At 65.7% G+C, this 57671-nt stretch carries 50 protein-coding genes, 2 tRNA genes and 1 riboswitch (1 of these 53 running past the window's edge); of the genes, 22 read left to right on the top strand and 30 right to left on the bottom strand.

Translation table 11 applies throughout. The features are described 5' to 3' along the window. Window position 1, top strand: partial view of a YdcH family protein gene (locus ACR652_RS19400; protein ID WP_434508117.1) — a 1-nt sliver only. Its footprint begins 218 nt before the window's first position; a 1-nt sliver of its 219-nt coding sequence is all that appears in the window; its start codon lies off the left edge, out of view; its stop codon straddles the left edge of the window (only 1 of its three bases is visible, at window position 1). A gap of 137 nt (window positions 2-138) precedes the next feature. Beyond that, entirely contained in the window at window positions 139-360 is a 222-nt protein-coding gene (locus tag ACR652_RS19395) for a hypothetical protein (protein WP_434508116.1), read from the top strand. Here the strand turns inward: ACR652_RS19395 and ACR652_RS19390 are convergent. After that, window positions 354-1568, bottom strand: coding sequence for a cation:proton antiporter (locus ACR652_RS19390; protein WP_434508115.1), 1215 nt, complete (start codon window positions 1566-1568; stop codon window positions 354-356). The genes ACR652_RS19395 and ACR652_RS19390 overlap by 7 nt on opposite strands. Window positions 1569-1702: 134 nt before the next feature. Between ACR652_RS19390 and crcB the strand changes: the two genes are divergently transcribed. After that, window positions 1703-2134 carry a fluoride efflux transporter CrcB gene (crcB, locus tag ACR652_RS19385; protein ID WP_434508114.1) on the top strand — a complete coding sequence of 144 codons (432 nt, stop codon included), beginning with the start codon at window positions 1703-1705 and terminating at the stop codon, window positions 2132-2134. A gap of 70 nt (window positions 2135-2204) precedes the next feature. Beyond that, window positions 2205-2397, top strand: a riboswitch (cobalamin riboswitch). 105 nt (window positions 2398-2502) lie between these two features. Next, on the top strand, window positions 2503-4860 hold the full coding sequence (locus ACR652_RS19380; RefSeq protein ID WP_434508113.1) for a TonB-dependent receptor: 2358 nt from the start codon (window positions 2503-2505) through the stop codon (window positions 4858-4860). A gap of 50 nt (window positions 4861-4910) precedes the next feature. Here ACR652_RS19380 and ACR652_RS19375 read toward each other — a convergent pair whose 3' ends face one another. Then, on the bottom strand, window positions 4911-6527 hold the full coding sequence (locus tag ACR652_RS19375; protein ID WP_434508112.1) for a hypothetical protein: 1617 nt from the start codon (window positions 6525-6527) through the stop codon (window positions 4911-4913). Between the two features lie 238 nt (window positions 6528-6765). Here ACR652_RS19375 and purE point away from each other — a divergent pair, with 238 nt between their 5' ends. Together purE and ACR652_RS19365 are read left to right on the top strand one after the other, a co-directional pair. Further along, complete coding sequence (gene purE, locus ACR652_RS19370; RefSeq protein WP_434508124.1) at window positions 6766-7230, top strand: 5-(carboxyamino)imidazole ribonucleotide mutase; 465 nt, start codon at window positions 6766-6768, stop codon at window positions 7228-7230. A 2-nt stretch (window positions 7231-7232) separates the two neighbouring features. Next, window positions 7233-8306 (top strand): 5-(carboxyamino)imidazole ribonucleotide synthase, encoded by a 1074-nt coding sequence (locus tag ACR652_RS19365; protein ID WP_434508111.1) that lies wholly within the window; start codon window positions 7233-7235, stop codon window positions 8304-8306. A gap of 89 nt (window positions 8307-8395) precedes the next feature. Here ACR652_RS19365 and ACR652_RS19360 read toward each other — a convergent pair. The 3 genes from ACR652_RS19360 to nhaR form a co-directional block, all read right to left on the bottom strand. After that, a tRNA-Gly gene (locus ACR652_RS19360) sits at window positions 8396-8470 on the bottom strand. 128 nt (window positions 8471-8598) lie between these two features. Further along, entirely contained in the window at window positions 8599-9480 is an 882-nt protein-coding gene (locus ACR652_RS19355) for a MerR family transcriptional regulator (protein WP_434508110.1), read from the bottom strand. A gap of 203 nt (window positions 9481-9683) precedes the next feature. After that, window positions 9684-10586, bottom strand: coding sequence for a transcriptional activator NhaR (gene nhaR / locus ACR652_RS19350; RefSeq protein ID WP_434508109.1), 903 nt, complete (start codon window positions 10584-10586; stop codon window positions 9684-9686). A gap of 130 nt (window positions 10587-10716) precedes the next feature. Between nhaR and ACR652_RS19345 the strand changes: the two genes are divergently transcribed. The 3 genes from ACR652_RS19345 to ACR652_RS19335 are packed head-to-tail and all read left to right on the top strand — an operon-like array spanning window position 10717 to window position 15127. Continuing rightward, window positions 10717-12300, top strand: a complete 1584-nt coding sequence (locus tag ACR652_RS19345; RefSeq protein ID WP_434508108.1) for an MFS transporter — start codon at window positions 10717-10719, stop codon at window positions 12298-12300. Further along, on the top strand, window positions 12300-13886 hold the full coding sequence (locus tag ACR652_RS19340) for an efflux transporter outer membrane subunit (RefSeq protein WP_434508107.1): 1587 nt from the start codon (window positions 12300-12302) through the stop codon (window positions 13884-13886). Before ACR652_RS19345 ends, ACR652_RS19340 begins: the two co-directional genes overlap by 1 nt. 2 nt (window positions 13887-13888) lie before the next feature. Beyond that, window positions 13889-15127 carry an HlyD family efflux transporter periplasmic adaptor subunit gene (locus ACR652_RS19335; protein ID WP_434508106.1) on the top strand — a complete coding sequence of 413 codons (1239 nt, stop codon included), beginning with the start codon at window positions 13889-13891 and terminating at the stop codon, window positions 15125-15127. A 91-nt stretch (window positions 15128-15218) separates the two neighbouring features. Here the strand turns inward: ACR652_RS19335 and ACR652_RS19330 are convergent, their stop codons facing one another. The 4 genes from ACR652_RS19330 to ACR652_RS19315 form a co-directional block, all read right to left on the bottom strand. Further along, window positions 15219-17228, bottom strand: coding sequence for an acetyl-CoA carboxylase biotin carboxylase subunit (locus ACR652_RS19330; RefSeq protein WP_434508105.1), 2010 nt, complete (start codon window positions 17226-17228; stop codon window positions 15219-15221). A gap of 91 nt (window positions 17229-17319) precedes the next feature. Next, on the bottom strand, window positions 17320-17955 hold the full coding sequence (gene clpP, locus ACR652_RS19325) for an ATP-dependent Clp endopeptidase proteolytic subunit ClpP (RefSeq protein WP_434508104.1): 636 nt from the start codon (window positions 17953-17955) through the stop codon (window positions 17320-17322). A gap of 249 nt (window positions 17956-18204) precedes the next feature. Continuing rightward, complete coding sequence (tig, locus tag ACR652_RS19320; RefSeq protein WP_434508103.1) at window positions 18205-19551, bottom strand: trigger factor; 1347 nt, start codon at window positions 19549-19551, stop codon at window positions 18205-18207. Between the two features lie 81 nt (window positions 19552-19632). Further along, window positions 19633-19717 (bottom strand) — tRNA-Leu (locus ACR652_RS19315). Window positions 19718-19888: 171 nt separating this feature from the next. On the opposite strand from ACR652_RS19315, the gene ACR652_RS19310 reads away from it, so the two are divergent. From ACR652_RS19310 to ACR652_RS19295, 4 genes are all read left to right on the top strand, one after another. Beyond that, window positions 19889-20491, top strand: coding sequence for an MliC family protein (locus ACR652_RS19310; protein ID WP_434508102.1), 603 nt, complete (start codon window positions 19889-19891; stop codon window positions 20489-20491). Between the two features lie 105 nt (window positions 20492-20596). Then, complete coding sequence (locus ACR652_RS19305; protein ID WP_434508101.1) at window positions 20597-21928, top strand: multicopper oxidase family protein; 1332 nt, start codon at window positions 20597-20599, stop codon at window positions 21926-21928. Between the two features lie 111 nt (window positions 21929-22039). Then, window positions 22040-22954: a crotonase/enoyl-CoA hydratase family protein gene (locus ACR652_RS19300; protein WP_434508100.1), complete on the top strand. Its 915-nt coding sequence runs from the start codon at window positions 22040-22042 to the stop codon at window positions 22952-22954. A 37-nt stretch (window positions 22955-22991) separates the two neighbouring features. Beyond that, window positions 22992-25283, top strand: a complete 2292-nt coding sequence (locus ACR652_RS19295; protein WP_434508099.1) for a putative bifunctional diguanylate cyclase/phosphodiesterase — start codon at window positions 22992-22994, stop codon at window positions 25281-25283. Between the two features lie 101 nt (window positions 25284-25384). On the opposite strand, the gene leuC is transcribed toward ACR652_RS19295, so the two are convergent. Continuing rightward, a complete protein-coding gene (leuC, locus tag ACR652_RS19290; protein ID WP_434508098.1) occupies window positions 25385-26794 on the bottom strand; it encodes a 3-isopropylmalate dehydratase large subunit in 1410 nt (469 codons plus the stop codon). Window positions 26795-26901: 107 nt separating this feature from the next. Between leuC and ACR652_RS19285 the strand changes: the two genes are divergently transcribed. The 3 genes from ACR652_RS19285 (at window position 26902) to ACR652_RS19275 (ending at window position 28589) form a co-directional block, all read left to right on the top strand. Beyond that, window positions 26902-27912, top strand: a complete 1011-nt coding sequence (locus ACR652_RS19285) for a small ribosomal subunit Rsm22 family protein (protein WP_434508097.1) — start codon at window positions 26902-26904, stop codon at window positions 27910-27912. Further along, complete coding sequence (locus tag ACR652_RS19280; protein WP_434508096.1) at window positions 27909-28319, top strand: VOC family protein; 411 nt, start codon at window positions 27909-27911, stop codon at window positions 28317-28319. Before ACR652_RS19285 ends, ACR652_RS19280 begins: the two co-directional genes overlap by 4 nt. Before the next feature lie 75 nt (window positions 28320-28394). After that, complete coding sequence (locus ACR652_RS19275; RefSeq protein ID WP_434508095.1) at window positions 28395-28589, top strand: hypothetical protein; 195 nt, start codon at window positions 28395-28397, stop codon at window positions 28587-28589. 62 nt (window positions 28590-28651) lie between these two features. On the opposite strand, the gene rplS is transcribed toward ACR652_RS19275, so the two are convergent. Continuing rightward, the gene (rplS, locus tag ACR652_RS19270; protein ID WP_434508094.1) at window positions 28652-29032 is read right to left on the bottom strand and encodes a 50S ribosomal protein L19; all 381 of its coding nucleotides are present in this window, start codon (window positions 29030-29032) and stop codon (window positions 28652-28654) included. A 234-nt stretch (window positions 29033-29266) separates the two neighbouring features. On the opposite strand from rplS, the gene ACR652_RS19265 reads away from it, so the two are divergent. Further along, complete coding sequence (locus ACR652_RS19265) at window positions 29267-29644, top strand: hypothetical protein (protein WP_434508093.1); 378 nt, start codon at window positions 29267-29269, stop codon at window positions 29642-29644. Window positions 29645-29688: 44 nt separating this feature from the next. Here the strand turns inward: ACR652_RS19265 and ACR652_RS19260 are convergent, their stop codons facing one another. Then, window positions 29689-29907, bottom strand: coding sequence for a dodecin (locus tag ACR652_RS19260; RefSeq protein WP_434508092.1), 219 nt, complete (start codon window positions 29905-29907; stop codon window positions 29689-29691). Between the two features lie 182 nt (window positions 29908-30089). On the opposite strand from ACR652_RS19260, the gene gltX reads away from it, so the two are divergent. From gltX to ACR652_RS19245, 3 genes are all read left to right on the top strand, one after another. Continuing rightward, window positions 30090-31508 (top strand): glutamate--tRNA ligase, encoded by a 1419-nt coding sequence (gene gltX / locus ACR652_RS19255; protein WP_434508091.1) that lies wholly within the window; start codon window positions 30090-30092, stop codon window positions 31506-31508. 277 nt (window positions 31509-31785) lie between these two features. Next, complete coding sequence (locus ACR652_RS19250; RefSeq protein ID WP_434508090.1) at window positions 31786-33072, top strand: citrate synthase; 1287 nt, start codon at window positions 31786-31788, stop codon at window positions 33070-33072. A gap of 152 nt (window positions 33073-33224) precedes the next feature. Then, window positions 33225-34718 carry a YcjX family protein gene (locus ACR652_RS19245; RefSeq protein WP_434508089.1) on the top strand — a complete coding sequence of 498 codons (1494 nt, stop codon included), beginning with the start codon at window positions 33225-33227 and terminating at the stop codon, window positions 34716-34718. Between the two features lie 265 nt (window positions 34719-34983). Here the strand turns inward: ACR652_RS19245 and ACR652_RS19240 are convergent, their stop codons facing one another. Together ACR652_RS19240 and ACR652_RS19235 are read right to left on the bottom strand one after the other, a co-directional pair. Further along, the gene (locus ACR652_RS19240; RefSeq protein ID WP_434508088.1) at window positions 34984-37704 is read right to left on the bottom strand and encodes a DUF3772 domain-containing protein; all 2721 of its coding nucleotides are present in this window, start codon (window positions 37702-37704) and stop codon (window positions 34984-34986) included. A 49-nt stretch (window positions 37705-37753) separates the two neighbouring features. Beyond that, on the bottom strand, window positions 37754-38851 hold the full coding sequence (locus tag ACR652_RS19235; RefSeq protein WP_434508087.1) for a lysine-2,3-aminomutase-like protein: 1098 nt from the start codon (window positions 38849-38851) through the stop codon (window positions 37754-37756). Between the two features lie 513 nt (window positions 38852-39364). Here ACR652_RS19235 and ACR652_RS19230 point away from each other — a divergent pair. Continuing rightward, on the top strand, window positions 39365-39568 hold the full coding sequence (locus ACR652_RS19230; RefSeq protein WP_434508086.1) for a hypothetical protein: 204 nt from the start codon (window positions 39365-39367) through the stop codon (window positions 39566-39568). On the opposite strand, the gene epmA is transcribed toward ACR652_RS19230, so the two are convergent. Further along, complete coding sequence (epmA, locus tag ACR652_RS19225) at window positions 39569-40612, bottom strand: EF-P lysine aminoacylase EpmA (RefSeq protein WP_434508085.1); 1044 nt, start codon at window positions 40610-40612, stop codon at window positions 39569-39571. Between the two features lie 147 nt (window positions 40613-40759). On the opposite strand from epmA, the gene efp reads away from it, so the two are divergent. After that, the gene (efp, locus tag ACR652_RS19220) at window positions 40760-41329 is read left to right on the top strand and encodes an elongation factor P (RefSeq protein ID WP_434508084.1); all 570 of its coding nucleotides are present in this window, start codon (window positions 40760-40762) and stop codon (window positions 41327-41329) included. A gap of 107 nt (window positions 41330-41436) precedes the next feature. Here efp and ACR652_RS19215 read toward each other — a convergent pair whose 3' ends face one another. From ACR652_RS19215 to nuoE, 15 genes are all read right to left on the bottom strand, one after another. Then, window positions 41437-41748 (bottom strand): hypothetical protein, encoded by a 312-nt coding sequence (locus ACR652_RS19215; protein WP_434508083.1) that lies wholly within the window; start codon window positions 41746-41748, stop codon window positions 41437-41439. A gap of 102 nt (window positions 41749-41850) precedes the next feature. Next, entirely contained in the window at window positions 41851-42270 is a 420-nt protein-coding gene (locus ACR652_RS19210; RefSeq protein ID WP_434508082.1) for a very short patch repair endonuclease, read from the bottom strand. A 21-nt stretch (window positions 42271-42291) separates the two neighbouring features. Beyond that, window positions 42292-43440, bottom strand: a complete 1149-nt coding sequence (locus tag ACR652_RS19205) for a DNA cytosine methyltransferase (RefSeq protein ID WP_434508081.1) — start codon at window positions 43438-43440, stop codon at window positions 42292-42294. Between the two features lie 344 nt (window positions 43441-43784). Next, window positions 43785-45458 carry a ribonuclease J gene (locus tag ACR652_RS19200; protein WP_434508080.1) on the bottom strand — a complete coding sequence of 558 codons (1674 nt, stop codon included), beginning with the start codon at window positions 45456-45458 and terminating at the stop codon, window positions 43785-43787. Further along, window positions 45455-46231, bottom strand: a complete 777-nt coding sequence (locus tag ACR652_RS19195; protein WP_434508079.1) for a biotin--[acetyl-CoA-carboxylase] ligase — start codon at window positions 46229-46231, stop codon at window positions 45455-45457. Before ACR652_RS19195 ends, ACR652_RS19200 begins: the two co-directional genes overlap by 4 nt. 13 nt (window positions 46232-46244) lie before the next feature. Beyond that, the gene (gene nuoN, locus ACR652_RS19190) at window positions 46245-47681 is read right to left on the bottom strand and encodes an NADH-quinone oxidoreductase subunit NuoN (protein WP_434508078.1); all 1437 of its coding nucleotides are present in this window, start codon (window positions 47679-47681) and stop codon (window positions 46245-46247) included. Window positions 47682-47693: 12 nt separating this feature from the next. Beyond that, complete coding sequence (locus ACR652_RS19185; protein ID WP_434508077.1) at window positions 47694-49202, bottom strand: NADH-quinone oxidoreductase subunit M; 1509 nt, start codon at window positions 49200-49202, stop codon at window positions 47694-47696. Next, window positions 49202-51283: an NADH-quinone oxidoreductase subunit L gene (gene nuoL, locus ACR652_RS19180; protein WP_434508076.1), complete on the bottom strand. Its 2082-nt coding sequence runs from the start codon at window positions 51281-51283 to the stop codon at window positions 49202-49204. The genes ACR652_RS19185 and nuoL overlap by 1 nt, the downstream gene beginning before the upstream one ends. A gap of 9 nt (window positions 51284-51292) precedes the next feature. After that, window positions 51293-51601 carry an NADH-quinone oxidoreductase subunit NuoK gene (gene nuoK / locus ACR652_RS19175; RefSeq protein ID WP_434508075.1) on the bottom strand — a complete coding sequence of 103 codons (309 nt, stop codon included), beginning with the start codon at window positions 51599-51601 and terminating at the stop codon, window positions 51293-51295. Window positions 51602-51613: 12 nt separating this feature from the next. Next, entirely contained in the window at window positions 51614-52216 is a 603-nt protein-coding gene (locus ACR652_RS19170) for an NADH-quinone oxidoreductase subunit J (RefSeq protein WP_434508074.1), read from the bottom strand. Window positions 52217-52265: 49 nt separating this feature from the next. Continuing rightward, a complete protein-coding gene (gene nuoI / locus ACR652_RS19165; RefSeq protein ID WP_434508073.1) occupies window positions 52266-52754 on the bottom strand; it encodes an NADH-quinone oxidoreductase subunit NuoI in 489 nt (162 codons plus the stop codon). 3 nt (window positions 52755-52757) lie between these two features. After that, window positions 52758-53789, bottom strand: a complete 1032-nt coding sequence (gene nuoH / locus ACR652_RS19160) for an NADH-quinone oxidoreductase subunit NuoH (RefSeq protein WP_434508072.1) — start codon at window positions 53787-53789, stop codon at window positions 52758-52760. 10 nt (window positions 53790-53799) lie between these two features. Next, on the bottom strand, window positions 53800-55860 hold the full coding sequence (nuoG, locus tag ACR652_RS19155; RefSeq protein ID WP_434508071.1) for an NADH-quinone oxidoreductase subunit NuoG: 2061 nt from the start codon (window positions 55858-55860) through the stop codon (window positions 53800-53802). Window positions 55861-55897: 37 nt separating this feature from the next. Further along, window positions 55898-57202 carry an NADH-quinone oxidoreductase subunit NuoF gene (gene nuoF, locus ACR652_RS19150; RefSeq protein ID WP_434508070.1) on the bottom strand — a complete coding sequence of 435 codons (1305 nt, stop codon included), beginning with the start codon at window positions 57200-57202 and terminating at the stop codon, window positions 55898-55900. Window positions 57203-57221: 19 nt separating this feature from the next. Next, window positions 57222-57671 (bottom strand): NADH-quinone oxidoreductase subunit NuoE (gene nuoE, locus ACR652_RS19145; protein WP_434508069.1); only part of this gene is annotated, 450 nt, incomplete at its 5' end.

The raw sequence follows: 57671 nt of genomic DNA, 5'->3' as shown, positions 1-57671 counted from the left end.
ACGCGACCACCGCGCGATGAACATCCGCGTCGGCGGCAGAGCTGGCGCCTGTCTTGAAACCGAAATCACGAGCGGCCGCATGTGTCCCGAAATGAGACAGCGCGGCGGGCCCGCTCGTCTGATTTTGGAGAAGCAGCCATGTCGCGCCTGGAATTTTCTGGACCGCCCGAACGCCTCGACTCGGAGTTCGACGCCTATCGGACTCGCCTGCGCCGGATCGCCGGCCTCACCCACGCGCCGGCGGCGCCGACGCGGCCGATCCTGCCGTCGGCGCTGCTCACGGTGATCGCGGCGCTGGCGGTGGTCGCGGCGCTGGCTGTCTCGCTGGCGATCTGGCGGATTTACAATTTCCCTCACTGACGCCCGCCGGGCATGAAGCCCAGAGCGCGCAGCAGGGGCGGCATGGTCAAACCCTGCACGACGATCGAGAAGGCGACTACCGCGAAGGTCGACACGACGATCACGTCGCGCCCGGGCAGCGCCTCCGGCAGCGAGAGGGCGAGGGCGAGGCCGAGCGCGCCGCGCAGGCCGCCCCACCACAGCACATGCTGCTCGGCGAAGCTGATCCGCCAGCGCGTCGGCAGGAACAACGCGCTCAGCGGATAGACGGTCAGCGCGCGGGCGGCGAGCACGATGACGATGACCGACAGAAGGAGCGGCGCGCCGTACTCGCGGAACGGCGTCGAGGCGACGTCCACGCCGATCATCAGAAACACCATGGAATTGACGACAAAGGCCGCGAACTCCCAGAAGCCGTGGACAAATTCGCGGCCCTTGAAGGAAAGATAGCTGCGGTTGTCCTCCCGCAGCAGCCCGAGATTGCCCATCATCAGCCCGGCTGTGACGGTCGCGAGCACGCCCGACACCTCGTAATGCTCGGCCGCGAAAAACGACCCGAAGGCTGCGATCGTGGTCAACGCGGCTTCGACGAGATGCTCCGCCGTGCCCATGGCGATGACGATCGCGCCGCCGCCGACCAGCGCGCCGACGGCGACGCCGCCGAACACGATGCGCCCCAGCGTGAGCGCAATCTCGCCCGCGCCCTGCCCCGCCCCATGTCCTTCGGCCCAGGCCAGCGCCATGACGAAGAGCACCGCCGCCGCGCCATCGTTGAGCAGGCTCTCGCTCTCGACGAGGAGGCGCAGCCGGCCCTTGACGTCATTGTCCTTGAACATGGCGATGATGGCAACGGGATCGGTGGCGGCGATCAGCGCGCCGAAGACGAGCGCCGAAGGCAAGGGCCAGCCGAGCAGCGCCACGCAGGCCGCGGTGACGGCGCCCGCCGAGATCAGCGTGCCGAGCCCGGCGAGCGTCAGCAGCGGCAGGGAATCCCGCAGCAGCTCGCGCCAGGACAGAAACAGCGCCGCCTCGAAGAGGAGCGGCGGCAGGATCAGGTCGAAGATGAAATCGCGGGTCAGATGCGGCCCGAAGTCGGGCTTGGTCAGAGTCAGCGTCGCGCCGACGATGACGAGACCGACAGTATAGGGAAGCTTCACCCGCCGCGCGCCGATTGCGACGATCATCGCCACCGCCAGCGTGGCGACCGCCTGTGTCAATTGCTCGTCCATGGCCTGGAAATCTGTTCGAGGTGAGAAAGAAGCCTTCTCTTAGCGCGAGCGGGGCGTCGGGACGATGAAAATCGACGCGGAAACAGCCCGTGATGTCGCGGGTTTCACTCGCGCCGCCAATGCGAGGAGCGCGCATGTCTCTCGTCACCTGTCTGCTCGTCATGCTCGGCGGCGCGATTGGCACGCTCGCCCGCTATCTCCTGTCGCTCTGGGCGCTGCCCATGAGCGAGACCCTGCCTTTCGGAACCATCCTCATCAATGTGACAGGCTCCTTCGCAATCGGATTCTTCGGAACGCTGACCCTGTCGCAGGGCCGCTTTCCGGTCTCGGAGAATATGCGGCTCTTCGTCATGGTCGGGCTTTGCGGCGGCTTCACCACCTTTTCGGCCTTCAGCCTGCAGACGCTGGATTTCCTTCGCAATGGAGCGCTGGCGCGCGCGATGATCAACGTCGCCGTTTCGGTCACGCTGTGCGTGGGCGCGGTGGCGGTCGGGCATTATGTCGCCGCCCGTTTCAATGACGGCGCGACGGAGATTGCGCAATTGCCGATCGAGGAAGAGGCGTGAAACGGCGGCGTCAGGGCGCCAGTTTGGAAGCCTTGCATATTCCAGAACTTGACAAACCCGCCTCCGGACATGTCTTCTCGCGGCAACGGTTCCCTTCGGGGATCAAAAGGGAATGCGGTGCGGGCGATGCGCCCAAAGCCGCGGCTGCCCCCGCAACTGTAAGCGGCGAGCCAGGACCATCAAGCCACTGGGCGCAAGCCCGGGAAGGCGGTTCGAGGCGATAACCCGCGAGCCAGGAGACCTGCCGTTAGTCGTGGTCATGCGCGAAAGCGCCGGGCGGGGTGCACCGGGGCGGCTCTCACTCCGTCGCGGTCAGCGGCGGAGGATGGCCATTCGCAGTGACGGTCCACGCTCGCTGCGGGTCAGCCATGCTATCGTCGCGCCGTCTGTTCCTTTTCGTTTCCGCTTGTTCCCTCTCCGCCGCCGCGCAGGCGCAACAATCCCTGCCGACCATCACCATCGCGGCCCATCCCGTCGCGCACAGTCGCGGCCCCGCCCGTGTGGCCGCGACTGCGAAGCCGCGCGCGGCGGAAACCTTGGCGGCCGCGGCGCCAGCGCCGGCGCAGCAGGCGTCGAACGCCCCCAGGCCGCCGCCGATGACCGCCGCCAGCGAAGCCTTCTTCACCGGCAAGGAGGTCAACGCCCTGCCCTTCTCGCGCGCGTCGGAAGCGCTCGAAATCGTGCCCGGCCTCGTCGTCACGCAGCACAGCGGCGACGGAAAGGCGAACCAGTATTTTCTGCGCGGCTTCAATCTGGATCACGGCACCGATCTGGCGCTTTATCTCGACGGCATGCCGCTCAACATGCGCACGCATGGCCATGCGCAGGGCTATGCCGACTCCAATTTTCTCATCCCGGAATTGCTCGCCTATGTGCTCGCCCACAAGGGCCCCTATGACGCGCCGGATGGAGACTTTTCATCCGCGGGCTCGATCCATCTGCAATACAGGGACAAGATCGATAAAGGCTTCTTCCAGCTCACGGGCGGCAGTTTCGGCTATGCGCGCGCGCTGGCCGTCGCGCCCTACAGGGATGTCGCCGGCGGCTCGGCCTATGGCGCGGTCGAGACGCAATATTACAACGGGCCATGGCGGCGCGGCGACAATCTGCGCCGCATCAACAGCGTCCTGCGCTGGTCGCGCGGCACGGAGGAAGACGGCGCCGCCGTCACCTTCATGAGTTACGCCAACAAATGGTACGCGACCGATCAGATCGCCGCGCGCGCCGTTTCCTCCGGCGCGCTGTCGCTGTGGGGCACGCTCGATCCTTCGGACGGCGGCGCAACCTCCCGCTTTTCACTGTCCGGCCGCTGGAGCCGGAAGGAGGGGAATCAATATGACCGCGTCGAAGCCTATGCGGTGCGCCAGACTCTCGATCTCTACACCAATTCCACTTACTTCCTCGCACATCCCGATCTCGGCGATCAGTTTCGCCAGTTCGACGCGCGCAGCATCGTCGGCGTTGACGCGCGCCATGGCGCCCATTGGGAGTCCTTCGACCTGCCGGTGGAAACGCGCATCGGCGTGCAGGGCCGCTATGACGACATTCGTCTCGGACTTCAGGACAGCGTCCGCCGTCAGATTTACGATACGGTCGGATACAATGCGGTTGGCGAGGGCAGCGTCGGCCTGTGGACCGACACCAGCGTCCGCTGGACGCCGTGGCTGCGCACCATCGGCGGCCTGCGCTTCGATTATTACAACGCGGCGGTTCAAAATCTCCAGCCGCTCTCCGCTGCGCCGATCGTCCTGGCGAGCAATGGGCTCCCTGCTTTCGTCTGGGCCGGTCCTTTCAATCAGGGCGTGAAAGGCGCCGCGATCGTCAGCCCGAAGGCCTCGATCATCGCCGGGCCGTTTCACAAGACGGAGTTCTTCGCCAATTATGGCGAGGGCTTCCATTCGACGGACGCGCGCGGGACGGTGCTGCGCTATGCGACGACCGAGCTCGGCGACGATGATCAGTTGCTGCGCGTCGCCAGCATTCCGCTGCTGGTGAAATCGCGCGGCGCGGAAATCGGCGCGCGCACCAGGATCATCGACGGGCTGGAGTCGAGCGTCAGCCTGTTCTGGCTCAATCTCGAGTCCGAGAACCAGTTTGTCGGCGACGCGGGAACGACCGTCTTCGGCCGCCCGAGCCGCCGCTATGGAATCGAGATCGCCAATCATTATCGCCCGGCGTCCTGGATCACATTCGACGGCGACGTGTCGCTCGTGCATGTCCGCTATCGCGGGTTCGATCAGCCGCAGTTCCTCTCCTGGCTGGAGCTGCTGACGCCCGAGGCCCTGCCCTATGGAGCCTATTTCGGCACTGCGCCCGGCAATTATCTGATCAACGCCCCGGCCGTCGTGGCGATGGCGGGGCTGGAGCTGGGCGAGGCGACGGGCTGGTTCGGGAGTCTGAAATATCGCTACTTCGGCCGGGCGCCCCTGACCGAGGACGGCTACCTCACCGGGCCGGCGACGGGCACGATGAATGCGCGACTCGGCTACCGCTGGGAGGATGGCTGGCGGCTTCAGCTCGACGCCTTCAACATCTTCAACTCACGCTCCAACCAGATCACCTATGGCTATGGATCGCTCCTGCCCACGGACCCGCTCTACGCCCAATGCGCCGGCGGCGTCGCGCCCGCGGCGGTCTGCGCGGTCGGGGTGATGGACCGGCATTTCAAGCCCGTGGAGCCGCCGGCCCTGCGCGTGACGCTGGGTGGGCCGTTGCCGGAGTTTTAAGCGCGCAAACATCACGACGACTTCGATCGAAGAGCGCGCGTCGCCGAGATTCACTTGGAGCGCGCCGCGCGCTCACCGCACCAATGCTGGCGACGGCTCTCGAGGAACGCCCGTTCCTCAGGGTTGGGCCAGGCGAGCGAAGGGAAGAGTTTACAGAAAATCTCGATTCCCCTCGCGCGGTACGTCGCGTCGCCCGCTTCCCCGGAATGCTCTTCGGCGCTTTCCAGTTCAAAGATTGCGTCGCTCAGCCGTCTGACCACGAAAGGATCAGACGACCCCAGCGACAAGGACCTGGAAAATCTCCCGATCGCCTGATCCAGGAGGGCGCCCTTTGCGTGCGGGTCGCTGGTCATCTGGCCCCGCTGATAGGTCAGGAGGCCCCATTGCAACCAGACGGGGGCAAAGTCGATCTGATACCTCAGCGCCCTCCTGAAGGACTCGTCCGTCCGGCTGATCGCCGCGTCGATCTTCGCTGTCAGACCGGTCGCGCAGTTTGCGTGTGAATGATTGTTTTGAAGATAGTTCAGGAAATTGAGCCAAAGCACGCCTTCTTCATAATAGGCGATGGCAAAGTCCGCTTTTTTCGTCGTGACCTTCGCGAAGGAGGCGCTCGCCGCCGAAAACGGGCGCTCGTCGCAACCTGCTTCCGTCACGGCGTCCATCGCGCGCGCCGCTTCAATCTCCCCCATATGGAACAGAGCGGAGTCGTAACCGGGCTCCGCGCGCAACGCCTGCTCCAGAAACCCCCACGCGTCGCCGAAAAGCCTCTGCTTGCGGGCGGCCCCGGTGGATGTCCGCGCGGCCTGTATGCGCACATAAGCCTGTCCGTCGTAGGCTCGGGCTTGCTCTCTTTCGTCCCCGTGATCCATCGCCTGCCGGAACGCGGCGTCGCTGTCCTCGAACTGGCCCTCGTCGCCGAGCGCGTAGCCGAGCACGAGCCAAGCCTGGCGCCCGCCCGCCGGCTCCCCCCAGAAGCCCGACTCTTTCCGGGTGGTTGCGCGCACGGCCGCCTGCGCCTTGTAGATCGCGTCGAGGCGCATGCTCGGGCCCAGCTTTCGCACATAATTGGCCGCGACGACGGGATCCATCTCTTCGATGATCGCGATGGAGGCTTTTTCGATCAATTCCGGGATGGCGCCGACGCCATCGAACAGCAACGACGTTCTCCCGTTCTTTCTCAGGATCAGGCGATACTGCTGGCCAGCGCCCCCCTCGGCGCCACGGATGTTGGAGAGCGCCAATGTGCCGGTGATGACTGGCAAGTCGATATGAAACAGGCTGCTGATGAAGTCGGAAACCTGCCCGACAGTGAACTTCTGGTTCGGCAAATCCACCTTGATGGGCTGCGGGTCGCCCACTTCCAGATGCATGATCTTCTGATCGACCTTCGCATTCTCGAAGACATGGAAGACATGGTCGCGGATATTGTAGGCCAGCGTTTCCCCGTTGATGACGTCGCTGTCCTGCAACGGACCCAGAATCTGGAGGTCCTTGATCCGCAACGGCGCCGAATAAATATTCCAGGCGGCGATCGCGGCGACGGCGACGGTCGAGAAAACCGCCAGATGGGCGACGATCCATGAGAGCGCCTTTGCCCCCTTCAGCACAACCCCAAAAAACGGCTGGGCGGGGGCCGCCGGCTGTGGCGGCAAAAGACCTTGCGACATATTCAAGCTCTTTATTTTCAATCAGGAAAGAAATGGCTGAACACGTTGATATTAATCCAAGCCAGGCCGAGAGGAAGCAGAAGCGGCGCTTTTCCACAGCCATCTTCGGTTCGGCCCCCGCGCCCGCCCTTCACGCTGACCTTGCGTCCCGCCCCCCCATCGTCTATGGGGCGAGGCTTCCCACGCTCGAGCCGATGGATAGCAAGTGGCGAAGCCGAAAGTCCCTGTCGCGGTCATCATGGGGTCGCAGTCCGACTGGGCGACCATGCGTCACGCCGTCGAGACCCTCGCGGCGCTCGACGTCGCCTGCGACACGCGGATCGTCTCGGCCCATCGCACCCCGGAACGGCTGTTCGACTTCGCCCGGGGCGCGGAGGCGGCGGGTTTCGACGTGATCATCGCGGGCGGGGGGGGCGCGGCGCATCTGCCGGGCATGGCGGCCTCCATGACCAATCTGCCCGTCCTCGGCGTGCCGATCGAATCCGCCGCGCTCAAGGGCATGGATTCGCTGCTCTCCATCGTGCAGATGCCGGGCGGAGTGCCGGTCGGAACGCTCGCCATCGGCAAGGCGGGCGCGATCAACGCCGGCATTCTCGCCGCGGCGATCCTCGCCCGCTCGGACAAGGGCCTGGCGGCGCGGCTTGCCGCTTTCCGCAAGAAACAGACAGACAGCGTGGCCGAGGCGCCGCGCGACGAGGCGTAACCATGCTTTCTCCCGGCGCGACCATCGGCATTCTCGGCGGCGGCCAGCTCGCGCGCATGCTGGCGTTGGCCGGCGCGCGGCTCGGGCTGAAATCGCATGTATTCTCGCCCGTCGCGGACGATCCGGCCTTCGATGTCTGCTCGGCGCGGACCAGGGCCGATTTTCTCGACGAGGCGGCGCTGGCGGCGTTCGCCGACGCGGTGGACGTCGTCACCTATGAATTCGAGAACGTGCCCGCGCGCACGGCCGAAGTGCTCGAAGCGCATTGCCCGGTCCGGCCCAATCCGAAAATTCTGGCGCTCACGCAGGATCGCCTGATCGAGAAGCAGTTCGTCCGCGGCCTCGGGATTCCCACCGCCGATTTCGCGGATGTGAGCGACGCCGGGAGCCTCGCGCGCGCCGTGGCGGCGCTCGGCCGGCCCTCGATCCTCAAGACGCGCCGCTTCGGCTATGACGGCAAGGGCCAGACTCACATTCGCGAAGGCGTCGATCTCGCGCAAGCCTTCGCCACGCTCGGCGGCGCGCCCTGCATTCTCGAAGGCTTCGTGCCTTTCGTGAAGGAAGTGTCCGTCGTGGCGGCGCGTGGCGTCGACGGGTCGTTTCGCGCCTATGACGTCTGCGAAAACGTTCATGAGCATCACATTCTCGCAACGACGACGGCGCCGGCCGCGATCAGCGAGGCGACGGCGCGGCAAGCAATCGACATGGCCCGCGCCATCGCGCAGGACGCCGATTACGTGGGCGTCCTCGCCGTGGAGATGTTCGTCGTCGCCGACGCGCAGGGCGAGCGTCTCGTCGTCAATGAGATTGCGCCGCGCGTGCACAATTCCGGCCACTGGACGCTCGACGGCGCCGTGACCTCGCAATTCGAGCAGCACATGCGCGCGGTCGCGGGCATGCCGCTCGGCTCCACGCGCCGACATGGCCGTCAGGTGGTGATGCGCAATCTCATCGGCGCCGACGCCGACACATGGGCCGGGATCCTCGCCGACGACGGCGCCTGCCTGCACCTCTATGGCAAGACGGAATCGCGCCCCGGCCGCAAAATGGGGCATGTCACCCGCATCCTGGACTAACGAGAGGCGTCCCAGCTTGTAAGCGGAGGCTCGACAAAGGCTCCGCCAAGCGGCGCGTCAACTGTTCTGGAGCGGCGAGGGAGCCATTTTGGAGCGGGCGAAGGGATTCGAACCCTCGACCCCAACCTTGGCAAGGTTGTGCTCTACCCCTGAGCTACACCCGCATCCTTTGCGACGAAGCGACTGAGCGTCAACGTCCGCCCGAGGCTTGAAGCATGAGTCGGCCTCCCAATGCAACACCCAACGGGGGGCTGTCCACGCAAACTGGCGCCCTCACTGGCGGAAAGCGCCCCTAGCCCAACAGCGTCAGCGAGGACCAGTAGCTGCGGAAATTATCGAATGTGCGAAGGTTGTCATTGCCGATGACGCTGTGGATGGGATGGTCTTCCGGGGCTCCGACCCAAAGGCCCGTCTGTGGCGCGAGATGATCTGCGAGCGCCACGAGATTTGCGGCCACGTCGTCATCGGCCAGGCGATTGACCGTCGAGACCGCGACGATGTCAGCCTTCACCGCTAAAGCGGCCCCAAGGATCTCGCCAGCGGGGAGCAGCGGCCCCAGATAGATGGCGTTCAGGCCAGCCGAACCGGCCAGAAACCAGGCGAGCAGAATGCCGATCTCGTGTATTTCGTCGGAGGGCGATGTGAAGGCGATCGTCGGACGCGCCCGCGGCCATGATGTGTTGGCCCCTGCGACAAACAGAACCTGCCGCGTCAGCGCCGTCACGATATGTTCTTCATAAACGCTGAGCGTGCCGGCAAGCCAGGCGGCGCCGATTTCCCGGACGAACGGAGCGATCACGTCGTCGACAGCCTCTATCGCCGGCAGAAGCGTAATGGCCTCCACCAGTTCGCGGCGCACGGCGTGATAGTCCCTGGCCGCGACGGCGGCGGCGAGTCGTTCGCGGTAAACCGACACGCCATCCCGTGAGCGCGGGCGATCGCCGCCGGCCATCTGCGCGAGATCTTCCTTCGATTTCTCGACAAGGTCGCCGATCATGTGCCCGGCTTTCACCAGACCGGCGAGGATGGACAGGCGCTCGACCTCCGAGCGTGAATAAAGACGTCGGCCATTGTCCGTACGGCTGGCGACCGGAACGCCATAGCGACGCTCCCACGATCTCAGCGTGGAGGCGTTCAAGCCGGTCAGGCGGCAGAGCGATGTGATGGAATACATGGGTATCCCCCGTCGAAGGCTTTCCAGGGACTCTGACGCAGCACTAATCCCGTCGCGTTTTGCCGCGCTGACCTGATCCGTCTCGCGCGCAACCTCTGCACATGGTAGCACGCCTCATTGGTTGCGCATAATCATAATTACAACCATAAGGCGAGTTTGCCCTCGCCATTGCACGCGGAGCGAGGGAAGCCGTCGCAGTCCGCTCAAGGCGCGCCGAGCAAATCCTTTGCATGCGCCAGAATGGCGGTCACCGCCGGATGGTCCAGTTTTCGACGGACCGTGATCGCGTAGAACCTCTCCGTGATCCCCTGCAATTCGCCGATCTGCTTCACGTCATATCGTTTTTCGATTTCGTCCCGCACTGCGACAGGCGCGACGAAGAGTCCGACGCCGGCCGCCGCGAATGTCTTCATCAGGGCGCTGTCCTCGATCTCCGCGCGAAGCGCGGGGCAGATGCGTCGGGCCTCGAACCACAGGTCGAGGGAGCGGCGCAGCGCCGTCGTCGGCGTCGGGAACAGCAGCGGCGCGCCATCGAGAGACTGTGGAAAATTCTCGGAATACAGGTCGGCAAGCGCCGGCGCGCCAAAGACGGCGACGCCGCATTCTCCCAGCAGATGATTATAAACGCGCCCGCCCGGCGAGGTTGTCGCGGGCGCGTCGGCGAGCACGAGATCGACGCCATGCAGCGACAATTCCGCAAGCAGGCGTTCGACCTTGTCCTCGTGACAGATGACCTGCGCCTGCTCCTGACACTGCAGCGCGGGTTCGATCAGACGATAGACAAGGAGTTTGGGCAGCGCGTCGGCGATCCCGACGCTCAATCGCGCGCCAAATGCGCCGGCCTGTCCCTTCAGCGTGTTGGTGAGTTCGCGTCCGAGCGCAAATATTTCATCCGCGTAATTGTAAACCGTGCGTCCTTTTTCTGTGAGAGCAAGCTTTCGGCCTTCCTTGCGCAAAAGCTGGGCGCCGATCGCATCCTCGAACACGGCGAGCTGGCCACTGATCGTCGGCTGCGCGAGGCGCAGTTTCTCGCTGGCCCGCGTCACGCTGCCCTCGCGCGCGACGTTCCAGAAGTAGAAGAGATGCTGATAGTTGAGCCGATCCATCCTGAATCCATAGAGAATGCCGATAGCGTAAATAGATATATCCTTATTTCCAATAGGTTTTGAACCCCCTAGATTTGGCTGGCCGGGTGGAGCCCCGCCAGTCTCTCCGCCCATATGGGACAATGCGTTGATGAGCACATTCGACAGATTGAGCGGTGGGCGGCTGATGCTGCTGCTCGCCGCGCTTGGCGTGGGTTATGTCGACGTGCTGTCGAATGTGTCCGGCCATAGCATCATGACGCCCTATCTCGCCGGCTCGCTGGACGGCGTCACGCCGAGCTTCGGGGCGTGGGGAACGACATTCTATCTGATCGGCGTCGCGCTGGGCGTGCCGCTCGCGCGCTTTCTCTCCGGCCGCTACGGCGAATATCGCCTGCTGACGCTGGGCTATCTCGGTTACGCGGTCGCGTCCCTCATCTGCGTCTCCAGCCCCTCGGTGTTCATCTATGCGCCGATGCGGTGCCTGTTCGGCGTTTTCGGCGGATTGCTCGCCGTCGTGAGCCAGTCGGCCGCGCTCGGCGAGCTCCCGCAAAAATATTACAAGCTCGGACTCGGCTACTGGGCGGCGCTGGGCATCCTGCCCTATACGCTCGCCGTGTTCCTGGGCGGCTTCTGGGCCGAATATTTTTCCTGGCGGTGGCTCTTTTACGCCAACGCCACCTTGGGCTTTCTGATTTCGGCGACTGTCGCCGCGCTCCTGCATGGGCGCGCGCACAAGCGCAAGATCGTGCGATTCGACGCCGTTGGTTTCGCGCTGCTCACCGTCATTCTGATCGCGGTCCAGATGATGTTCAGCCTCGGAAACGATTTCGACTGGTTCGACTCAGCCCTTCTGAGCGGCGCGCTGCTGGTCGTCATTCTGGCTGTCCCGGTCTTCGTCATCTGGGAGCTGGGGGAGCGGAATCCGCTCATCGACGTGAAGCTCTTCGCGCGCTCGTCCTACGCCATCGGGGTCGCCGTCGGCTTTTTCGGCTTCCTCACCATTCAGGGGCTGATGTCGCTGTTCTCCGTGCAGATGCAGCTCCTGCTCGGATATTCGTCCTCGCTCGCGGGCCGCATGTATCTTGTGATGATCGTCGCGGGCCTGCCGCTCGCGGGCGTGATGTACGAGCTGTCCAAGAAGATCGACGTCCGGCTGGTGATCAGCCTGATGGCCATGAGCGCGGCGGCGGTGCTGACCTGGCTGGGGATGTTCGACAAACACGCGTCATACGCCGCCCTCATGATCCCGGTCGTTTGTCTGGGGCTCTGCGTGGCGGCGTTGTCGGCGCCCGCCTCGACGCTGGCGACCTACGGACTTACCGGCGCGCGTTACAAGCGCGCGGCCGAGGAATTCCTGCTGTTTCGCCTCGTCGGTGGCGCCATTGGCATTGCGTTTCAAAGCGTGGTTTATTTTCGGCGCACGCCATGGCATCAGCTCAATTTGTCTGATTATCTTGGCGGGCGGCGCTTCACCTCGCTGGACACGCTCCCGGTCCTGACACAACAGTTGCAGGACCTTGGCATGTCCGAGTCGGCGGCCAGGCGCCACATCGCGCGGATGATCCGGCAACAGGCGGGGATTCTCGCCCTCAACGACGCCTTTCTGCTCGGCGCCTGCATCATGTTCCTGCTCGGCGTCCTCGTCTGGTTCGCCCGGCTGAAAAAGGACCCGACATCCCATGTCGCGACTGCGATCAAGACGGACGGCAAAGTGGTGACGGCGGACCACTGATGCCCGATCGCATGAAAACCCGGCTTCCCGGCCCCCGGCCGGGATCCAAGCGGCTGATGGGCGCGGCGCCGCTGATGCTGGCGCTCGCGGGCTGCGCGCCGGCCGCGCAGGAGCAGCGCGCCGAATTCATGGGGCCGCCGGCGATGGACCGCACGATCGCCGCCGGGAACGTGAGGAGCGTCAGCAGCGAAAAGGGCTGGCCGAGCCCGCAATGGTGGCGGGCCTTCCGCAGCGCCGAGCTTGACGGGATCATGGACAAGGCGCTGCAGGACAACCAGAACCTGCGCAAGGCCGCCGATACGTTGCGAGACGCGGAAGCCGCCGTCGACATCGCGAGTTCGCGGCTCACGCCCTATGTCGAGGCCGACTTGTCCTACAAGCAGTATCGCTACGCCGAGCACGGCGTCGCGGCGGGGCTCAACCCGTTGCAGGGCGGCAAGGAAAAATCCGCGGCCTTCCTCAACCCGATCTCGGCCAAATGGGAGCTGGACTTCTGGGGCAAGAACCGCGCCCTGCTCGACGCCGCCATCGGCGACGCGCTCGCGCAGGAAGGCGAATTCGAGCAGACGCGCCTGTTGCTGACGACCAGCGTCGCGCGCGCCTTCCTGCGCGGCTTTATTCTCGCCGAACAGCTCAAGCTCGCGAAGGAGCTGACCGGCATGCGCCGCGAACTGCGCCAGCTCGCCGAGACGCGCTACAATACCGGCATCGAAATTCTCGACGTGGTGCAGATTGCACGCGCCAATGAGGAAGCCGCCGTGCGCCGGGAGGCGGCGCTCGTCGCCGCGATCGAGATTCAGGAAAACGCCCTCGCCCGGCTCATGGGCGAAGGACCGGACGCCGCCCGGGGCCTCTTCGCCGCCAGACAGACCGTCGCGCCCGCTCAGCCGACGCTGCCGAAGACCCTGCCGATCGAACTGCTGGCCCATCGGCCCGATCTCATGGCGGCGCTGCGGCGGGCGGAGGCCTGGGCCGAGCGCATTCACGCGGCCAAGGCGCTGTTTCTGCCCTCCGTCGACCTTTCGGTGTCAGCGGGCCTGGAAGCCTCCGTCACATCCACCCAATTCGCGAAACTGGGCGGCTATCTCTTCAACCCCGGCGCCATGGTCTACAGCGTGACGCCGGGTCTGCACCTGCCGATCTTTCAGGGCGGCAAGCTGACGGGCAATCTGGAATCGCAGCGCGCCGATTACGATCAGGCGGTCGACACCTATAACGAGACGCTGCTCACCGCCGCCCAGCAGGTCGCCGACGCGCTGGCGACGCTCAAACGCGCAAGGACCGAATACGAGTCGCAGGCCCGCTTCATCAAGGCGCGGCGCACGGAGCTCGAACTCGCCCGTATTCGCCTGCGGGACGGCCTGCGCGACAAGCGTGAATATGTGCAGGAATACGCCGACATGCTGGACGCCGTCTTCATCCAGCGCGGCATCGAGGGCGACCGGCTGGTGGCGTCGGTGGATCTTTTTCAGGCGCTCGGCGGCGGCTATGACGCGGGACCGCATGCCTATGAGCCAAAGCCGGCGCCGGAGACCGATCCGCTCACGCCCGTCGTCGAAGCCGTGCAGTCGCTCGGAGGAGGCTGACCTTGTCTTCTGACAATACAGACGCGCCGCGAATCGCGGTTCCGCCGCTGTCCCGAAAGAGCATCCGCGCCCGCCGCGCCTTCCTGCTCAAGGCGCTGGCGGTGGGCGTCGCGGTCGGCGTGCTGGCGGCAGGCTTTCGCTGGGTCACCTATGACCGCGATTGGGTGACGACGGACAACGCCTTCGTCACCGGCAACATCATTCCCGTGCAGGCCGACGCGACCGGCGTCGTGGCGCGCGTCCTCGTCGAGGAAACCCAGCTCGTCAACAAGGGCGACGTGCTGATCCAGCTCGACGCGCAGCGCGCCCGCGCGGCGCTGGGACAGGCGGAGGCGGAGCTCGCGCGCGCCGTGCGCAATGTCGGCGCGCTCTTCGCCAATCGCCGTCAGGTCTGCCAGAAGCTCGCCGCGCGCGCCGCCGTTCGCGAGCGCACGCGCCACGATCTGGCGCGCTACAAACAGGCCGCGACGAGCGGCGCCGCCTCGCGTCAGCTTCTGCAAAACACCGAAGACACGCTCGCCGCCCATGAGGCCGATCTGCGCGAGGCGCGCGCGGAGTATCAGGCGGTCGAATCGCGCGTCGGCGGCGTGACGCCGACGACGCATCCCGACATCGAATTCGCCAAGGCCCGTTTCAACGACGCCTATATCGAATTTCTGCGCCAGAGCATCCGCGCGCCGGCGGCGGGCTATGTCGCCAAGCGCCGCGTGCAGGTGGGTCAGCGCGTGCGTCCGGGCGACCAGATCATGAATATCGTGCCGCTCGATCACCTTTGGGTGGAAGCCAATCTGTGGGAGAATCGCATGGAGCGGATTCGCCCCGGCCAGCCGGCGATCATCAAGGTCGATCTCTACGGATCGAGCGCGCTCTTCCATGGAACCGTCGAGGGCCTCGTGCCCGGCTCGGGCAGCGTCTTCGCGACCCTGCCGCCGGACAACGCCACCGGCAATTTCATCCGCATCGTGCAGCGCGTCCCGGTGCGCATCGCCATCGATCCGGAGGAGCTGAAGAAGACCCCGCTGCGGCCGGGCCTTTCGACGGTCACCTCCATCAATGTGAGCGCCGAGGCGAAGCCGATGAACGACTCGATCGTGAAGACCTCCACCGGCGAATATTCAACGGAGGTTTTCGACCGCGATCTCGCCGATGCGAAGACGCGCGCGGACAAGATCGTGAAGGAGAATCTGGTGGCCGGCGCCGACGCGGCGGACGGCGCCTGCGCGGCCGCGACGCAACCGTAAAGGCCGGGCGACGCAGCGCGCGCCGCCCCCGTCGCCAAGGCAAAAAAAAACGCGGCCCCGAAGGCCGCGTCTTCATTTACTCCTGTGTCGCTTACGCGAATTCCATGATCACCGCGTCGACCGCGAGGCTGTCGCCCGGCTTGGCGAGGATCTTCTTGATGGTCACGTCGCGCTCGGCGCGCAGCACGTTCTCCATCTTCATCGCCTCGACCATGCACAGCGCCTCGCCGGCCTTCACGTCCTGACCTTCGACCACATCCACGGTCTTCACCAGGCCCGGCATCGGGCACAGCAGATGCTTGGAGGCGCCGGCGTCCTTCTTCTTCGGCATGAGCGCGACGAGCTCCGCCTCGCGCTGGGTGTAGACCCGGGCCGGAATGCTGACGCCCTGATGCGACAGCTCATAGCCGTTGAGGATCGGCCGGGCCTGCACATAGACCGTGCGGCCGTCGACGTCGCCGACGAAGAGCTCCTGACCCGGACGCCACTGGGAGGACACGCGATGGGCGCGATTGTCGCCCTCCGCGAAGCGCACCACCAGCGCTCCGCCCTGCTCCTCGATATTCACGTCGTAACGCGCGTCGCCGAGCATGCAGACGCGGTCGCGGGTGAACTCGACCGGCCGGCCGCTCATGAGCTGGCCGCTGATCTGGCGCTTGCGGGCGTTGCCGATGTGATCCATCAGCGTCGCCACGGCCGCGAGCGTCCAGGCGATGTCGCCCGTCGGCGCCGGGGCGGAGAAGCCTTCCGGATATTCCTCGGCGATGAAGCCGGTCGACAGATTGCCAGACCGCCAGCGGGCGCTCTGCATCAGCGACGAGAGGAAGGGAATGTTGTGGCGAATGCCGTCGATCACGAAACGGTCGAGCGCGTCGGCCTGCGCCACGATGGCGCGCAGGCGGTCGGGCGCATGGGTGACGAGCTTGGCGATCATCGGATCGTAGTGAATCGAGATCTCGCGGCCCTCGGTCACGCCCGTGTCGTTGCGCACGGTCACGCCGCCGTCCTTCTTCTCCTCCGGCGGGCGGTATTTCACCAGACGGCCGATGGAGGGCAGGAAGTTGCGGGTCGGGTCCTCGGCGTAGATGCGGCTCTCCACCGCCCAGCCGTTGATCTTGACGTTTTCCTGCTTGAGCTGGAGCGGCTCGCCGGCCGCGACGCGGATCATCTGCTCGACGAGGTCGATGCCGGTGATGAGCTCCGTGACCGGATGCTCCACCTGCAGGCGGGTGTTCATTTCGAGGAAGTAGAAGCTCTTGTCCTGACCGGCGACGAATTCCACCGTGCCGGCGGAGTCGTAATCCACCGCCTTGGCCAGCGCGACCGCCTGGGCGCCCATTTCGGCGCGGGTCGCCGCGTCGAGCAGCGGCGACGGGGCTTCCTCGATGACCTTCTGGTTGCGGCGCTGGATCGAACATTCACGCTCGTTGAGGTGAATGACATTGCCGTGCTTGTCGCCGAGCACCTGAATTTCGATGTGGCGCGGATTGACGATGAACTTCTCGACGAAGACGCGGTCGTCGCCGAAGGAGGACGCCGCCTCGGACCGCGCGCGGGTGAAGCCCTCGACGACCTCGGCGTCGTTGAAGGCGACGCGCATGCCCTTGCCGCCGCCGCCGGCGGACGCCTTCAGCATCACCGGATAGCCGATGTCCTTCGCGATCTTCACCGCCTCTTCGGGCGATTCGATCACGCCGAGATAGCCCGGCACGACATTGACCTTCGCGGCCGAGGCGAATTTCTTCGACTCGATCTTGTCGCCCATCGCCTCGATGGCGCGCGGATTGGGGCCGATGAAGACGATCCCCGCCGCCTTCAGCGCATTGGCGAAGGCCGCGCGCTCGGAGAGAAAGCCGTAGCCCGGATGCACCGCCTCGGCGCCCGTCTCCTTGCAGGCGGCGACGATCTTGTCGATCAGGAGATAGGACTGCGCCGCGGGCGGAGGGCCGAGATGGATCGCCTCGTCGGCCATTTCGACATGCAGCGCGTCAGCGTCGGCGTCCGAATAGACGGCGACCGTGGCGATGCCCATCTTCTTCGCGGTCTTGATGATGCGGCAGGCGATTTCACCACGGTTGGCGATCAAAATCTTGCGAAACATGCGTGCCCCGATTGCCCTTTGAATCCCCGAGCGCCCCGGCGCGGCGGCTCCTCTCCCGGGAGCCCTTCCGCGCCTTCTCCCTAATTGCGTATCAGCTCTTGGCGTCCGTCTCGTCGTCGGAGCGCTTCTCCTGCACGACGTCGACGATGCCGAAGGCCTTGGCCTCGTCGGCCGACATGAAGTGGTCGCGGTCGAGCGTGCGCTCGATCGTCTCGTAATCCTTGCCCGTGTGGCGGACATAGATGTCGTTCAGCCGCTTCTTGACCTTCAGAATGTCTTCCGCATGGCGCTGAATGTCGGACGCCTGGCCCTGGAAGCCGCCGGATGGCTGATGCAGCATGACGCGGGCGTTGGGCAGCGCGAAACGCAGACCCGCCTCGCCGGCGCAGAGCAAAAGCGACCCCATCGACGCCGCCTGGCCGACGCAAAGCGTCGAGACCTTTGGCTTGATGAACTGCATCGTGTCGTAGATGGCGAGGCCCGACGTCACCACGCCGCCGGGCGAGTTGATGTAGAGCGAGATTTCCTTCTTCGGATTTTCCGATTCGAGGAAGAGAAGCTGCGCGATGATCACCGAGGCCATGTGGTCTTCGACCGGCCCGGTGAGGAAGATGATCCGCTCACGCAAGAGGCGCGAGTAGATGTCGAACCCGCGCTCGCCGCGCGAGGTGTTTTCGATCACCTGGGGAATGAGATACTGGTTGTAGACCTCGATCGGATCACGCATCGCATCGCCTTCCTGGGGCCATTGTGTGGCCTTGCCGACCGGGGCCGCCGCCGCCCTCCGGCCGAAAATCCTCGTCCCCTCATATGCCGGAGCGCGGCGGGACGCAAACGAAGCTTAGGCTTCCAACCCGTCCGCTCGCCGACCCTGGCGCCCTCGCGGGACGAGGGAAACGGGGGCGCGGCCCCCTCCTCCCGCCTGCGGGAAAAGGGCCGGGGCGGGCGGCGCGCCGCCCCACCCCCTCGCAGCCTCTTACTCTTCGTCTTCCTTGAAGAGCTCGTCCTTGGTCACGGTCTTGTCCGTGATCTTGATCAGCTTGGAAATATGATCGACGACGCGCTCTTCGTAGATCGGCGCGCGCAACTGGGCGAGCGCCTGCTCATTGTTGCGGTAGAAATCCCAAACCTGCTTTTCCTGGCCCGGGAACATGCGGGCGCGCTCGACGAGCGCCTCGGTCAGGTCCTTGTCCTCGACCTTCACGCCGGCCTCCTGGCCGATCTCAGCAAGAACGAGGCCAAGGCGCACGCGACGCTCCGCGATCTTGCGGAACTCGGCGCGGGTCTCCTCCTCGGTCTTGCCCTCCTCGGCGACCGGCTGGCCGGCGCGCTGGCTCTCCGCCTCGTGCTGCGCCCAGATGTTGTTGAACTCCTGGTCGACGAGCGATTGCGGCAGGTCGAAGGAGTAGCGGCTGTCGAGCGCGTCGAGCAGCGCGCGCTTCAGCTTGTCGCGCGAAACCTTGTGGAAGTCCGCTTCGAGATTGCCCTTCACGGCCTCCTTCATGGCGTCGAAGGTCTCGAAGCCGTATTTCTTGGCGAGCTCCTCGCCGATCTCGATCGCCTTCGGCGCGGCGACGGCCTTCACGGTCACGTCGAATTCCGCGTCCTTGCCCGCGAGATGCGTGGCCGAATAATCCTCGGGGAACTTCACCTTGACAACCCGCTCTTCGCCGGCGCCGGCGCCCGCGAGCTGGTCCTCGAAGCCCGGGATGAAGGTGCCCGAGCCCAGCACGATGTCGATGTCGCCGCCCGTGCCGCCTTCGAAGGGAACGCCGTCGAGCTTGCCGGTGAAGTCGATGGTCAGCTTGTCGCCCGTCTCGGCCTTGGCGCCCTCGGCGCGCGGCTCGAATTCCTGGACGCGATCGGCGAGGTTCTTGAGAGCGGTGGTGATGTCGTCGTCAGCGACCTCGGCCACCGGACGCTCGAGCGCGATGTCGTCGAGCGACCCGACCTCGAACTTCGGCAGGGTCTCGAAGGTGACGGTGAAGGCGAAGTCGCCCTCCGCCGCGAGGGCGCGCTCGACCTCGTCCTGTCCGCCGGGGAAATCGAGCTTCGGCTCGACGGCGATTCGGAACTGATGGTCCTCGACGATCTTGCGGTTGGCCTCGTTCACCGCTTCCTGAAGCACGTCGCTCATGATGCTCTTGCCGTAGAGCTTCTTGAGGTGGCCGATCGGCGCCTTGCCGGGGCGGAAGCCCTTGATCTGGGCCTTGGCCTGCACCTCGGCGAGCTGGGCCGCGAGCTTGGCGGCGAGGTCGCCGGCCGGCAGCACGACCTTGAATTCCTGCTTCAAGCCCTCCGATGAGGTCTGGGTAACTTGCATGTCGATCGCCTTCTACAACTTCAAAGCCGCCGGCGCGCGCACGGGCGGTTATTTCGTCAATTTCCGCGAAACTGCGGCCTTTGGTGCGGGCGGAGGGAGTCGAACCCCCACGACTTTCGTCACCGGAACCTAAATCCGGCGCGTCTACCAGTTCCGCCACGCCCGCGAGAGCGGCCCCATACGGACCCGCCGCGAAACCTATCGCCCGCGAGCGCGGGCGCCGCTCTATAACATGGTCGCGGCGGGATGCTCGAAAAAAATAAAGGCGCGCGCGAGGGGACGATTCAGCCCGGCTCCGCTAGAGTCCCACGCCGCCAGATCGCCCGGAGACAGGCCCATGTTTCGCTGCGCAGCCTTCGCCATGCTCCTGCTCTGCCCCACCGTCGCCGTGGCGGCGCCGGCGGACTGTGCGGCGTCTTCCCGAGCCCCGGTCAAATTCATTTGTGAAGACGCAACGCTTTCGGCGCTGGACAGGGAATCCGCCCGGCTCGCGGACCTCGCGGCGGCCGGCGCGCAGGCCGCCGGGAAGAAGGACCTTCTCCAGAGCGAGGCGAGCTTTCGCAAGACGCTCGCGGCCTGCCGCGACGCGAAGCCCTGCCTTCAGCGGACGCTGATCGACCATATCTTCCACCTCCGGCAAGGCTACTCCGGCGCGCGGGCGAAGGACGCGGAGGGAATCAGCCTTGGCCCCTTCGTGGGGGACTGCCCCGGCCTGGACGCGCTGGTCTCGGTCACTTTCGTCAACAGCGCCCCCGCCTTCGCCTTCCTCGCCTGGCGCGACAAGACCGCGGTGCTCACGCAGGCTGTCGCCGCCTCCGGCGCGCGCTATACGGGGCCGTTCGGAACCGGCGAGGCGCAGTTCTGGAACAAGGGCGACCAGGCCACGCTCGACCTGCCGGGCAGACCGTCGCTGACCTGCCGGATCGAACAGGGCGGCTGAAGCGGCCCGCTTCCGCAATATGAAGAGAGCGCGGCGGCGCCCGCTTGCCCCCTGCCCGGCCCTGCGCCATAGCTGCGTGCCGCCGCGCCTTTATGGATTTTGCCCATGCCCGCCACCCGCCGCGCCTTTCTGACCGGCGTCGCCGCCACTGTTCTCGCGCTTCCGGCGCGTGGCGCCAGCCCCGCGGGACCGCGGATCATCGAGGCGCGCGCCGGAAAGGCCGCCATCGGGCCGAACGGCGAGACCGACATTCTCGGCTTCGACGGCGTCACGCCCGGCCCAGTGCTGCGCTACACGCAGGGAGAGCAGCTCGACGTGCGGCTGGTCAACCGGCTGGACCTTCCCGCCTCCATCCACTGGCATGGGATGCGCGGCGAGAACGCCATGGACGGCGTCGCGCCCCTGACTCAGCCCGCCGTCGCGCCGGGCGCCTCCTTCGAGTACCGGCGCCCGCTCCCGGAGCCCGGCCTCTTCTGCTACCGGCCGAGCGTTTTCGGGAAGACGCCCGAGCTGATGGGCCGTGGCCTCAAGGGCCTGCTCATCGTCGACGAGCCGGAGCCCCTGCCCGTCGACCACGACCTTCTGCTCGTCCTCGACGACTGGCGCCTCGACGCGCAGGGCAGGATCGAGGGCGGGTTCAACGCCGACGAGGAGGCGCGGGGCGCCGGGCGCATCGGCGCGCTGCTCGCCGTCAACGGCCGGGCGGCGCCCGCGACGCAGGACTTCGCCGCGAACGCGCGCGTCCGGCTGCGCCTCGCCAATCTGGCCAACGCCCGCATCATGATTCTCACCTTCGACGGCGCGCAGCCTTTCGTGACGGCGATCGACAGCCAGCCCTGCGACGCCTTCGAGCCCGTGCGGCGCAGCATTCCGGTCGCGCCCGGCGCGCGTTTCGAGCTCATCTTCGACATGCCGGCGAAGGAAGGCGATAAGGCGCGCGTCGTCATGCGCGGCGCCAACGGCGCCGAAAGCGAACTGCTCGTCGCGACTTCGAAAGGCGCGAAAAAAGAGCGCCGGGGCCTGATTTACTCCCTGCCGCAAAACCCCGCGCTCCCGCCCGAAATCAAGCTGAACAACTCGAAGAAGGTCGATCTCGTCATCGACGTCGGGCCGGGCGGCTGGACGATCAACGGCGCACAGAGCAAAGCCTATGAGGGGCCGCCGCTGTTCCGGGTGAAGCGGGGAACGCCCGTCACGCTCGGCTACGTCAACAAGAGCAAGGTTCCGCTCGCCATGCATGCGCATGGCCACGCCATGCGTCTGCTGCATGATCTCGACGACGGCTGGGAGCCCTACTGGCGCAATGGCGTCATCATCCCGGCCGGCAAGACCAAGCATGTCGCCTTCGTCGCCGACGCGCCGGGCAAATGGGCGATTCATGACGACATTCTGGAGCACGAGGCCGCCGGACTCGCCGCCTGGTTCGCCGTCGACTGACCTAAGCGCCCGCCGCAACTGTATGATTTTAGATGGATTGCGCCCCGCGCAGCCGCCTGTTACGCACTACGGCCAAGATCACGCCGTCGTGGCAACAGGAGCATTGGCAAGATGGCCGACATCGTCCCTCTCGGCCCGAAAGATCCCGCGGACTTTCCCGATTGGCGGTTTGAGACCCTGGAGATTGCGCGCCACGCCGAGACGGCCTCGGTCTGGATGACTTACCGCGCCGACGCGCCGCAGTGCTACACCTTGCCCATGCTGCTCGAACTGCTGCAATTGCGCGACTCGTTGCGCGCCCTGTGGCGGTCCGGCCGCATGCGCGACCTTCCCTTTCGCTATCTGGTCATGGCGGCGCGGCGGCCGGGCGTGTTTTCACTGGGCGGCGATCTGGCGACGTTCGCGACGGCCATTCGCGGGCGCGACGTCAAGACGCTGCTGGCCTATGCGCACGCCTGCGTCGATCTCGTCTACAGCTATTCGCAAAGCCTCGATCTGCCGATCGTCACGGTCTGCGCCGTGCACGGCCAGTGCCTCGGCGGCGCCATGGAGGCCGCGCTCGCCTTCGATTTCATTCTCGCGGAGGAGGACGCGCTGTTCGGCCTGCCCGAAGTGGCGTTCAACACCTTTCCCGGCATGGGCGCCGTCACCTTGCTGACGCGCCGCATCGGCCCCGCGCTGACCGAGCGCATCATCAGCAGCGGGGAAACCTACACCGGCCGCCAGATGTTCGAATTCGGGGTCGTCGATCAGCTCGCCCCGGCGGGCGGGGCGCGGGCCGCCGCCCTCGACTGGATGCGGGACGCCGGCGACGCGAAATGGCGGCGGCGGCGGGCGCTCGCCGAGGCGCGCCGCCGAAGCTACCCGATCACCCATGAGGAGCTTCTCCGCATCACCGACCTCTGGGCCGAGACATCCGCGCGCGTCGAGGAACGCGACCTGCGTCACATGGAGCGGCTCGTCCGCGCCCAGCAACGACTGATCCGGCAGGCGGAGAAAGCCTCGAAGCAGGAAGACGGAGTTTAATCTGCGGGCGGATCAGCGCCGGCCCAGACAGCCCCAGATGAAGCTCTCCAGAACGCCCCAGACCCCACCTGACGCGGAAATCTACGCCGACCTCGTCGAGACGCTGTTCGACACGACGCACACGCTCGTCACCGGCATTCTGTCGGGCGTTCTGGTTCCGGTCATCGCCTGGCTGTCGACAGGAAACGCGCATTACTTCCTGCTCGTCGTCATCCTGTCGCTCGCGGGCCTCTACCGGCTGCGCGTCCTGTGGGCGCATCAGCGCACGCCGATCCGGAATCGCCGCGCGGACGCGGGCGCATGGGAGCGCCGCTATGCGGCCGGCGCGATTGTCTCCATGACCCTGCTCGGCGTTTGCGTCGCGATCCTCTTCAACTTCCACCACGGCGAGATGATCAGCTATTATGGCGTGATCATCATGACCGGCGTCGTCGGCAATCTCGCCAGCCGCAACGCCGCCCGGCCCAATATCGTTTTCTGGCAGGTCATGGGGGCCTGCATGCCGCTGGCGGCGCTGCTGCTCGTGAATTTCCCGCCCTGGTACTGGGGCGTCTCCGCCTTTCTGTTCTTCGGCGCGCTGTCGGTCTTCCGGACGACCGAATTCCTGCACGGCCATCTCGAATCGGCGTTGCGCAACGGCGCCGACGCAATGCGTCAGCGGCGGAAGTTCAGCATTGCGCTGAACTCCATGACCCACGGCCTCTGCATGGGTGATTCGACGCTCACGATTTCGGTGATGAACCGCCGCATCGTCGAATTCTTCGGCATTGTCGCCGCCGCGACGCCGATCCGGCTCGAGGCGCTCGCTCACGCCATCGGGCGGAGCGGCGGCATGGCGGACGACGAGGCGACGCGCTTCGCCGCCAACTGGACGGAACACGCCGCCATGTCGCGCGCCAACGCCTTCACCTACCAGATCGGCGCCCGCTTCTTTGATTTCCACTGCGAACGCGCGGTGGACGGGGCCTTCATCACCGTGGTGGAGGATGTCACCGAGAAGGAGAACGCCCGTCGCGAAATCGAACGCATCGCGCATTTCGATGAGCTGACCGGACTGCCGAATCGCTATCAGTTCCAGCAGACGCTGGCGGAAGATCTCGAACGTCTCAAGCGCGAGGGGCTTCAGGCCGCGCTGCTCGCCATCGATCTCGACCGCTTCAAGGAGGTCAACGACACGCTCGGCCACGTCATCGGCGATCAATTGCTGACGCAGGTGGGCGAGCGGCTCGGCCTCTGCGCGCCGGCGCCCAATCTCGTCGCGCGGCTCGGCGGCGACGAATATTGCGTGCTGATTCGCGCCGCGCCCGGCGCGCCGGAGACAGCCGCCATGGCGGAGCGTGTTCTGGCGGAACTGCGGCGGCCCTTCTTCCTTGAAGGTCATCGCGTCACCGTTGGCGCCAGCATCGGCGTCGCGGTCGCGCCGGCGGACGCCGACACGCCAAGCGCGCTTCTCAAATGCAGCGATCTGGCGCTCTACGACGCGAAGGCGCGCGCGCGCGGCGGCGTCGCCTCCTATGTCCCGCAGATGCAGGAGGCGATGGCGAAGCGGCGCGAGATCGAGGAGGACTTGCGCCAGGCCGTCGCCAGGGACGAGCTGCTGATTCACTATCAGCCGATCGTCGATTCGCGGCGCGGCGCGATCGTCGCGATGGAGGCGCTGCTGCGCTGGCGCCATCCGCAACGCGGACTGGTCTCGCCGGCCGTGTTCATCCCGGTCGCGGAGGATAGCGGTCTGATCATCGAGATCGGCGCGTGGGTTCTGCGCCGCGCCTGCATCGATGCGAGAGACTGGCCCGCGCATGTCCGCGTCGCGGTCAATCTGGCGCCGCTGCAATTTCAGCAGCCCGACCTTCTGGCGCTCATCGAGGTGGCTCTGCGCGAAACCGGCCTGCCGTCGGATCGCCTCGAACTCGAAATCACCGAAAGCGCCTTCCTTTCGCACAGCGCCGATCTGGAAGCGAAGCTCTCCGGGATCGCCGCGCTGGGCGTGCGTCTGGCGCTCGATGACTTCGGCACGGGCTACAGCAGCCTGAGCTATCTCAACCGCTTCCCGGTGAACAAGGTGAAGATCGACCGGGCGTTCTCGCTTCAGGCCAATGAGTCGGCGAAGACGCAGGCGATCATCGGCGCCATTTCGACGCTCGCCCGCGACCTCGGGCTTGATCTCGTCGCCGAGGGCGTGGAGACCCATGCGCAGCTCTCGCTCATGGCCAGCAGAAACATCTTCCTCATACAGGGTTATCTCTACAGCAAGCCCCGGCCGATCGAGGAGCTGGCGCCCTATCTGGACAATTGGGCGGACGCGCCGCGGCTGGAGAACGTCGCGTAGAGCGCTTCCCGCCGAAGTCGAAACCGGCTGGGCCGCATATGGCGCAGACGCAAAAAAGGGGCCGCGCGGCCCCTTTTTCAATGCAGCGATCCCGACTCACGTCACTTGCGAATATCGACGAAACGCCCCGCGATGGCCGCCGCCGCCGCCATGGCGGGAGAGACGAGATGCGTGCGGCCCTTGAAGCCCTGACGGCCCTCGAAATTGCGGTTCGACGTCGAGGCGCAACGTTCGCCCGGCGCCAGACGATCGGGATTCATCGCAAGGCACATGGAGCAGCCCGGCTCGCGCCACTCGAACCCGGCGTCGGTGAAGATCCTGTCGAGACCCTCGGCCTCGGCCTGCGCCTTCACGAGGCCCGAGCCCGGCACGACCATGGCGTTGACGCGCTGATGGACTTTCTTGCCCTCCACCACCTTGGCGGCGGCGCGCAAATCCTCGATGCGGCCGTTGGTGCAGGAGCCGATGAAGACGCGGTCGATCTCGATGTCGGTGACCTTCTCGCCGCCCTTGAGCCCCATATAGGCCAGCGCGCGCTCGATGGCCGCGCGCTTCTGCGGGCTCTTGGCGGACTCGGGCGTCGGCACGGTTGCGTCGATGGCGACGACGTCCTCGGGGGACGTTCCCCAGGTGACGGTCGGCGCCAGCTTGCTCGCGTCGATCTTCACGACCTTATCGAAATGGGCGCCCTCGTCGGTGAAGAGGGTCTCCCAATATTTGCGCGCCATGTCGAAGGCCTCGCCCTTCGGACCCTTGGGGCGGTCCTTCAGATAGGCGAAGGTCTTCTCGTCCGGCGCGATGAGGCCGGCGCGGGCGCCCGCTTCGATCGACATGTTGCAGACCGTCATGCGGCCTTCCATCGACAGATCGCGGATGGCTTCGCCGGCATATTCGATCACATAGCCGGTGCCGCCGGCCGTGCCGATTTCGCCGATGATGGCGAGGATGATGTCCTTGGCGGTGGCAGCGTCGGCGAGCTTGCCGTCGACCTGCACCAGCATGTTCTTCGCCTTCTTCTGGATCAGCGTCTGCGTGGCGAGCACATGCTCGACCTCCGACGTGCCGATGCCATGCGCCAGCGAGCCGAAGGCGCCATGCGTCGAGGTGTGGCTGTCGCCGCAGACGATGGTCATGCCCGGCAGGGTGAAGCCCTGCTCCGGACCGACGATATGCACCACGCCCTGACGGCGGTCGTGCTCATTGTAATATTCCACGCCGAACTCGCGGGCGTTGGCCGCAAGCTGCTCGACCTGCGCCTTGCTCTCCGGGTCTTCGATCGGCAGCGAGCGGTCGGTCGTCGGCACGTTGTGGTCGACCACGGCGAGCGTCTTGCCCGGCGCGCGGACCTTGCGGCCGGACATGCGCAGACCCTCGAAGGCCTGCGGGCTGGTCACCTCGTGGACGAGATGGCGGTCGATGTAGAGCAGGCAGGCGCCGTCGTCCTGGCGGTCGACCACATGGTCGTCCCAGATCTTGTCGTAAAGCGTGCGCGGCCCGGTCGATTCTGCCATGGTCTTCCCTCTTGCCGCCGTCGCGGCCCAATGTCCCTCTCCCGGTAGAGCGGGGAGAGGGTCGTTGCCCCTTGAATTGCGGTTCTTCTAACCGTAACGCAAGCGCCATGGAAGAGAGTTCGCGCCCCGCCTTGGCCCTGCCCTCCGGCCTCGCGGCGGCCATCACAGCCCAGCTGGAGCATCGGCCGCGCAAGGCGCTGGCCGAAAGCGCGCGGCGGCTCTCTGAGAGCTACCGCGCCCGCAAGCCCACCGCCCAGGCCATCCGCGACGAGACCGACGCCCTCGCCTATGCGTTGACGCGCATGCCGGCGACTTACGCCGCGGTCGTGTCGGCGCTGGGGCGGCTCGCGGCCGAGCAGCCCGATTTCGCGCCGATAAGCCTTCTCGACGTCGGCTGCGGCCTCGGCGCCGCCGCCTACGCCGCCGCCTTGCTGTGGCCCGATCTCCAGAGCGTGGACATGGTCGACCGCAGCCCGGCCTTTCTGGCGCTCGCGGCGACGCTGGCCGGCGCGAGCGCCGTGGGGCCGGTCGCGGGCGCGCGCATTCTGGCGGGCGACATGACCCGGCTCGGCGGCGAGGCCGAACCGCGCGATCTGGTGACGGTCGCCTATGCGCTGACCGAACTCGGCGACGCCGATCTCGACCGTGTGGCCGACGCATTATGGGCGCGAACGGGGGGCGCGCTGGCGATCATCGAACCGGGCACGCCGCGCGATTACGCCCGGCTGATGCGCCTGCGCGACCGGCTGATCGGGCGCGGCGCGGCGATTCTCGCGCCCTGCCCGCACGGGCGGCCCTGCCCGCTCGCGGCGCCCGACTGGTGTCATTTCTCCGCGCGCCTGCCGCGCTCGCGGGCGCACAAGGAGCTGAAAGGGGCCGAGGCGCCCTATGAGGATGAGAAATTCTCCTATCTCGTGGCGGCCCGCACCGGGCTCGCGCCCTCGGGCCGCATCCTCGCGCCGGCGCGCCACGGCAAGGCTGGCGTGACGCTGAAGCTTTGCGAAAGCGCGGGTTTACGCGAAATTTCCCTGCCCAAGCGGGACAAGGCCCGCTATGAAAGATACCGCAAAAAAGACTGGGGCGACGCCATCGTCGTCCTTCCGGAGGAAGATGGATGAACCAGCGCCCGAGGGTTGCGCCCTATCTGACCGTCAGCCCGGCCGCCGCGGCGATCGCCTTTTACACGGGCGCCTTCAGCGCCAAGCAGCGCGCGCTGATGCCATCGGTGGATGGTCTGCGCATCGCGCATTGTGAATTGAGCATCAATGGCGGCTCGGTGATGCTGGCGGATTTCTTCCCCGAATTCGGCCAGACCCGCGTGCCCATGCCGGGCGACAGCGCGACGGTCTCGATCAGCCTCGAATATGACTCGGCCACGGAAGTCGACGACGTCTGCTCGCGCGCCGCCAAGCTCGGCGCCAAGATCGAGACCCAGCCGACGAACTCCTTCTGGGGCACGCGCTACGCCAGCCTGCGCGATCCCTTCGGGCATCGGTGGATTCTCAACGGGCAGCTTGACAAGTAGGGGCTGTAGACGCGCGCCCGACGAAGGCGGATGATCCACGCATTGGCCCCTAGACCTCACCCATGGGAGCAACCCATGCGCTACGTCCTGTCCGTGATCTTGCTTTGCGCCGTCGCCATGCCGGCGTCCGCTGCGTCGAAGGCCGGCGCCGGTCGACCCTCCGTCTCCAAGGCCTCCGCGGCGGGAAAGCAGATCCGCGCGCCATCTCATGGCAAGAGCCGTGACGACCTGGGCGGCATTCATCCGCTGGTCGGAAGCGGCGGGTATTGAAACAAAACCGCCCGGCGCCTCTCGGCGCCGGGCGGTGCAATCCGTTGTCAGCGCGGCGCGTCTCAGCCCGCGGTCTTGGCCTTGTGATCCACGCGCTCGGCGATACGGGCCGACTTGCCGCGGCGATCGCGCAGATAATAGAGCTTGGCGCGGCGGACCTTGCCGCGGCGGACCAGCTTGATCGAGTCGATCAGCGGGCCATGGATCGGGAAGACGCGCTCGACGCCCTCGCCATAGGAAATCTTGCGGACGGTGAAGCTCTCGTTGAGGCCGCCGCCGTTGCGGGCGATCACCACGCCTTCATAGGCCTGCACGCGGGAGCGCTCGCCTTCCTTCACCTTGACGTTCACGATCACCGTGTCGCCGGGACGGAAGTCCGGGATGGTCTTGCCTTCGATGAGCCGGGCGGCCTGTTCGGCCTCGAGCTGCTCGATGATGTTCATGGGTCAAAACTCCTGCCGTTTCGTCTGTAGCCTTATGGCCGACGAGCGTTTCGGAACGCTGTTTTAGTTGAGGCTGCTCCCCATACAGGAGACGGCGGCCTTTGTCGAGTGCGCGCCAGCCCTTCCGGCGCGAAAGAAGTCCGCGCGCCGGGGGACGCCTGTCGCGAACATGCGACCTATATAGCCTTGCCGGGGCGGCTGGCCATAACACAACTCTAGCAGAGGGAACATAAAATGACCCAGCAGCAGGAGGAGCGCCAGGGAGATCGCACGGGAGCGATGGCGTCCGAGTTCATGGCCGAGGGCCGTCAGCGGATGGAGGACGTGGCGGGCGCGCAGTCGGAGTTCTGGAACAAGCTGCAGCACTCCAATCGGAAGTGGCTGGACCGGATGCAGAACGAGGCGTCCATGGCGGCGGATCTCGCCTCGCGACTCACCTCCGCCCGGTCTTTGACCGAAACAGCCAGCCTTTTCCAGAACTGGACCATGAAACATATGGAAATGGCCGCGGAGGACGCGCGCCGGGTGATGACGGACACACAGGACATCCTCGCCGCCGGCGCCCGCTTCTGGACGAATCTGGGCGGGGACGGCAAGAGCCGCCGGCATTGACGCGACGGCGGCGGAGGCGCGCGGCTGCGCGCCCCCGGCGCCTTCTATTCATGCTCCAGATCGTGCGCGAAGCCGACCTTGAGCGTCACCTGATATTTCTCGACATTGCCCTTGTCGATGCGGCCGCGGATCTGCATCACCTCGAACCATTGGAGATGACGCAGGCTGAGCCCCGCGCGCTGAATGGCGGCGGTGATGGCGTCCTCGATGCTGTCGGGAGAGGCGCCGACGAGTTCGACAACCTTATAGACTGTATGCTCCATGAAAGGCTCCTGCTGAACGCTGTGCGCCCTCAAGAAGTAGAGCGGCGCGCGGCGCGCGCATGGCGCCGCCGTGCGTGAGAGACCTTCGCGTCTTGTGTTCCGCCGCCGGTCGACCTTATTCCCCCCACGCGGCCCACGTGTTAGAGGGGCGCTCCCGCAGTCCTGAGGATTCTCTTCCGCCCATGTCCGATGTCGTCACCCGCTTCGCGCCGTCGCCCACCGGCTTCCTGCATATTGGCGGGGCGCGCACCGCGCTGTTCAATTGGCTCTACGCCAGGCTCCATGGCGGGCGGATGATGCTGCGCATCGAGGACACCGACCGCGAACGCTCCACGCAGGCCGCCATCGACGCCATCATCGACGGCATGAAATGGCTCGGCCTGAATTGGGACGGCGACATTGTCTACCAGTTCTCCCGCGCCCCGCGTCACCGCGAGGTGGCGGAGGAGCTGCTGGCGAAGGGCAAGGCCTATCGCTGCTACGCCACGGCGCAGGAGCTGGAGGAGATGCGCGAGCTGGCGCGCGCCGAGAAGCGCCCGCCGCGCTACGACGGCCGCTGGCGCGATCGCGATCCGTCCGAGGCGCCCGCCGGCGCGCCCTTCGTGATCCGCCTGAAGGCCCCGCTGGAGGGCGAGACGGTGATCGAGGACGCCGTGCAGGGCCGCGTCGTCTTCCCCAATAAGGACATCGATGATTTCGTGCTGCTGCGCTCCGACGGCACGCCCACCTACATGCTCGCGGTCGTCGTCGACGACCACGATATGGGCGTCACGCAGATCATCCGCGGCGACGACCATCTGACCAACGCCGCGCGCCAGAAGCAGATCTATGAAGCCATGGGCTGGGAGACCCCGGCCTTCGCCCATATTCCGCTGATCCACGGGCCGGACGGCGCCAAGCTCTCCAAGCGTCACGGCGCGCTCGGCGTCGACGCCTATCGCGCCATGGGCCATCTGCCGGCGGCGCTGCGCAATTATCTGGTGCGGCTGGGCTGGAGCCAGGGCGACAAGGAATTCTTCACCCTGCCGGAGATGATCGAATCCTTCGATCTCGCGCAGGTGCATCGCTCGCCGGCGCGATTCGACTTCGCCAAGCTCGAAAACATGAACGGGCATTATCTGCGCGACACGCCCGACGATGAGCTGTTCGAGAGTCTCGTCGACACGCTGCCCTATCTCGAAGGCGGCCAGGCGGTGGCGCAGGCGCTCGACGATCGCAAGCGCGCGCAACTGCGCGCGGCGCTCTCCGGGCTGAAGGCGCGCGCGAAGACGCTGAACGAACTGGTCGACGGCGCCGGCTTTCTGTTCGCGCAGCGGCCCCTGCCGCTCGACGACAAGGCGCAGAAGCTTCTCTCGCCGGAGGCGAAAGCGCGGCTTGCCGCGCTCGGCCCCAAGCTCGCCGCGCTGTCCGACTGGACGGCCGCCTCCACCGAAGGGGTCGTGCGCGATCTTTCTGTGGAGCTTGGCGTCAAGCTCGGCGATCTCGCCCAGCCGTTGCGCGCCGCGCTCACCGGCCGCTCCACCTCGCCGGGGATTTTCGACGTGCTCGAAATTCTCGGGCGCGAGGAGAGCCTCGCCCGTATCGCCGACCAGAGCGCCTGACAGGCGCGCTTAATGGGACTCCCTCTCCCCGCGGGGCAGGGAGAGGGAGCGTATGCGAACCCATTGTGGGCGCGACCGTCGGCGTCCGTCGCCGCGTAAAGCTTGACAGCCCCGACGGTTGATATAGCTTTTTTGCAGCGCACAAGAGGCCGTCCCCCGGCCAGTCTGTGCAAAGGTCAAGGCCTGCCAGCGTTGCGACGCAATTTTGAACGAGCGTTCGCTGGGCGAGTCCCGGCGCCGATCTTTCGCGCGCCCAGGTCGACAAGTGAGGTGCGCAATGGCCGACAATAAGGGTTCCTTCACTATCGGGGACAAGACCATCGATCTACCGGTCATGGATGGGACATTGGGACCGTCCGTCGTGGACATTCGTCATCTCTATGCCGAGACGGAGATGTTCACCTTCGATCCCGGCTTCACCTCGACGGCCTCCTGCGAATCGAAGATCACTTTCATCGACGGCGACGCGGGCGTGCTGCTCTATCGCGGCTACCCGATCGACCAGCTCGCCGAGCACGGCGACTTTCTGGAGACCTGCTATCTGCTGCTCTACGGGGAGCTCCCCTCGGCGGCGGAGAAGGCGAATTTCGATTACCGCATCACGCGCCACACCATGGTGCATGAGCAGATGGCCCGCTTCTTCCAGGGCTTCCGCCGCGACGCGCATCCGATGGCGGTGATGGTGGCCTCGGTCGGCGCGCTCTCGGCCTTCTATCACGACTCGACCAATATCGCCGATCCCGTGCAGCGCATGGTCGCCTCGACGCGCATGATCGCCAAGATCCCGACGCTGGCGGCGATGGCCTACAAATATTCGATCGGCCAGCCGTTCGTTTATCCCAAGAACGACCTCGACTACACGTCGAACTTCCTGCGCATGTGCTTCGCCGTGCCCTGTGAGGAATACAAGGTCAATCCGGTTCTCTCCCGCGCGCTGGACCGCATCTTCATCCTGCACGCCGACCACGAGCAGTACGCCTCGACCTCGACGGGCCGTCTCTCCGGCTCGTCGGGGGCGAATCCCTTCGCCTGCATCGCGGCGGGCATCGCCTCGCTGTGGGGGCCGGCGCATGGCGGCGCCAATGAAGCGGTGCTGAAAATGCTCGCCGAAATCGGCACGCCCGAGCGCATCCCGCAGTTCATCGCCCGCGCCAAGGACAAGAACGATCCCTTCCGCCTGATGGGCTTCGGCCATCGCGTCTACAAGAACTACGATCCGCGCGCGAAGATCATGCAGCGCACGACCCGCGAGGTCCTCAACGAACTCGGCGTGAAGGACGATCTGCTCGACGTGGCGCTGGAGCTGGAGCGCATCGCCCTCTCCGACGAGTATTTCATCGAGAAGAAGCTTTATCCGAACATCGACTTCTATTCGGGCATCACGCTGAAGGCGATGAATTTCCCGGTGGCGATGTTCACCGTGCTGTTCGCCGTGGCGCGCACGGTGGGCTGGATCGCCCAGTGGAAGGAGATGATCGAGGACTCCGGCTCCAAGATCGGCCGCCCGCGCCAGCTCTACACCGGCGAGAAGCGGCGCGATTATGTGCCGATGTCGAAGCGGTAGACCCACAGTCCTGATGAAGGCCACAATCCGCTCCCTCTCCCGCGAAGTTGGGGAGGGGGCAGACAAACGGCGGCGGCCGCGCGCAATTGCGCTCTCCCAAATCGTCGCCTCCTGGATTAGATGAAGGCCCACCATCTCTTCCCGGAGCCTCCGTGTCCTCGCAAATTTCCGATATCTGGTTCGAGACGCGCGTCGCCGCCGAGAGCCTCGCCGATTTCGTGGCCGGGGCGCGCCTGAGGCTGGGCGTCACCGGCCTGTCGCGCGCGGGCAAGACCGTTTTCATCACCTCGCTCGTCCATCACCTCACCCGCGCGCTGGCGGCGGGGCGCAAGGCGCATCTGCCGGTGTTCCGCGCCTTCTCGGAGGGCCGCATCGTCTCGGCCCATCTCGATCCGCAGCCCGACTTCAACGTGCCGCGCTTCGCCTATGAGGAACATCTTGAGGCGCTGACCAGCGGCGAAGAACGCCATTGGCCGCAATCGACCCGCCGCATTTCGGAATTGCGCGTCTCCATCGAGTTCAACTGCAAGGCCTGGTCGCTGCGCCATCTGGGGCAGGAACATGCGCGGCTCGACATCGACATCGTCGATTATCCCGGCGAATGGCTGCTCGATCTGCCGCTGCTGGGCAAGACCTATGCGCAATGGTCGCATGAGACGCTGGAGGCGGCGAGCGCCGCCGCCCGCGCGCCCATCGCCGCCGACTGGCGCGGCGCGACGGCGCAGGCCGATCCGAAAGGCCGCTATTCCGAGCAGACCGCCCAGAAGCTCGCGAAGCTCTTCACCGACTATCTGCGCCTCGCGAAAACCGAGCGCTTCGCCCTCTCGACCTTGCCGCCCGGGCGTTTCCTCATGCCCGGCGACCTCGAAGGCTCGCCGGCGCTGACCTTCGCGCCGCTGCCGGTGGCGGAGGGGGAGGAACTGCCCTATCGCAGCCTCGGCCGCGAGATGGAGCGCCGTTACGAGGCCTACAAGACGCATGTGGTGAAGCCCTTCTTCCGCGATCATTTCGCGCGGCTGGATCGGCAGATCGTGCTGGTCGACGCGTTGACCGCGCTCAATTCCGGGCCGGCGGCCGTGCGTGATCTCGAAAACGCGCTCACGGACGTGCTCAACGCCTTCCGCACGGGGCGCTCCAATCTGATTTCACAAATGTTTCGGCCGAAGATCGACCGCATTCTCTTCGCGGCGACGAAGGCGGATCATCTGCATCACACCAGCCACGACCGGCTGGAGGCGATCCTGCGCCATCTGACGGCGCGCGCCATTGCGCGGGCGGAGGGGGTGGGCGCGGAGATCGACGTGATCGCCATGGCCGCCGTGCGCGCGACCCGCGAGGCGATCGTCCGCCACGAGGGCGAAAAGCTTTCGGCCATCGTCGGCACGCCCATCGAAGGCGAGCGCATCGGCGACGACGTTTTTGACGGAATCGCCGAGGGCGCGATCTTTCCGGGCGAATTGCCGGACGATCCGAAACTAGTGTTCCGGGGCGACGCGCTGGCGCTCGACGAGGAGGAGGCCGAGTATCGCTTCCTGAAGTTCCGTCCCCCGGTCGCGAAGATCGCAAAGGATCGGGAAGCGCTGCCGCTCCCGCATATCCGGCTGGATCGCGCCATGGAGTTTCTGTTCGGCGACAAGCTGGCCTGAGACTGGGGAGGTTTCGCAACGATCCCCGCAAGGGGAGGTATGACGATCGCCGGCCGGCGCCCCTTCCCGCGAAGCCGAGCGGCGAAGGGATGAAACGAACGCTGGGCATGAACTCTCCCTCCCCCTTGCGGGGAGGGTGGCGCCGCGAAGCGGCGTCGGGTCGGGGTCAGCCGCAACAGCGCCGAAGCGGCGAGGAGCCCCACCCGGCGGTCTTCGACCGCCGACCTCCCCGCAAGGGGGAGGTAGGGGGATCGCCGGCGAGGCGCTAAACCTCTTCCCGCACCTCCACCGGCTCCGGCCGGGGCGCGTCCACCGCCGGCTCCTTGTCGCCGTTCACCAGTTCGACGATGCCCGCCTCTATCGCCAGCGCGCTGGCCGCCGCGGCCGCGGCGAGCTTGTCGAGTTCGGGCAGTTGCAGAATGGTCTTCGGCGGCTCGGCCGTTGCCGCCATCTTGATCCCCGCTTCGGCGAGGCGGCGATGCAGGTCAAAATGCAGGTCGCTGCGCACGCGCGAGGATTTCTCGACGTCCGCCACATAGCACCACAGCTCGAACTTGAAGCCAGACGCCTCCATGCCGAGGAACATCACCTGCGGGGCCGGAATGCGCAGCACGTCATCCTGCGCCCGGGCGGCGGCGAGCAGGATGTCCCGCATCACTTCCGGATCGACGCCGGAATGCGGCGACAGCGCCACCTTGATGCGGCCGATCCTGTCGCCGCGTAGCCAGTTCTTGACGATGCCGGTGATCAGATTCGAGTTCGGCACGATCATCGTCGCGCGATCGAAGGTTTCGATCTCCGTCGAGCGCACGTTGATCCGCCGCACATAGCCCTGCTCGTCGCCGACGACGACCCAGTCGCCGACGCGAATGGCGCGCTCCCACAGGAGAATGAGGCCAGAGACGAAATTGCCGACAATCGACTGGAGGCCGAAACCAATGCCGACCGAAAGCGCGCCCGCGACGATGGCGAGCTTCTCGACGCCGATGCCGAGACTCGACATCGAAACGAGGGCCGCCGCGATCACGCCGAGGTAGCCGAGCGTGGCGTTGATCGAACTGCGCAGGCCGACGTCCAGCCGCGTCAAGGGCAGAAGGCGCGTGTCCAGCCAGCGACGCAACCCCTGCGCGGCCGCCAGCACGCCGAAAAACAACCCAACGGCGGCGATCGCCGACGAGGGCGAGATGGTGACGTCGCCGATCTTGAACGAGAAGAAGGCGTTGCGGATCGTCGCCAATATGTCGTTCGACTCATAGCCGAAGGGCGCGACCGCGACGATCGCCGCGGCGCCCCAGGCGATGATCGTGACCACGCCGGAGAGGAGAACGCCGATCGGCGCAAGCTGGTCGCGCTTGACGCCCAGTCCGCCGATCAGGCTGCGCCCGAGAATTCCCCCGGGGGAAAAGGCGTGCTCCAGGCCGCCGGCGGAGAGAACCACCACGACATAGAGCGTGAAGGCGACGCCCGCGGTCCAGGCGGCCTGGAGAATCACGAAATTGGCGAACGTGACGTAGCCGAAGGCGCAGGCCCCGACGATGGCGACGAGCAGCAGCGCGCCGACGAAGCGGGTCAGCGCCAGCCAGTCCCTGCCTTCGCGCGTCGCGCCCGCCTCGCCTTCCGCGACGACCTTGCGGGGCGCCAGCGCGATCACGGCCCAGAGCAGGAGAAGCGCCACGACCATGACGCCCACGCCGCGTGTCACGATCACGACCGGCAGGCTGGCCTGCACGACCTCCTCGATGTGTTCGGCGAAGCGCGTGATCGACAGGGCGATCGCGGCCGCGGTGAGAAGCCGCACGAACAGTCTGGCGAGGCGGTCGCCGGGGTCGATCACGCGCCAGGCGGCGTTGGCGGGGGCGAAGACCGCGCGGGCCGCGCCATAGACGAAAGACACGCGCGCAATGGCTTCGAAGACGCGCCACCAGACGGGCTGAAGCGAGGCGTCGAGAAGGTCCATCCCCTCCAGAGCCGCGTCGAGGGCGGCGGCGGCGGCGATCGGCACGGCGGCGGCGACGATTGCGGTCCAGCCGGCGCCCGCGGCGCGGCGCAGCCGCGTCGGCGTCGTCCCGGCATGATTGCGCGTCAGCACGCGCCGCGACAGCAAGAAGGCCGGCGGCAGCAGCAGGACGATCACAAGCACGATGGCGATGAATTGCGCCTTGCGACTCTCGACCCGGTTCGAGAAATTGGCGAAGCGGTCGGACAGGAAGCTCGCGCCCTCCCCCGCGACCACGGGCAGATCGGCCAGCGCCGCGCGCCAGAGGTCGACCGAGAACAGCCCATTGGTGCGCAGGAACAGCGTCCTGGCAAAAAGATCGCGCTGGCGCGCGACGATCTGCAGATTGATCTGCCGCGTCTCCAGCAGCATGGCGCGCGCCCGCTTGAGGGTCGCCTCGATCGAATCGAATGTCTTGCGCTGCTCGACCAGTTCGGCGCTGGCGCTGGCCTCGGCGGAGCCCGCCGCCGCTTCGGCGGGCGGCGCGGCGGTTGACGCCGAGGGCGGCGGTTGCGGCTTGGCGGCGTCGGCCTTGCCCGCGTCCTTGCCGGCGTCCTTGCCCGCCGGCGCGGGCGACGCGGGCCGCTGGGGCGGCAGCGGCGGCGGCTTCTGCTGCGCCTGCGCGGGCGGCTGGGCCGGGGCCGCCGCGGGGGCTGGCGCCGGCGCGGGAGCCGCGGCGGTTTGCGGCTCGGCCGGTTTGGGAGCAAGCTCCTTGAGCCGCGCCTCCACCGCCGCCAGACGCGGCGTCAGCTGGTCGATCGTCTCTTCGAGCTCGCGACGCAAGGGCTCCATTTTGTCGCGCATCGACCGCAGCGCGCGGTCGGAGAGATTGGGGTCTTCGAGAGACTTGTGCGCCTCGTCCAGCGCGCTGCGGGTGCGGTCGAGCCGGGCGTTGACCTGATCGAGCGTCGTCGGGGCGTCTTCCGCCGCCGCGCGCAGCGGAGCCAGGGCGAGAATGCAAAGGATGAAAACAAGGGACAGTCTGCGCAAGCGCATTTCTCCGAGAGGCGCGGCGAATCGGTGGCGCGACCGGGCAAGTCTAGAGGTCATCCCGATAGACATGCACGCGTCCGAGCCGGTCCGTGACTCGATAGCCGCCTGAGCCGTCCGCTTCGATCCCCGCGACCGGCGTCTTGCCGAAGCCGCCGGGAATGTCGAGCACATAGGCCGGGACGCCGATCCCCGTGAGCCTGCGGGAAAGCTCGGCGTGGAGACGCTTTCCTGCCTCAATATTGAGGCGAAAATGGCGCGTGCCCGGCGCAAGGTCGGGGTGATGCAGGTAATAGGGCTTCACCCCGAGGCGCAGAAGATCGCGCATCAGCCGCTCGAGAATGTCGGCCCCGTCGTTGACGCCGGCCAGCAGCACGCTTTGCGAGAGCAGCGTCGCCCCCGCCGCCCGCAGGCGGGCGATGGCGGCGCGGGCGGCGTCCGAAAGCTCGCGCGGATGATTGACGTGCAGCGCCACATAGAGCGCCTTGCCGCTGTCGCGCAGCGCCGCGAGCCGCTCCTCGGTGACAAGCCCCGGCGCCGCCGTCGGCGCGCGGCTGTGGACGCGGAGGATGTCCACATGGCCGATGTCCGCCAACCGCCGCGCCGCCATGGCGAGGCGCCGCGCCGACAGCATCAGCGGATCGCCGCCAGTCAGGATCACTTCGCGAATCTGCGGCGTATCGGCGATATAGGCGAAGGCCGCGTCGATCTCGGCGTCGCCCAGCAGATCGCCCTTGCCCGCCCCCACCGTCTCGCGCCGGAAGCAGAAGCGGCAATAGACCGGACAGACGGTCAGAAGCTTCAGCAGCGCGCGGTCCGGATAGCGGTGCACGACGCCGGGAACCGGGCTGTGCGCGTCGTCGCCGATCGGATCGGCCAGTTCCTGCGGCAGCGTCGCGAGCTCGCGCGCATCGGGCAAAAACTGCCGCGCGATCGGGTCCGCGGGATCGTCCCTGTCGATGAGGCCGGCGACCTCCGGCGTCACGGCGACGCTGTATCGCGCCATGACGGCTCGCAGGTCGGCGGCTTCGGCGTCGAGGGCCAGGCCGGCCTCGGCAAGGTCGGAGAGGGAGCGGAGCGTTCTCGTCGGGGTCAACTTCAATTGCTCGCGTGCTTCCTTGGCAATGCGCTGGCGGATGATCCCCATACCTCCCCCTTGCGGGGAGGTCGGCGGTCGAAGACCGCCGGGTGGGGGGCCTCGCCGCTCCAGCGCTGCTGCGGCTGACCCCGCCCGACCCCGCTTCGCGGCGCCACCCTCCCCGCAAGGGGGAGGGAGAGCTCCCGACCAGCCTTCATTTCACCTGTTGGCCGCGCGCCTTGCGCGGGAAAAGCGCCGGCCGGCGATCCCCATCCCCCCCCCTTGCGGGGAGGTCGGCGGTCGGAGACCGCCGGGTGGGGGGGCCTTGCCGCTCCGGCGCTGGTGCGGCTGGCCCCCACCCGACCCCGCTTCGCGGGGCCACCCTCCCCGCAAGGGGGAGGGATGGGCGCGCCCCAGACCTTCGCTCTACTGGCAATTCGCCAATTTCTCCAGAGCCGTCACCGAACTGAGCGCGACGAGTCATTCAACATCTGCAAATCGTGATTATATGCCAAAACACGCCTTGACATGTGATTTTTAGTCCATAAAATTAGTAGGCTTTCTCAACAAAGGTAGGCGCCCATGTCTATCGACGCTTTCGATCCCTTTCCCGCGTCCCGCCGCATCGCCATTCGCTATCCCGCCTCTGCCGGGCTGCGCTGGGAGTCCCGCGCGACGGTCGGGCGCGCCTCAACCGCCCGCCTCTATGTGGAGGCGGCGTTTCTTGGCTGCCTTCTCACGGGGGTCGCGAGCGTCCTGCCGCTGGTGATGCTCCTGCATCGCTGATCAGACAGCCGTCCCCTGCTCCGCCACGGGCGTCCAGAGCACCTGCTCGATCCGCTCGGCGCCGGTTGCGAGCATCACGAGGCGATCGAAGCCCAGCGCCACGCCCGACGCGGGCGGCATGGCGGATAGCGACGCCAGGAAATCCTCGTCGATCGGATAGACCTCCCCATAAATGCGCGACTTTTCGGCCATTTGGGCCTCGAAGCGGCGGCGCTGTTCGGCGGGATCGGTCAGTTCGGCGAAGCCATTCGCGAGCTCCACTCCACAGACGTAAAGCTCGAAGCGATCCGCGAAACGCGGGTCCTGCTCGTTCACGCGCGCCAGAGCGGCTTCGCTGACCGGATAATCGACGAGCAGGGTCGGCCGTTCGCTCCCCAGTCTGCTTTCGACTTTCTCGGTCAGGATCTTGCTGAAGATATCCGACCATGTGTCGTCGGGCGCGACGCGAATTCCATCCCGTGCGGCCGCCGCGGCGAGGCCGTCGCGATCGCCGAGGAGCGCTTCGAGATCAATGCTCGCATGCGCCCCGAAGGCTTCGCACACCGTGACGATGTCCGGCTCGGCGAAAGGGTCGCAAACGCGCCCGCGCCAGGCGAGATCGCTTGCCCCGGCGGCACGGACAGCCACCGCCAGCAGCCCGGCGCAGTCTTCATAGAGCCGCAGGGTGGGCGCGCCGGCGCGATACCATTCGAGCATGGTGAACTCCGGATGATGCAGCGCCGTGCGCTCGCGGTTCCGGAACACGCGCGCCAGCGTGAAAATCCGCTCCTCCCCCGCGGCCAGCAGTTTCTTGCAGGCGAATTCCGGCGAGGTGTGGAGATAGAGGCGGCTGCGGCCGCCGTCCTGCGCGATCAACTCGGTGGAGAAGGCGGAGAGATGCGTTTCATTGCCGCCCGAAACCTGAAGCGCGGCGGTTTCGACCTCGGTGAAGCCCTCGGACGCGAAAAATCGCCGCGCCGCGGCCGTAATCGCGGCGCGCGCCTTGAGAAATGGCTTGCGATCGGCGTAAACATCCCGTGCCCACCAGGGCGAAGAGCGCGTCATGAAACCTCCCTGAGCGCGTCCGTGCTCCAGCGGCGGGATTTGCCGACGCGCGCGAAATATGATCTTACCCCGTTCATAGACCAGCCCGGCAGAGGCGGGCAATGAACGCGAGCCGGCGCGATCGCCGGCAATGAAGGAACCGAACCTGTGAAAGTCATCGCCAGCTCGATCCGCAAGGGCAATATTATTGAGCGTGAGGACGGCCAGCTCTATGTCGTGCTGACCGCGGAAAGCTTTTTCCCCGGCAAGGGCACGCCGACGACGCAGATCGACATGCGTCGCCTTTCGGACGGCGTGAAGGTCTCCGACCGCTACAAGACCACCGAACAGGTCGAGCGCGCCTTCGTCGAGGATCAGGACTTCAGCTTCCTCTACAGTGACGACGACGGCTATCACTTCATGAACCAGGCGAGCTACGAGCAGATCGCGGTTCCCGGCGACGTCATCGGCGACCAGGCGCAGTGGCTTCAGGAAGGCATGCAGTGCATCCTCTCCATGTTCAACGGCCAGTGCGTGGCGATCCAGCTTCCGCAGCGCGTGACGCTGGAGATCATCGAGACCGAGCCGGCCATGAAGGGCCAGACCGCGTCTTCCTCCTACAAGCCCGCGAAGCTCGCCAACGGCGCCCGCGTGATGGTGCCGCCGCACATCCAGAGCGGGACGCGCGTCGTCATCCAGACGGAAGACGGCGCCTACGTCGAGCGCGCCAAGGACTGATCGCCTCCTGAACGACGCCGCGACCGGGACGGTCGCGCGCCGAACCGTCTCGTCTGCAGCGCCAATTGCTGGCCTGCCGACAGGATGGGCGTCTGATCACGCGTGCGTCACGCCCCCGTGTTCTGCATCATCGCCGCCAGCAGTTGCGCCTTCGCGTTCTCCGCGCCGCGCTCGGCGACGCTCCGCTCGGCGGTCGGCGCCTCCACTGGCGGCTGAGCGACGGCGTCCACGTAGACGCCCTTGCCCGCCCCGACGGCCGAGACGGCCGCGCGCGTGTCGCTGACCGGCACTTTGTAGATCTGCGATTTGTCGCTCTCGACGCTCGGCGTTTCCGCGGCCCGCGCCATCGCGTCCGACATCCGATCATAGGCGAGCAGTCTTTGGCTGATGCCATATGTGGTCGACGATACAACGAACATGGCCCTCCTCCCCGCAAAGAGATTTGAGGAAGAATAGCGCGCGCGCAGCCTTCTTTCGCGCCCAAACATGGAATGTCGTTAGTCGACGCCGCATGTCTGCATTCAATTTTTGTTTGAAGACAGGACAAAATTGCGCAGCTTTGTCTCGAGCGCCGCCTTGTCCTTCAATTCGCACTCCCAGATCGTGAGAGCGCGCCAGCCGAGCCCGGCGAGCGCCTCGCGATGCTTCTCGTCGCGAGCGCGATTGCGCGCGATCTTGGCGCGCCAGTAATCGGCGTTGGCCTTGGGCATGCGCGCCCCGCGCGCGCAATCGTGCCCATGCCAGAAACAGCCATGCACGAAGATCGCCTGCCTGCGCCCGAGATAGGCGATGTCGGGATTGCCGGGAACATCGCTGCGGTGCAGCCGGTAACCCGGCGCAAAGCCGCGCAGCAACGCGCGCACCGCAAGCTCGGGCGACGTGTCGCGGGATTTGACCGCGCGCATCGTGGCGGAGCGTTGGGCGCTGGTCTGCGCGTTCATGCGACCCCCGCGAAAGCAAGCCTAGGCCGCTTCTCTCGTGATCCGTCCCGCCAGCAACGGCTCCAGAAGAGCAGCCGCGATGTGCCGGACAACCGGAACCACGACGCCGTCGCCAGTGAGATGATAGGCGTCGTTATATCTTTCCGGTAAAACATAGTCGTCGGAAAGTCCCATCAGCCGCGCCGTTTCACGCGCCGACATCAGCCGCACGCGCACCGCGCCCTTTTCGACAAGGACAACGAACTGCCGGCTGGACCCGCCCGTAGGGGTCCGCAGACAGCCGGCGATCCCATCGAAACGCGCCTCGGCGCGTTGAACCTTCACGCCGTCCTGCCAACGCGTGCGGCGGTAGAGCGTCCCCACCATGCGGCGCCCCGCCCGCTTGGCCGCCTCGAGCTTTGCGAGATTGGCGGGGCTCATCATGGCGATCAGCGCCTCGGTCTCTTCGGGCGATCGCCATCTCACATCGGAGGGCTTATGCAGAACAAGCTCGGACAGAGTCATATTGCGCAAGGGCGGCGCCGGCGCCCGCCACCAACGCCAATGCGACTGACAGTCTTGGGGAAGACGCGCATGCGCCGCATGCAGCGCACGCGTGACAAAAGGCGACTCGATCGCCTCGCCGGTCGTGAGCGACGCTGGCGCCGCCATGTCCTGCCGCATCGCGACAATGAACAATCGCGGCCGCGACTGCGGGACGAAGAGCGCCGCGTCGATGACGAGCGCGCCAAAATGATAGCCCTCGCCGGCGAGGGCGCCGCAGATGGCCTCGAAGTCCTTGCCGCCATGCGAGGTCAACGCCCCGCAGACGTTCTCCAGCACGATAGTCCTTGGCGCCCGGCCCTCTCGTCCGAGCGCCTTCATGAGCCGCCAGAACGGCCAGAAACTGCCGGAGCGCGCGCCTTCGAGCCCCGCCCCGGCGCCTGCGAGCGACAAATCTTGACAGGGAAACGACGCCCAGGCCAGATCGGCGCAGCCGGGCAATTGCGCGGTCGTCACCGCCGCGACGTCGCCCACATGCAGCGCCTCGCCGCCCCAGTTCAGGCGATAGCTTTCGGCTTTCTTCGCCTCGAAATCATTGGCGAAGAGGCATTGCCAGCCGGGTCCGAGCCCGGCCCGCGCCATGCCGCCGCCGGCGAAGAATTCATAAAAGCAAAATTTCCCGCTCATGCCCGACTCGCGTTCGCCCGCGAGAGTTTAGCCAATCATGGGGAAAAGCGCGAATGCGGACGCGCCCTTCAACCCCGACACTCGGGTTTCGCCGGCAATGCTGATGCACCCCCATCCCTCCCCCTTGCGGGGAGGGTGGCCCCGCGAAGCGGGGTCGGGTGGGGTCATCCGCGACAGTCGTATTGTGGCGCGAACTCCACCCGTCGCGCGTTCCGCGCGCCACCCTCCCCGCAAAGGGGAGGGATGAGAACACGCAGATTGCTATTCGTTCGGGAACGCCGATGCGACCTGGCGGCTATGCTCTTCCCGCCCTTGCGGGACGAGCCGCAATCCGCGCCAACTTCTCAGGCCGACACCACCATCACATGCACGATCGGCTTCTTGCCCCAGACCGAGCTGACGGCGCCGCGCACCGAGCGCTCGATGGCGGTCGACACCGCATCCGCGTCGCGACGGCGGGCGCGCGGCAGGCCCTCGAAGGTCGCGAACAGCGCCTCGTCGACGACCTCGCCCATGTCCTCGCCGAACTTGCCCTTCTTCGGCAGGCCCGCGAAAACCACGTCAGGATCGCCGACCAGGTCGCCCTTCTTGTCGACGGCGAGCGCGACCGAAATCACCCCCGCGAAGGCGAGCTTGTTGCGCTCGCGCACCGCCCCGTCGTCCTCGCTGATGACGACGTCGCCATCCTTGAGCAGCCGACCGTGCGGCACCTGATTGATGATGGCGATCGGTCCCGGCGCGAGCTGCACCATGTCGCCGTCGCGGGCCGACACGACCTGCCCGACGCCGCGAGATCTGGCGAAGGCGACATGCTGGGTGAGATGATGCGCCTCGCCATGCACCGGCACGGCGCTCTTCGGGCGAACCCAGTCATACATCTGCGCGACCTCGCCCCGGCGCGGATGGCCGGAGCAATGCACGAGGTGATCGTGGTCCGTGATGACCTCGACGCCCAGATTGCACAGATTGTTGATGATGCGATGCACGTCGCGCGCATTGCCGGGAATGGTGCGCGACGAGAAGATCACCCGGTCGCCCTGCCCCAGCTTGATCCAGGGATGATCGTTCATCGAGGCGCGCATCATGGCCGCGCGCGGCTCGCCCTGGCTGCCCGTGGCGATGACGACGGTCTTCTCGCGCGGCAGATTGGGAAGCATCTCGGGGGAGTGAAAGCCCGGTAGGCCGTCGAGATAGCCGCAGTCGCGCGCCACCTGCACGACGCGGTCCATGGCGCGGCCCGCCACCACCACCGTGCGCCCGCAGGCCTGCGCCGCTTCCGCGATGGCGCGCAGGCGCGCGACATTGGAGGCGAAGGTCGTGATCAGCACGCGGCCCGGCGCCTCGGCGATGAGCGGCCGCAGCACGCGCGCCACGTCGCTCTCCGAAAAACTGTCGCCCTCGCGCAAAATATTGGTCGAGTCGCAGATGAGGACGTCGACGCCTTCCTCGCCGAGCGCGCGCAGCCGCGCCTCGTCGATGCGATTGCCCACGCCCGGCTCCGGATCGATCTTCCAATCGCCCGTATGCACCGCCGTGCCGAGCGGCGTGCGAATGGCGAGCGCATTGGCCTCGGGGATCGAATGCGCGACCGCAACATACTCCACACGGAAGGGATCGAGATCGAGCACGGCGCCGGCCTGCACTGTGCGAATGTCGATCTTCGGCGCGCCCGGCTCGCTCAGCCGGCGCACCTCCAGCAGGCCGGCGGCGAACGGCGTCGCGAAGACCTTGCACTTGAGCTTCGGCCACAATGTCGCCAGTGCGCCAATATGGTCCTCATGCGCATGCGTGATGCAGATGGCGACGAGGTCCTTCGCGATCTTCTCGACAAAGGCGATGTCGGGAAAGACAACGTCGATGCCCGGCAGATCGGAGCCCGGGAAGCCGAGACCGCAATCGACCATCAGCCATTTGCGCGCGCGCGGCGGGCCATAGCCGTAGAGCGCAAGATTCATTCCGATTTCGCCGACGCCGCCGAAGGGCACAAAGACGAAATCCGCGTCCTGAGCCGACGTCATGCGCCCGCTCCCGCGGCGCGCGGACCGACGAGCACATCGCCGGCGTCGATGGCGCGCCGTCCCTGATCCGTCAGCAGCATGAGACGCCCCGTGGCGTCGATGGTCTCGAAAACCCCTTCGATGGTCTCGCTCCCCGCCAGCGCCACGCGAATGCGCTCACCCAGGCCATGCGCCGAGCGCAGCCATTCCTCGCGGATCGCGTCGAAGCCCTCGCCGCGCCGCCACACATCCAGCGCGGCGCACAGCGAGTCGGTCAAGCGCGCGAAGACGCTCGCCGCCGTGGGCGCGCCTGCGCCGAGGTCCGACAGCGCGCGCGCGGGATAGGGCAGATCCTCCGGCGCATGGGCGATATTCATCCCAATGCCGATGATCGCAACCGGCGTCGCGCCGCCGCTGACGCCCTCGAGCAAAATTCCGCCAAGCTTGGCGCTGTCAAAAAGCATGTCGTTTGGCCATTTCAGCTTGAAACTTCCCTGCCCCGCAGACGCGCCCAAGGCTCTCATGGCGGCGACGCCTGTCACAAAACCCAGTTGCGGCGCGAGCCGCGTTTCCGGAAAATCGCTAAATACGAAGCTCGCATATAAATTGCCCTCGGGGGAAATCCATTCTCGCCCGAGGCGGCCCCGCCCCTTCGTCTGGCGCGCGGCGACGATCCAGAGCGGCCCCCGCTCGCCGGTCTCGATGAGGCGACGCGCCTCATCGTTGGTCGAATCGGTCTCGGCCAAGGACAGCAGGCGGGCGCCCTGCGCGCGCGCAATCAGACCCAATTGCACGCGCGTGTCCTCATCAGAACAGAGACTTCGCCGCGGCGCTCGCGGCGTCCATGATCGGCGCCGGATAGAGCCAGAAGCCCAGCATGGCGATGGTCGACACGGCGAGCACCGCGCGCACCGCGAGCGGCGAACGGTCGAAGCCCGGCGCCGGCTCATCGAAATACATGACCTTCACCACGCGCAGATAGTAGAAGGCCGCCACCGCGCTGGCCAGCACGCCGACGACGGCGAGCGGATACAGCCCGGCGTCCACGGCGGCGAGCAGCACGTAATATTTCGCGAAGAAGCCCGCGAGCGGCGGAATGCCAGCCAGCGAGAACATCAGCATGGCGAGGAAGAAGGCCATCAGGCCATTCGTGCGCGAGAGACCCGCGAGGTCCGAGATGTTCTCGACATTCCTGCCGTCGATCCGCATCGCGAGAATGGCGGCGAAGGAGCCGAGCGTCATGACGAGATAGATCGTCAGATAGACAACAACGCCCATCACGCCCGCCTCCGTGCCGGCGGCGAGGCCGATCAGCGCGAAGCCCATGTGGCCGATGGAGGAATAGGCCATCAGCCGCTTGATGTTGTTCTGGCCGATAGCGGCGAAGGAGCCGAGCAATGTCGACGCGATGGCGAGGAACACGATGATCTGGCGCCATTGGGTCGTGATCGCCGGGAAGGCGGTAATGACGACCCGGACCGTGATCGCGGCCGCCGCCATCTTGGCGGCCGAGGCGAAGAAAGCGGTCACGGGCGTCGGCGCGCCTTCGTAAACGTCCGGCGTCCACATGTGGAACGGCGCGGCGGACATCTTGAAGGCGAGACCCGCCAGCAGGAAGACCAGGCCGAAGATGACGCCGACCGGAGGCGAGGCCGTCACGGCCTGCGCAATGCCGGCGAAGGACACGGTTCCGGCGAAGCCATAGAGCAGCGACGAACCATAGAGCATCATGCCGGACGAGAGCGCGCCGAGCACGAAATATTTCAGGCCGGCTTCGGAAGCGCGGCCGTCGTCGCGCGCGAAGGCGGCCATGACATACAGCGCCAGCGACATCAGCTCGAGGCCGAGATAGAGCGCAATGAGGTTGTCCGCCGAGATCAGCAGCATCATGCCGAGCGTCGAGAGGATCACCAGCACGGGATATTCGAATTTCTCGAGCCCGTTGCGCTGCAGCCAGTCGACCGACATCAGGATCGACGCCATGGCGCCGATGAGCGTCAGCACCTTCACGAAACGGGAGAAACCGTCGTCGATGAAGGCGCCGTCGAAGACGGTCGCGTCGCCCTGCTTGGTCGACAGGACGATGGCGAGCGTCGCCAGGCCGAGAATGCCCACGGCCATCTCGTCGACCAGCGTGAAGCCCCGCTCGCCGCGCGCGGCGCCGATGAGGATCAGGACCAGCACGCCGACGGCCAGGATGGTCTCGGGAAGGAAGTGAAGACCGAGTTCTGCGAGGAATGACATTTCAGCAGTCCGTCAGTGGCCGGCGGCGGCGAGCTTCACCGCATCGAGCAGGGCTGTATGCGATTGGATGAGATGATCGACCGAGGCCTGCGTCGAGGACAGGATCTGCCCCGGCAGCACGCCATAGTAGACCGTCAGCGCGATGAGCGGCGCGAAGATCGCAATCTCGCGCGGCGTGAGATCCGTGATGCTCATCAGGCTCGCCTTTTCCAGCGCGCCGAAAACGACGCGGCGGTAGAGATAGAGCGCGTAAGCCGCCGAGAAGATCACGCCGCTCGTGGCGATCAGCGCCACCCAGCTGTTGGCCTTGAAGGCGCCCGCCAGCGACAGGAACTCGCCGATGAAGCCTGTCGTGCCCGGCAGGCCGACATTGGCCATGGTGAACAGCATGAAGACGAATGCGTAGACCGGCATGCGGTTGACGAGGCCGCCATAGGCGGCGATTTCGCGCGTGTGCATGCGATCGTAGATCACGCCGACGCAGAGGAAGAGCGCGCCCGACACGAAACCGTGCGAGATCATCTGGAACATCGCGCCTTGCACGCCCTGCGGGTTCATCGTGAACAGGCCCATGGTCACATAGCCCATGTGCGCGACGGACGAATAGGCGATCAGCTTCTTGATGTCCTCCTGCACCAGCGCGACCAGCGAGGTGTAGACGATGGCGATGACCGACATGGCGTAGATGAGCGGCGCGAAATGCACCGAGGCGTCCGGGAACATCGGCAGCGAGAAGCGGATAAAGCCGTAGCCGCCCATCTTCAGCAGGATCGCCGCCAGAATGACCGAGCCCGCCGTCGGCGCCTCGACGTGCGCGTCGGGCAGCCAGGTGTGCACCGGCCACATCGGCATCTTCACAGCGAAGGAGGCGAAGAACGCCAGCCACAGCCAAATCTGCATGTCCTTCGGGAAGTCGGTCTTCAGAAGAACCATGATGTCGGTGGTGTGCGCATGATTGTACATCGCGAGGATGGCGATGAGCATCAGCAGCGAACCGGCGAGCGTGTAGAGGAAGAACTTGAAGCTCGCATAGACGCGACGCTTGCCGCCCCAGACGCCGATGATGAGGAACATCGGGATGAGGCCGCCCTCGAAGAAGAGGTAGAAGAGCACCAGGTCCAGTGCGCAGAACACGCCGATCATCAGCGTCTCGAGCACGAGGAAGGCGATCATGTATTCCTTCACGCGCTTCGTGACCGACTCGAAGGAGGCGAGGATCGCGAAGGGCATGATGAAGGTGGTGAGCAGCACGAGCGGCATCGAGAAACCGTCGACGCCCAGCTTGTAGCTCAGGCCGGAGCCGAACCAGTTCTTCTCCTCGATGAACTGGAAGGCCGGGTTGGCCGTATCGAAGCCCGCCCAGACATAGAGCGACAGCGCGAAGGTCGCGAGCGTCGTCAGGAAGGTCGCCCAGCGAATGTTGCGGAGGGTCGCTTCGTCCTCCCCCCTCTGCGTCAGCAGAAAGGCCGCGCCGACCAGCGGAAGAAAGGTAAGGCCGGTAAGGATCCCGAACCCGAACATCAGCGCAGCCCTCCGGCGACGAAATAGGTGACGATGGCGGCGACGCCGATCAGCATGGCGAAAGCGTAGTTGTAGATATAGCCAGTCTGCAGCCTTACCGCGATTTTGGCGCCGTCGGCGACTCGCGCAGCCACGCCGTCGGGCCCGAGCCCGTCGATGATGGCGCCGTCGCCGCCCTTCCAGAACAGACGCCCGATCACAAAGGCCGGCTTCACGAAGATCGCGTCATAGAGCTCGTCGAAATACCACTTGTTGAGCAGGAACTGGTAGAGGCGCGGGAAAGCGCTTGCCAGCCTCGCGGCTGTGCCTGGCCTCAGCACGTAGACATAGAGCGAAACCAGGAAGCCCAGCGCCATCATCGCCGAGGGCGCAAAGCCGACCCAAGACGGGATTTCATGGCGCGCATGGAGAATGTGGTTGCGCTCACCAGTGAAGAGCGCGCCCTTCCAGAACTCGTCGTAGGCATGGCCGGCGAAATAGGGCTCGAAGATGAAGCCCGCGCCAACGGCGCCCGCGGCGAGAACCGCAAGTGGGATCAGCATGACGAGCGGCGACTCATGTGGCGCATGGCGCCCGTGACCGTGATCGTCGTGGCCATGCGCATCGTCGTCGTGATGATGAGCATGATCGTGGTCGTTGAGCCCGGCGGCGTGCGCAAGCTCTGGCGCTGTCGGCTCGTCATGCGTGTGATTATGCGGGACCTCATGGGCCGGGCGATGACCAAAGAATGTCATGAACACCAGTCGCCAGGAGTAGAAGGAGGTCAGCCCCGCGGCGACGACCGTCGAGACGAAGCCGATCAACGCAGCCGTGCTGTGCTCCCCTGCGGCATAGGCGGCCTCGATGATCCCGTCCTTCGAGAAGAAGCCCGCGAATCCGAGTTCCGTATGCGGAATGCCAAACCCCGTCAGCGCTAGCGTGCCAATGGTCATCATGGCGAAGGTGAAAGGAATGTCCTTCCGCAGGCCGCCCATGTTGCGCATGTCCTGCTCGTGATGCATCGCATGGATGACCGAGCCGGCGCCAAGGAAGAGCAGCGCCTTGAAGAAGGCGTGCGTGAAGAGGTGGAACACGCCGAGAGAATAGGCGCCGACCCCTTCGGCCACGAACATGTAGCCAAGCTGGGAGCAGGTCGAATAGGCGATGACGCGCTTGATGTCGTTCTGAACGAGGCCGACCGTCGCGGCGAAGAAGGCGGTGACTGCGCCGATGAGCGTGACGAACTCGAGCGCCGCAGGCGCGTGCTCGAAGACGGGCGACAGACGCGCGACCATAAAGACGCCGGCGGTGACCATGGTGGCGGCGTGAATGAGAGCCGAGACCGGGGTCGGGCCCTCCATTGCGTCGGGCAGCCACGTGTGCAGGAAGAACTGCGCAGACTTGCCCATGGCCCCGATGAACAGCAGGAAGGCGGCGATCGTCAGCGCGTCGACGTCAATGCCGAAAACGTGGATCGGCTTGCCTTCGAGGCCCGGGACGGCGGCGAAGACCTCGTTGAGGGTCAACGACTGCGTCAGCTGGAAGACGAGGAAGATGCCGAGCGCGAAGCCGAAGTCGCCGACGCGGTTGACCACGAAGGCCTTAATGGCGGCGGCGCAGGCCGAGGGCTTCTCATACCAGAAGCCGATGAGCAGGTAAGAGGCAAGACCGACGCCCTCCCAGCCGAAGAACATCTGCACGAGATTGTCGGCCGTCACCAGCATGAGCATGGCGAAGGTGAAGAGCGACAGATAGGCGAAGAAGCGCGGGCGCGACGGATCCTCGTGCATGTAACCTATCGAATAGAGATGCACGAGGCTGGACACGGTCGTGACGACGACGAGCATCACCGCTGTTAGCGTGTCCACTCGCAGCGCCCAATCAACCTTCAGGGCGCCGACCGTCATCCAGTTTCCGAGGACCGGCGTGAAGCCGTGGTTATGGCCGAGCGCGACGTCGAAGAAGACGATCCACGACATGATCGCGGAGGCGAAGAGCAGGCCCGTCGTGAGGAGCTCAGAAGGACGCGGACCGATCTTGCGCCCGATGGCGCCGGCGATCAGAAAGCCGACGAGCGGCAGGAAGACGATTGCTTGGATCATCGCTCTGGATCAGCCCTTCAAGGAATTGATGTCTTCGACCGCGATCGTGCCGCGGTTGCGGTAGAAGGCGACGAGGATCGCGAGGCCGATCGCGGCCTCCGCCGCCGCCACGGTGAGCACGAAGAGCGCGAACACCTGGCCGACCAGATCGCCAAGCGACTGCGAGAAGGCCACAAAATTGAGGTTCACCGACAAGAGGATCAGCTCCACCGACATGAGGATGACGATGATGTTCTTGCGGTTGAGGATGATGCCCGCGATGCCGAGCGTGAACAGGATCGCGGCGACGACGAGGTAGTGGGTGAGGCCGATGGTCATGCTCTTTCCTCGTTAAACGCCGGTCCGGAATGGGACCTTCTTGAGCTCGACGACATTCTTGGCGTTGCGCGCGTTCTGCGCGTCGATGCTCTGCCTCTTGACGTTCGGCTTGTGATGCAGGGTCAGCACGATCGCCCCGATCATGGCGGTCAGCAGCACCAGGGCCGAAGCCTGGAAGAAGATCACATACTTCGTGTAGAGCACCTGCCCCAGCGCGGCGGTGTTCGACACATTGGCGGCGATGGGCGTCTCAAGCAAATTCTTGGAGGCGCTCGCCGGGTGCCAGCCAAGGACGACCATCCCGAGCTCGGCGAGGACCACCGCGCCGACCGCCGCGCCAACCGGCAGATATTTGGAAATCCCCTGCTTGAGCTCTGCGAAATCGACGTCGAGCATCATGACGACGAAGAGGAAGAGCACCGCCACTGCGCCGACATAGACGACGATGAGCAGCATCGCGAGAAATTCGGCGCCCGACAGCAGGAAGAGACCCGCGCCATTGCAGAAGGCGAGGATCAGAAACAGCACCGAATGCACCGGATTGCGGGCGAAGATCACCACACAGGCCGACGCGATCATGATCGTCGCGAAGAGGTAGAAAAATACAGCCGCCACGGCCTCGTCCTCTCATCATGAGCCGCCCTGGACGGCTCGCATTCGTTCCTTACCGGTAAGGCGCGTCGAGCGCGATGTTGCGCGCTATCTCACGTTCCCAACGCGCGCCGTTCTCAAGCAGGCGCTCCTTGGTGTAGTAGAGTTCCTCGCGCGTCTCTGTCGCGAATTCCTGGTTCGGCCCCTCGACAATGGCGTCGACCGGGCAAGCTTCCTGGCAGAACCCGCAATAGATGCACTTCACCATGTCGATGTCGTAGCGCGTCGTGCGGCGGGTGCCGTCGTTGCGGCGCGGGCCGGCCTCGATGGTGATCGCCTGGGCGGGGCAAATGGCCTCGCACAGCTTGCAGGCGATGCAGCGCTCCTCGCCATTGGGATAACGGCGCAGCGCATGCTCGCCGCGAAAGCGCGGCGATTGCGGATTGCGCTCGTGCGGATAGTTGATCGTCGCCTTCGGCTTGAAGAAGTAGCGCATCGACAAGAAGAATGCGCCGACGAACTCGGTAAGGAAGAGCGACTTTGCGGCTGTGTCCAGTCTCATGGCTTAGCTCGCGATCAGGCCGGGGCCGAATTGAAGGGCAGCGGCGACGAGGATGACCATGGCCAGCGAGATCGGCAGGAACACTTTCCAGCCGAGGCGCATCAGCTGATCATACCGGTAGCGCGGCACGAAAGCCTTCACCATGGCGAAGAAGAAGAAGAAGAAGCTGACCTTCAGGATGAACCAGATCACGCCGGGCACATAGGTGAAAGGCGCGATGTTCGCTGGCGGCAGCCAGCCCCCGAAGAACAGTATCGTCAGCAGCGCGCACATGGTCACGATCGCCACATATTCGGCGAGCATGAACAGCACGTAAGGCGTCGCCGAATATTCGATCATGAAGCCGGCGACAAGCTCGGATTCGGCTTCCACGAGATCGAACGGCGGACGGTTCGTCTCGGCGAGAGCGGAAACGAAGAAGATGACGAACGTCGGGAAGAGGCGCAACCAATACCAGCCGGCCATGCCATAGGGCGTATCCTGCGCGCGTACGATGTCGGTCAGATTCAACGAGCCGGCGCAGAGCAGCACGGTGATGATGACGAAGCCGATCGAGACTTCGTAGGACACCATCTGGGCGGCCGAGCGCAGCGCCGAGAGGAAGGGATATTTCGAGTTCGACGCCCACCCGCCCATGATCACGCCATAGACGCCGAGCGACGACAGCGCGAAAATGTAGAGAATGCCAACATTGATGTCGCCGACCACCCAGCCGTCGGAGACCGGAATCACCGCCCAGGCGGCGATGGATAGCGTCGCCATGATAAAGGGTGCGAACAGGAAGATGCCCTTGTTCGCCGTATCGGGGATCACCGGCTCCGTGAGCGCGAATTTGATGAAGTCTGCGAAGCTCTGCAGCAGGCCCCAGGGGCCAACCACGTTCGGCCCGCGGCGCAACTGCACCGCGGCCCAGATCTTGCGGTCGGCGAGAATGACATAGGCGACGTAGATCAGCAGAACGACCGCGATCAGCACGCTCTTGATGATCGCGAGCAGAACCGGGCTCTCGGCCAGATAGGCAGTGATGGCGTTCACGTCTTCGCTCCTATTCCGCCGCTTGGGCCTGTCGGCCCTGGGCGAGGGCCGAGCATTCCGCCATGACCGCCGAGGCGCGCGCGATCGGATTGGTGAGATAGAAATCGGCGATCGCATTGACGAAAGGGTCTTTCATCGCGACCGCCGGCTGACCGGCGAGCCTGCCGACATCCGCTGGATTGCCGGCTTCGATCTGGTCTATCCGCGCGAAGTGCGGATGGGCCTCCACAAGCTTCTTGCGCAGTTGCGCAAGGGAGTCAAAAGGCAGCGCATGGCCGACGACGCCAGAGAGCGCTCGAAGAATCGCCCAATCCTCGCGGGCGTCGCCCGGCGGGAAAACGACACGAGAGGCAAGCTGCACGCGGCCTTCGGTGTTCACATAAAGGCCCGACTTTTCCGTATAGGCGGCGCCCGGCAGAATGACGTCGGCGCGATGAGCGCCGCGATCGCCGTGGGAACCGAGATAGACAACGAAGGCGCCTGGCTCGATCGCGATCTCATCCGCGCCGAGCAAGAACAGGAGGTCCATCGCACCCGCCTTGGCCATATGCGCCGCATCGAGGCCGCCCTGAGCCGGCGTAAAACCAAGATCGAGCGCGCCCACGCGAGAGGCGGCCGTATGCAGGATCGAGAATCCGTTCCACCCCTCCGCCACGCCGCCGAGCCTCTGCGCGGCCTGCGCCGCAAGCGTGAGAATGGCGTCGCCGTCGGGACGAGCGAGCGCCCCCTGCCCCACGATCACCAGCAGCTTGCCGACCGGCTTGCCTTCCTGAATGAATCGCAGAAGCGACTCCGGGCCCGCGCCGAGATAGTCGTAGTCGTAGGTAAGCTCCGCCTTCTCTCCGATGAGCGAAATCTTGAAATCGCCTTTGAGCCAGCGCTTGCGGATTCGCGCGTTAAGAACGGGTGACTCCTTGCGCGGGTTGGAGCCGATGATCAGCAGAGCATCCGCCCTGTCCACGCCCGCGATCGTCGAGTTGAAGATATATGAACTCCGCCCGAACTTCGGGTCGAGCTTCGCCCCGTCCTGGCGGCAATCGAAGTTCGGCGAGCCGAGCTGTTGCATCAGCAGCTTCAGCGCGAAGATTTCCTCGACAGCGGCGAGATCGCCCGCGATGGCGCCGGTTCGGCCCGGCGCCGAGGCCTTGCGCTTGCCGGAGATCAGCTCGAAGGCTTCCTGCCAGGAAGCGGATCTCAGACGGCCGTTTTCGCGAACATAGGGGCGATCGAGACGCTGGGTCTTCAGGCCGTCGACGATCTGGCGCGTCTTGTCAGAAATCCATTCCTCGTTCACGGCGTCGTTGACCCGCGGGAGAATGCGGATGACTTCGCGGCCGCGCGAGTCGATGCGGATCGCCGAACCCAGCGCGTCCATGACGTCGGTGGTCTCGGTCTTCTGATATTCCCACGGACGGGCGCGGAAGCTCTGCGGCTTGGGCAGCAGCGCACCGACCGGGCAAAGGTCGGCGACATTGCCCTGCAGCTCCGAAGTCATCGCGCTTTCGAGATAGGTGGTGATCTCCATATCCTCGCCGCGGCCAATGGCGCCCATGTCGCCGGTGCCAGCGACTTCCGCCGTGAAGCGGACGCAGCGCGTGCAATGGATGCAGCGGTTCATCTCTGTCTTGACGAGGACGCCGATATATTTGTCCTCGACCGCGCGCTTGTTTTCGTAGAAGCGCGAGGAGTCGCCGCCAAAGGCGAGCGCCTGGTCCTGCAGATCGCATTCGCCGCCCTGATCGCAGATCGGGCAGTCGAGCGGATGGTTGACGAGCAGAAACTCCATCACGCCTTCGCGCGCCTTCTTCACCATGGGGGATTTGGTGAAAACCTCCGGCGGGGCGCCGTTCGGGCCCGGACGCAGATCCTTGACCGACATGGCGCAGGAGGGTTGCGGCTTCGGGGGGCCCCCCTTCACCTCGACGAGGCACATTCGGCAATTGCCGGCGATGGACAGACGCTCATGATAGCAGAAGCGTCGCACCTCGGCGCCCGCCTCCTCACATGCCTGGAGAAGCGTGAACTCTCCCGGAACGTCCACCTCGACGCCATCGACGAGAATCTTTGTCACTTCGCTCTCTCCGAAGTCATAACGCGCTTGCTCATGGTTACTCCGCCGCCTCGCGAATGGGCTCGGGGTGCGGATTGGCCGTATATCGATCGATGCGCTCTTCGATCGTCTCGCGGAAATGGGTGATGAGGCCCTGGACCGGCCATGCCGCCGCATCGCCCAGCGCGCAAATGGTGTGGCCTTCGATCTGCTTCGACACGTCGAAGAGCATGTCGATCTCTTTTTTGTGGGCGCGGCCTTCGACCATGCGCTGCACGACGCGATACATCCAGCCCGTGCCCTCGCGGCAAGGCGTGCACTGGCCGCAGCTCTCGTGCTTGTAGAAATAAGAGAGGCGGGCGATGGCGCGGATGATGTCGGTGGACTTGTCCATCACGATCACCGCCGCCGTGCCGAGGCCCGAGCCGAGCTTGACGAGGCTGTCGAAGTCCATCGGGCAGTCGATGATCTGATGCGCGGGAACGCAGCGCACCGATGAACCGCCCGGAATGACCGCAAGCAGATTGTCCCAGCCGCCGCGAATGCCGCCGCAGTGGGTGTCGATCAGTTCGCGGAAGGAGATGGACATAGCCTCTTCGACATTGCATGGGCGGTTGACGTGGCCCGAGATCGAAAAGAGCTTAGTGCCCGTGTTGTTGGGCTTGCCGATGCCGGCGAACCAGGCGGGGCCGCGACGCAAAATCGTCGGGACGACCGCGATGGATTCGACATTGTTTACCGTGGTCGGGCAGCCGTAGAGGCCGACATTGGCCGGGAACGGCGGCTTCAGCCGCGGCATCCCCTTCTTGCCCTCCAGGCTCTCGATCAGCGCCGTCTCTTCGCCGCAGATATTGGCGCCGGCGCCGTGATGCACGTAGAGGTCGAAAGGATAGCCGTGGACATTGTTCTTGCCGATGAGATTGGCCTCATAGGCTTCGTCGACGGCCTTCTGCAGCGCAATGCGCTCGGCGATGAACTCGCCGCGCACATAGATGTAGCAGGCATGCGCGCCCATGGCGAAAGACGCGACCAGCGCGCCCTCGACCAGCGTATGCGGGTCGTTGCGCATGATTTCGCGGTCTTTGCACGTGCCGGGCTCGGATTCGTCGGCGTTGATGACAAGGTAATGCGGCCTTTTGGGGTCGACTTCCTTCGGCATGAAGGACCATTTGAGGCCCGTCGAAAAGCCCGCGCCGCCACGCCCGCGAAGGCCAGAGGCTTTCACCTCCTCGATAATCTTGTCGCGACCCTTGGCGAGCAGCGCCTTGGTGCCGTCCCACTGGCCGCGCGCGCGAGCGCCAGCGAGCGAACGGTCGCCGAGGCCGTAGAGATTTGTGAAAATGCGATCTGCGTCGGAGAGCATTTGACTTCTTCGCCTCCGTCTATTTCTGGCCGTAGAGCGAGGAAAGGCTCGTAAGCGCCCCCTCGGGCTCCGACGATACGCGGCCCTTCTGCGAGCCGGTCTTCACCGGGCGGCCGGCGGCGAGAGCGTCGAGCAGCTTCTCGAAATTCTCGGCCGTGAGGTCCTCGTAGTAATCGTCGTTGATCTGCACCATGGGCGCGTTGCAGCAGGCCCCGAGGCACTCGACCTCGAGCCAGGAGAACATGCCGTCGGCCGTCACCTTGCGCTGCGGGCCCACACGGCGCTCCAGCACCTTGATGAGATCGTCCGAGCCGCAGAGCATGCAGGGCGTCGTGCCGCAGAGCTGGATGTAATACTTTCCGACCGGCTCGAGGTTGAACATCGTGTAGAAGGTTGCGACCTCGAGCACCCGAATCTTCGGCATCCCGAGAAGCTCGGCGACTTTCTCGATCGCCTTCTGCGGCAACCA

Source organism: Methylocystis sp., assembly GCF_051061225.1.
In the GTDB taxonomy this organism is placed as follows: Bacteria; Pseudomonadota; Alphaproteobacteria; order Rhizobiales; family Beijerinckiaceae; genus Methylocystis.
Note: the sequence above shows the minus strand (reverse complement) of the source record. Positions and strands in the feature narration are given on the sequence as shown.

Excerpts from the sequence above, each read along its gene's own strand:
- gltX (WP_434508091.1), top strand. The coding sequence starts at position 30,090 with ATGTCCGATGTCGTCACCCGCTTCGCGCCGTCGCCCACCGGCTTCCTG.
- nhaR (WP_434508109.1), bottom strand. The coding sequence starts at position 10,586 with ATGGATCGGCTCAACTATCAGCATCTCTTCTACTTCTGGAACGTCGCG.
- nuoL (WP_434508076.1), bottom strand. The coding sequence starts at position 51,283 with ATGATCCAAGCAATCGTCTTCCTGCCGCTCGTCGGCTTTCTGATCGCC.
- rplS (WP_434508094.1), bottom strand. The coding sequence starts at position 29,032 with ATGAACATCATCGAGCAGCTCGAGGCCGAACAGGCCGCCCGGCTCATC.
- nuoK (WP_434508075.1), bottom strand. The coding sequence starts at position 51,601 with ATGACCATCGGCCTCACCCACTACCTCGTCGTCGCCGCGATCCTGTTC.
- ACR652_RS19375 (WP_434508112.1), bottom strand. The coding sequence starts at position 6,527 with ATGTCGCAAGGTCTTTTGCCGCCACAGCCGGCGGCCCCCGCCCAGCCG.
- ACR652_RS19345 (WP_434508108.1), top strand. The coding sequence starts at position 10,717 with ATGAGCACATTCGACAGATTGAGCGGTGGGCGGCTGATGCTGCTGCTC.
- leuC (WP_434508098.1), bottom strand. The coding sequence starts at position 26,794 with ATGGCAGAATCGACCGGGCCGCGCACGCTTTACGACAAGATCTGGGAC.
- ACR652_RS19200 (WP_434508080.1), bottom strand. The coding sequence starts at position 45,458 with ATGACGTCGGCTCAGGACGCGGATTTCGTCTTTGTGCCCTTCGGCGGC.
- ACR652_RS19295 (WP_434508099.1), top strand. The coding sequence starts at position 22,992 with ATGAAGCTCTCCAGAACGCCCCAGACCCCACCTGACGCGGAAATCTAC.
- nuoN (WP_434508078.1), bottom strand. The coding sequence starts at position 47,681 with ATGTCATTCCTCGCAGAACTCGGTCTTCACTTCCTTCCCGAGACCATC.
- tig (WP_434508103.1), bottom strand. The coding sequence starts at position 19,551 with ATGCAAGTTACCCAGACCTCATCGGAGGGCTTGAAGCAGGAATTCAAG.
- ACR652_RS19305 (WP_434508101.1), top strand. The coding sequence starts at position 20,597 with ATGCCCGCCACCCGCCGCGCCTTTCTGACCGGCGTCGCCGCCACTGTT.
- crcB (WP_434508114.1), top strand. The coding sequence starts at position 1,703 with ATGTCTCTCGTCACCTGTCTGCTCGTCATGCTCGGCGGCGCGATTGGC.
- ACR652_RS19230 (WP_434508086.1), top strand. The coding sequence starts at position 39,365 with ATGTCTATCGACGCTTTCGATCCCTTTCCCGCGTCCCGCCGCATCGCC.
- nuoI (WP_434508073.1), bottom strand. The coding sequence starts at position 52,754 with ATGAGACTGGACACAGCCGCAAAGTCGCTCTTCCTTACCGAGTTCGTC.
- ACR652_RS19250 (WP_434508090.1), top strand. The coding sequence starts at position 31,786 with ATGGCCGACAATAAGGGTTCCTTCACTATCGGGGACAAGACCATCGAT.
- ACR652_RS19205 (WP_434508081.1), bottom strand. The coding sequence starts at position 43,440 with ATGAGCGGGAAATTTTGCTTTTATGAATTCTTCGCCGGCGGCGGCATG.
- ACR652_RS19365 (WP_434508111.1), top strand. The coding sequence starts at position 7,233 with ATGCTTTCTCCCGGCGCGACCATCGGCATTCTCGGCGGCGGCCAGCTC.
- ACR652_RS19340 (WP_434508107.1), top strand. The coding sequence starts at position 12,300 with ATGCCCGATCGCATGAAAACCCGGCTTCCCGGCCCCCGGCCGGGATCC.
- ACR652_RS19215 (WP_434508083.1), bottom strand. The coding sequence starts at position 41,748 with ATGTTCGTTGTATCGTCGACCACATATGGCATCAGCCAAAGACTGCTC.
- ACR652_RS19265 (WP_434508093.1), top strand. The coding sequence starts at position 29,267 with ATGACCCAGCAGCAGGAGGAGCGCCAGGGAGATCGCACGGGAGCGATG.
- ACR652_RS19185 (WP_434508077.1), bottom strand. The coding sequence starts at position 49,202 with ATGTTCGGGTTCGGGATCCTTACCGGCCTTACCTTTCTTCCGCTGGTC.
- nuoF (WP_434508070.1), bottom strand. The coding sequence starts at position 57,202 with ATGCTCTCCGACGCAGATCGCATTTTCACAAATCTCTACGGCCTCGGC.
- ACR652_RS19390 (WP_434508115.1), bottom strand. The coding sequence starts at position 1,568 with ATGGACGAGCAATTGACACAGGCGGTCGCCACGCTGGCGGTGGCGATG.
- ACR652_RS19275 (WP_434508095.1), top strand. The coding sequence starts at position 28,395 with ATGCGCTACGTCCTGTCCGTGATCTTGCTTTGCGCCGTCGCCATGCCG.
- ACR652_RS19285 (WP_434508097.1), top strand. The coding sequence starts at position 26,902 with ATGGAAGAGAGTTCGCGCCCCGCCTTGGCCCTGCCCTCCGGCCTCGCG.
- ACR652_RS19310 (WP_434508102.1), top strand. The coding sequence starts at position 19,889 with ATGTTTCGCTGCGCAGCCTTCGCCATGCTCCTGCTCTGCCCCACCGTC.
- ACR652_RS19330 (WP_434508105.1), bottom strand. The coding sequence starts at position 17,228 with ATGTTTCGCAAGATTTTGATCGCCAACCGTGGTGAAATCGCCTGCCGC.
- ACR652_RS19355 (WP_434508110.1), bottom strand. The coding sequence starts at position 9,480 with ATGTATTCCATCACATCGCTCTGCCGCCTGACCGGCTTGAACGCCTCC.
- ACR652_RS19210 (WP_434508082.1), bottom strand. The coding sequence starts at position 42,270 with ATGAACGCGCAGACCAGCGCCCAACGCTCCGCCACGATGCGCGCGGTC.
- ACR652_RS19300 (WP_434508100.1), top strand. The coding sequence starts at position 22,040 with ATGGCCGACATCGTCCCTCTCGGCCCGAAAGATCCCGCGGACTTTCCC.
- ACR652_RS19260 (WP_434508092.1), bottom strand. The coding sequence starts at position 29,907 with ATGGAGCATACAGTCTATAAGGTTGTCGAACTCGTCGGCGCCTCTCCC.
- purE (WP_434508124.1), top strand. The coding sequence starts at position 6,766 with ATGGGGTCGCAGTCCGACTGGGCGACCATGCGTCACGCCGTCGAGACC.
- ACR652_RS19380 (WP_434508113.1), top strand. The coding sequence starts at position 2,503 with ATGCTATCGTCGCGCCGTCTGTTCCTTTTCGTTTCCGCTTGTTCCCTC.
- ACR652_RS19280 (WP_434508096.1), top strand. The coding sequence starts at position 27,909 with ATGAACCAGCGCCCGAGGGTTGCGCCCTATCTGACCGTCAGCCCGGCC.
- epmA (WP_434508085.1), bottom strand. The coding sequence starts at position 40,612 with ATGACGCGCTCTTCGCCCTGGTGGGCACGGGATGTTTACGCCGATCGC.
- ACR652_RS19395 (WP_434508116.1), top strand. The coding sequence starts at position 139 with ATGTCGCGCCTGGAATTTTCTGGACCGCCCGAACGCCTCGACTCGGAG.
- clpP (WP_434508104.1), bottom strand. The coding sequence starts at position 17,955 with ATGCGTGATCCGATCGAGGTCTACAACCAGTATCTCATTCCCCAGGTG.
- ACR652_RS19235 (WP_434508087.1), bottom strand. The coding sequence starts at position 38,851 with ATGGGGATCATCCGCCAGCGCATTGCCAAGGAAGCACGCGAGCAATTG.